Annotated in this window: 62 protein-coding genes and 2 rRNA genes (2 of these 64 only partly in view); 6 read left to right on the top strand and 58 right to left on the bottom strand. The window is 58.6% G+C overall.

The features are described 5' to 3' along the window. A protein-coding gene (locus K3759_RS02755) for a histidine phosphatase family protein (protein WP_259984214.1) crosses the window boundary here: on the top strand, positions 1-21 show its 3' end. 474 nt of this gene lie to the left of the window's left edge; the window shows 21 of its 495 coding nt (coding positions 475-495); the start codon falls outside the window, past its left edge; its stop codon occupies positions 19-21. 61 nt (positions 22-82) lie between these two features. On the opposite strand, the gene K3759_RS02750 is transcribed toward K3759_RS02755, so the two are convergent. The 29 genes from K3759_RS02750 to rpmC all read right to left on the bottom strand — a co-directional run bounded on the left by K3759_RS02750 (position 83) and on the right by rpmC (position 21,407). Beyond that, a complete protein-coding gene (locus K3759_RS02750; RefSeq protein ID WP_259984213.1) occupies positions 83-850 on the bottom strand; it encodes an amino acid ABC transporter ATP-binding protein in 768 nt (255 codons plus the stop codon). Positions 851-864: 14 nt separating this feature from the next. Continuing rightward, positions 865-2,163, bottom strand: coding sequence for an amino acid ABC transporter permease (locus K3759_RS02745; RefSeq protein WP_259984212.1), 1,299 nt, complete (start codon positions 2,161-2,163; stop codon positions 865-867). Between the two features lie 3 nt (positions 2,164-2,166). Beyond that, complete coding sequence (locus K3759_RS02740) at positions 2,167-3,381, bottom strand: amino acid ABC transporter permease (protein ID WP_259984211.1); 1,215 nt, start codon at positions 3,379-3,381, stop codon at positions 2,167-2,169. Positions 3,382-3,597: 216 nt separating this feature from the next. Beyond that, the gene (locus K3759_RS02735; protein WP_259984210.1) at positions 3,598-4,614 is read right to left on the bottom strand and encodes an amino acid ABC transporter substrate-binding protein; all 1,017 of its coding nucleotides are present in this window, start codon (positions 4,612-4,614) and stop codon (positions 3,598-3,600) included. Positions 4,615-4,807: 193 nt separating this feature from the next. Continuing rightward, entirely contained in the window at positions 4,808-5,521 is a 714-nt protein-coding gene (locus tag K3759_RS02730) for an ATP12 family chaperone protein (protein WP_259984209.1), read from the bottom strand. Further along, positions 5,518-6,201, bottom strand: a complete 684-nt coding sequence (locus K3759_RS02725) for an HAD-IA family hydrolase (RefSeq protein WP_173487725.1) — start codon at positions 6,199-6,201, stop codon at positions 5,518-5,520. Before K3759_RS02725 ends, K3759_RS02730 begins: the two co-directional genes overlap by 4 nt. After that, positions 6,198-7,244: an RluA family pseudouridine synthase gene (locus K3759_RS02720; protein WP_259984208.1), complete on the bottom strand. Its 1,047-nt coding sequence runs from the start codon at positions 7,242-7,244 to the stop codon at positions 6,198-6,200. The genes K3759_RS02725 and K3759_RS02720 overlap by 4 nt, the downstream gene beginning before the upstream one ends. Next, a complete protein-coding gene (locus K3759_RS02715; protein ID WP_259984207.1) occupies positions 7,241-7,594 on the bottom strand; it encodes a CrcB family protein in 354 nt (117 codons plus the stop codon). Before K3759_RS02715 ends, K3759_RS02720 begins: the two co-directional genes overlap by 4 nt. Before the next feature lie 31 nt (positions 7,595-7,625). After that, positions 7,626-8,933 carry a replication-associated recombination protein A gene (locus K3759_RS02710; protein ID WP_259984206.1) on the bottom strand — a complete coding sequence of 436 codons (1,308 nt, stop codon included), beginning with the start codon at positions 8,931-8,933 and terminating at the stop codon, positions 7,626-7,628. A gap of 1 nt (position 8,934) precedes the next feature. Then, the gene (locus K3759_RS02705) at positions 8,935-10,308 is read right to left on the bottom strand and encodes a trypsin-like peptidase domain-containing protein (RefSeq protein ID WP_259984205.1); all 1,374 of its coding nucleotides are present in this window, start codon (positions 10,306-10,308) and stop codon (positions 8,935-8,937) included. Positions 10,309-10,434: 126 nt separating this feature from the next. Next, on the bottom strand, positions 10,435-10,851 hold the full coding sequence (gene rplQ / locus K3759_RS02700; protein WP_259984204.1) for a 50S ribosomal protein L17: 417 nt from the start codon (positions 10,849-10,851) through the stop codon (positions 10,435-10,437). Between the two features lie 163 nt (positions 10,852-11,014). Further along, positions 11,015-12,031, bottom strand: coding sequence for a DNA-directed RNA polymerase subunit alpha (locus K3759_RS02695; protein ID WP_007118862.1), 1,017 nt, complete (start codon positions 12,029-12,031; stop codon positions 11,015-11,017). 114 nt (positions 12,032-12,145) lie between these two features. Next, entirely contained in the window at positions 12,146-12,535 is a 390-nt protein-coding gene (gene rpsK / locus K3759_RS02690) for a 30S ribosomal protein S11 (protein WP_007118861.1), read from the bottom strand. 15 nt (positions 12,536-12,550) lie between these two features. Then, positions 12,551-12,919: a 30S ribosomal protein S13 gene (rpsM, locus tag K3759_RS02685; protein ID WP_259984203.1), complete on the bottom strand. Its 369-nt coding sequence runs from the start codon at positions 12,917-12,919 to the stop codon at positions 12,551-12,553. Between the two features lie 261 nt (positions 12,920-13,180). After that, positions 13,181-13,828, bottom strand: a complete 648-nt coding sequence (locus K3759_RS02680; RefSeq protein WP_259984202.1) for an adenylate kinase — start codon at positions 13,826-13,828, stop codon at positions 13,181-13,183. Beyond that, entirely contained in the window at positions 13,825-15,207 is a 1,383-nt protein-coding gene (secY, locus tag K3759_RS02675) for a preprotein translocase subunit SecY (RefSeq protein ID WP_259984201.1), read from the bottom strand. Before secY ends, K3759_RS02680 begins: the two co-directional genes overlap by 4 nt. A gap of 120 nt (positions 15,208-15,327) precedes the next feature. Continuing rightward, a complete protein-coding gene (gene rplO, locus K3759_RS02670; RefSeq protein WP_259984200.1) occupies positions 15,328-15,810 on the bottom strand; it encodes a 50S ribosomal protein L15 in 483 nt (160 codons plus the stop codon). Between the two features lie 147 nt (positions 15,811-15,957). Beyond that, entirely contained in the window at positions 15,958-16,926 is a 969-nt protein-coding gene (locus tag K3759_RS02665; protein ID WP_259984199.1) for an acyltransferase family protein, read from the bottom strand. 130 nt (positions 16,927-17,056) lie between these two features. Further along, a complete protein-coding gene (gene rpmD, locus K3759_RS02660) occupies positions 17,057-17,245 on the bottom strand; it encodes a 50S ribosomal protein L30 (protein WP_259984198.1) in 189 nt (62 codons plus the stop codon). A gap of 2 nt (positions 17,246-17,247) precedes the next feature. Then, a complete protein-coding gene (rpsE, locus tag K3759_RS02655; protein WP_007118855.1) occupies positions 17,248-17,829 on the bottom strand; it encodes a 30S ribosomal protein S5 in 582 nt (193 codons plus the stop codon). A 168-nt stretch (positions 17,830-17,997) separates the two neighbouring features. Next, the gene (gene rplR / locus K3759_RS02650) at positions 17,998-18,357 is read right to left on the bottom strand and encodes a 50S ribosomal protein L18 (RefSeq protein ID WP_259984197.1); all 360 of its coding nucleotides are present in this window, start codon (positions 18,355-18,357) and stop codon (positions 17,998-18,000) included. Positions 18,358-18,368: 11 nt separating this feature from the next. After that, complete coding sequence (rplF, locus tag K3759_RS02645) at positions 18,369-18,902, bottom strand: 50S ribosomal protein L6 (RefSeq protein ID WP_259984196.1); 534 nt, start codon at positions 18,900-18,902, stop codon at positions 18,369-18,371. Positions 18,903-18,912: 10 nt separating this feature from the next. Then, the gene (gene rpsH / locus K3759_RS02640; protein ID WP_259984195.1) at positions 18,913-19,305 is read right to left on the bottom strand and encodes a 30S ribosomal protein S8; all 393 of its coding nucleotides are present in this window, start codon (positions 19,303-19,305) and stop codon (positions 18,913-18,915) included. A gap of 12 nt (positions 19,306-19,317) precedes the next feature. Next, positions 19,318-19,623: a 30S ribosomal protein S14 gene (rpsN, locus tag K3759_RS02635; protein ID WP_007118851.1), complete on the bottom strand. Its 306-nt coding sequence runs from the start codon at positions 19,621-19,623 to the stop codon at positions 19,318-19,320. Positions 19,624-19,641: 18 nt separating this feature from the next. Then, a complete protein-coding gene (rplE, locus tag K3759_RS02630; RefSeq protein ID WP_259984194.1) occupies positions 19,642-20,205 on the bottom strand; it encodes a 50S ribosomal protein L5 in 564 nt (187 codons plus the stop codon). After that, entirely contained in the window at positions 20,198-20,509 is a 312-nt protein-coding gene (rplX, locus tag K3759_RS02625) for a 50S ribosomal protein L24 (protein WP_259984193.1), read from the bottom strand. The genes rplE and rplX overlap by 8 nt, the downstream gene beginning before the upstream one ends. Before the next feature lie 2 nt (positions 20,510-20,511). Beyond that, positions 20,512-20,880 carry a 50S ribosomal protein L14 gene (gene rplN / locus K3759_RS02620; RefSeq protein WP_007118848.1) on the bottom strand — a complete coding sequence of 123 codons (369 nt, stop codon included), beginning with the start codon at positions 20,878-20,880 and terminating at the stop codon, positions 20,512-20,514. A 63-nt stretch (positions 20,881-20,943) separates the two neighbouring features. Continuing rightward, positions 20,944-21,189 (bottom strand): 30S ribosomal protein S17, encoded by a 246-nt coding sequence (gene rpsQ, locus K3759_RS02615; protein ID WP_007118847.1) that lies wholly within the window; start codon positions 21,187-21,189, stop codon positions 20,944-20,946. 14 nt (positions 21,190-21,203) lie between these two features. Further along, positions 21,204-21,407, bottom strand: a complete 204-nt coding sequence (rpmC, locus tag K3759_RS02610; RefSeq protein WP_007118846.1) for a 50S ribosomal protein L29 — start codon at positions 21,405-21,407, stop codon at positions 21,204-21,206. A 333-nt stretch (positions 21,408-21,740) separates the two neighbouring features. On the opposite strand from rpmC, the gene K3759_RS02605 reads away from it, so the two are divergent. Together K3759_RS02605 and K3759_RS02600 are read left to right on the top strand one after the other, a co-directional pair. Continuing rightward, positions 21,741-22,361, top strand: a complete 621-nt coding sequence (locus K3759_RS02605; RefSeq protein ID WP_040700482.1) for a TIGR02466 family protein — start codon at positions 21,741-21,743, stop codon at positions 22,359-22,361. A 3-nt stretch (positions 22,362-22,364) separates the two neighbouring features. After that, a complete protein-coding gene (locus tag K3759_RS02600; protein ID WP_259984192.1) occupies positions 22,365-22,949 on the top strand; it encodes a hemerythrin domain-containing protein in 585 nt (194 codons plus the stop codon). Between the two features lie 19 nt (positions 22,950-22,968). Here the strand turns inward: K3759_RS02600 and K3759_RS02595 are convergent, their stop codons facing one another. After that, a complete protein-coding gene (locus K3759_RS02595; protein WP_132444193.1) occupies positions 22,969-23,169 on the bottom strand; it encodes a hypothetical protein in 201 nt (66 codons plus the stop codon). Between the two features lie 144 nt (positions 23,170-23,313). On the opposite strand from K3759_RS02595, the gene K3759_RS02590 reads away from it, so the two are divergent. Next, a complete protein-coding gene (locus K3759_RS02590; RefSeq protein ID WP_259984191.1) occupies positions 23,314-23,886 on the top strand; it encodes an NYN domain-containing protein in 573 nt (190 codons plus the stop codon). 71 nt (positions 23,887-23,957) lie between these two features. On the opposite strand, the gene rplP is transcribed toward K3759_RS02590, so the two are convergent. From rplP to K3759_RS02555, 7 genes are all read right to left on the bottom strand, one after another. Then, entirely contained in the window at positions 23,958-24,371 is a 414-nt protein-coding gene (rplP, locus tag K3759_RS02585; protein ID WP_007118841.1) for a 50S ribosomal protein L16, read from the bottom strand. Between the two features lie 13 nt (positions 24,372-24,384). Beyond that, positions 24,385-25,092: a 30S ribosomal protein S3 gene (rpsC, locus tag K3759_RS02580; protein ID WP_067936359.1), complete on the bottom strand. Its 708-nt coding sequence runs from the start codon at positions 25,090-25,092 to the stop codon at positions 24,385-24,387. Next, on the bottom strand, positions 25,092-25,472 hold the full coding sequence (gene rplV / locus K3759_RS02575) for a 50S ribosomal protein L22 (protein WP_067267968.1): 381 nt from the start codon (positions 25,470-25,472) through the stop codon (positions 25,092-25,094). Before rplV ends, rpsC begins: the two co-directional genes overlap by 1 nt. A 3-nt stretch (positions 25,473-25,475) precedes the next feature. Then, the gene (rpsS, locus tag K3759_RS02570; protein ID WP_007118838.1) at positions 25,476-25,754 is read right to left on the bottom strand and encodes a 30S ribosomal protein S19; all 279 of its coding nucleotides are present in this window, start codon (positions 25,752-25,754) and stop codon (positions 25,476-25,478) included. 3 nt (positions 25,755-25,757) lie between these two features. Then, entirely contained in the window at positions 25,758-26,600 is an 843-nt protein-coding gene (gene rplB, locus K3759_RS02565; RefSeq protein WP_067625855.1) for a 50S ribosomal protein L2, read from the bottom strand. Between the two features lie 312 nt (positions 26,601-26,912). Then, positions 26,913-28,049: a PRC-barrel domain-containing protein gene (locus tag K3759_RS02560; protein WP_259984190.1), complete on the bottom strand. Its 1,137-nt coding sequence runs from the start codon at positions 28,047-28,049 to the stop codon at positions 26,913-26,915. Positions 28,050-28,291: 242 nt separating this feature from the next. Further along, positions 28,292-29,323, bottom strand: a complete 1,032-nt coding sequence (locus K3759_RS02555) for a fatty acid desaturase (protein ID WP_259984189.1) — start codon at positions 29,321-29,323, stop codon at positions 28,292-28,294. 389 nt (positions 29,324-29,712) lie between these two features. On the opposite strand from K3759_RS02555, the gene K3759_RS02550 reads away from it, so the two are divergent. Beyond that, positions 29,713-29,886, top strand: a complete 174-nt coding sequence (locus K3759_RS02550; protein WP_259984188.1) for a hypothetical protein — start codon at positions 29,713-29,715, stop codon at positions 29,884-29,886. A gap of 68 nt (positions 29,887-29,954) precedes the next feature. Here the strand turns inward: K3759_RS02550 and K3759_RS02545 are convergent, their stop codons facing one another. The 8 genes from K3759_RS02545 to rpsL all read right to left on the bottom strand — a co-directional run bounded on the left by K3759_RS02545 (position 29,955) and on the right by rpsL (position 36,841). Next, positions 29,955-30,251 carry a 50S ribosomal protein L23 gene (locus tag K3759_RS02545; RefSeq protein ID WP_007118833.1) on the bottom strand — a complete coding sequence of 99 codons (297 nt, stop codon included), beginning with the start codon at positions 30,249-30,251 and terminating at the stop codon, positions 29,955-29,957. Beyond that, positions 30,248-30,865, bottom strand: coding sequence for a 50S ribosomal protein L4 (gene rplD / locus K3759_RS02540; RefSeq protein ID WP_259984187.1), 618 nt, complete (start codon positions 30,863-30,865; stop codon positions 30,248-30,250). The genes K3759_RS02545 and rplD overlap by 4 nt, the downstream gene beginning before the upstream one ends. Then, complete coding sequence (rplC, locus tag K3759_RS02535; RefSeq protein WP_259984186.1) at positions 30,862-31,740, bottom strand: 50S ribosomal protein L3; 879 nt, start codon at positions 31,738-31,740, stop codon at positions 30,862-30,864. The genes rplD and rplC overlap by 4 nt, the downstream gene beginning before the upstream one ends. A 17-nt stretch (positions 31,741-31,757) precedes the next feature. Continuing rightward, entirely contained in the window at positions 31,758-32,078 is a 321-nt protein-coding gene (rpsJ, locus tag K3759_RS02530; RefSeq protein ID WP_093927152.1) for a 30S ribosomal protein S10, read from the bottom strand. 372 nt (positions 32,079-32,450) lie between these two features. After that, on the bottom strand, positions 32,451-33,626 hold the full coding sequence (gene tuf / locus K3759_RS02525; protein WP_259982967.1) for an elongation factor Tu: 1,176 nt from the start codon (positions 33,624-33,626) through the stop codon (positions 32,451-32,453). Positions 33,627-33,719: 93 nt separating this feature from the next. Beyond that, entirely contained in the window at positions 33,720-35,846 is a 2,127-nt protein-coding gene (gene fusA, locus K3759_RS02520; protein ID WP_259984185.1) for an elongation factor G, read from the bottom strand. 65 nt (positions 35,847-35,911) lie between these two features. Next, entirely contained in the window at positions 35,912-36,382 is a 471-nt protein-coding gene (gene rpsG, locus K3759_RS02515; RefSeq protein WP_007118827.1) for a 30S ribosomal protein S7, read from the bottom strand. Positions 36,383-36,469: 87 nt separating this feature from the next. Then, positions 36,470-36,841 (bottom strand): 30S ribosomal protein S12, encoded by a 372-nt coding sequence (gene rpsL / locus K3759_RS02510; RefSeq protein ID WP_007118826.1) that lies wholly within the window; start codon positions 36,839-36,841, stop codon positions 36,470-36,472. A gap of 399 nt (positions 36,842-37,240) precedes the next feature. Here rpsL and K3759_RS02505 point away from each other — a divergent pair, with 399 nt between their 5' ends. After that, a complete protein-coding gene (locus tag K3759_RS02505) occupies positions 37,241-38,044 on the top strand; it encodes a putative rhamnosyl transferase (RefSeq protein ID WP_259984184.1) in 804 nt (267 codons plus the stop codon). Here K3759_RS02505 and K3759_RS02500 read toward each other — a convergent pair. The 13 genes from K3759_RS02500 to K3759_RS02440 all read right to left on the bottom strand — a co-directional run. Continuing rightward, complete coding sequence (locus tag K3759_RS02500) at positions 38,017-38,904, bottom strand: DMT family transporter (RefSeq protein WP_259984183.1); 888 nt, start codon at positions 38,902-38,904, stop codon at positions 38,017-38,019. The genes K3759_RS02505 and K3759_RS02500 overlap by 28 nt on opposite strands. A 161-nt stretch (positions 38,905-39,065) precedes the next feature. Next, on the bottom strand, positions 39,066-39,470 hold the full coding sequence (locus K3759_RS02495) for a two-component system response regulator (RefSeq protein WP_259946355.1): 405 nt from the start codon (positions 39,468-39,470) through the stop codon (positions 39,066-39,068). Positions 39,471-39,654: 184 nt separating this feature from the next. Further along, positions 39,655-43,905, bottom strand: a complete 4,251-nt coding sequence (gene rpoC / locus K3759_RS02490; RefSeq protein WP_259984182.1) for a DNA-directed RNA polymerase subunit beta' — start codon at positions 43,903-43,905, stop codon at positions 39,655-39,657. A gap of 95 nt (positions 43,906-44,000) precedes the next feature. Next, on the bottom strand, positions 44,001-48,137 hold the full coding sequence (gene rpoB, locus K3759_RS02485) for a DNA-directed RNA polymerase subunit beta (RefSeq protein WP_259984181.1): 4,137 nt from the start codon (positions 48,135-48,137) through the stop codon (positions 44,001-44,003). 246 nt (positions 48,138-48,383) lie between these two features. Beyond that, complete coding sequence (gene rplL, locus K3759_RS02480; RefSeq protein ID WP_259984180.1) at positions 48,384-48,755, bottom strand: 50S ribosomal protein L7/L12; 372 nt, start codon at positions 48,753-48,755, stop codon at positions 48,384-48,386. A 74-nt stretch (positions 48,756-48,829) separates the two neighbouring features. Then, on the bottom strand, positions 48,830-49,345 hold the full coding sequence (gene rplJ, locus K3759_RS02475; RefSeq protein ID WP_007118819.1) for a 50S ribosomal protein L10: 516 nt from the start codon (positions 49,343-49,345) through the stop codon (positions 48,830-48,832). Between the two features lie 274 nt (positions 49,346-49,619). Continuing rightward, on the bottom strand, positions 49,620-50,318 hold the full coding sequence (rplA, locus tag K3759_RS02470) for a 50S ribosomal protein L1 (RefSeq protein WP_259984179.1): 699 nt from the start codon (positions 50,316-50,318) through the stop codon (positions 49,620-49,622). Position 50,319: 1 nt separating this feature from the next. Next, on the bottom strand, positions 50,320-50,745 hold the full coding sequence (rplK, locus tag K3759_RS02465) for a 50S ribosomal protein L11 (RefSeq protein WP_067622128.1): 426 nt from the start codon (positions 50,743-50,745) through the stop codon (positions 50,320-50,322). A gap of 145 nt (positions 50,746-50,890) precedes the next feature. Then, complete coding sequence (gene nusG / locus K3759_RS02460; RefSeq protein WP_007118816.1) at positions 50,891-51,424, bottom strand: transcription termination/antitermination protein NusG; 534 nt, start codon at positions 51,422-51,424, stop codon at positions 50,891-50,893. Positions 51,425-51,632: 208 nt separating this feature from the next. Beyond that, complete coding sequence (secE, locus tag K3759_RS02455) at positions 51,633-51,830, bottom strand: preprotein translocase subunit SecE (RefSeq protein ID WP_259984178.1); 198 nt, start codon at positions 51,828-51,830, stop codon at positions 51,633-51,635. 76 nt (positions 51,831-51,906) lie between these two features. Then, positions 51,907-52,542, bottom strand: a complete 636-nt coding sequence (locus K3759_RS02450) for a hypothetical protein (protein ID WP_259984177.1) — start codon at positions 52,540-52,542, stop codon at positions 51,907-51,909. Positions 52,543-52,723: 181 nt separating this feature from the next. After that, positions 52,724-52,838: ribosomal RNA gene (gene rrf / locus K3759_RS02445) — 5S ribosomal RNA — on the bottom strand. Positions 52,839-53,018: 180 nt separating this feature from the next. Continuing rightward, positions 53,019-55,077, bottom strand: a 23S ribosomal RNA gene (locus K3759_RS02440) (it continues 775 nt past the right edge of the window).

The following is a 55,077-nucleotide window of genomic DNA, read 5'->3' as shown; positions in this document are numbered from 1 at the left end:
GTGCCGAAACAACTGGTCTGAAACGCAAACGCCCCGACCGATTGGCCGGGGCGTTTAGTTCACGGTACTGGCGTAGCGCGGATCAGTGACCCAGAATCTGGCTCAGGAACAGCTGTGTGCGCGGGCTCTGTGGGTTGTTGAAGAAGGCTTCCGGCTCGTTCTGCTCGACGATCTGGCCTTCATCCATGAAGATCACCCGGTTCGCCACCTGACGGGCAAAGCCCATCTCGTGAGTCACGCAGAGCATGGTCATGCCCTCTTCCGCGAGCTCGATCATCGTGTCGAGCACCTCTTTGATCATCTCAGGATCAAGGGCCGATGTCGGCTCATCGAACAGCATGATGCGCGGGCGCATGCAAAGCGAACGGGCAATCGCCACCCGCTGCTGCTGACCACCCGAAAGCTGGCCGGGGTACTTGTTGGCCTGATCAGGGATCTTCACCTTCTCAAGGAAATGCATCGCGACTTCCTCGGCTTCCTTCTTGGGTGTTTTACGAACCCAGATTGGGGCCAGCGTGCAGTTTTCAAGGATCGTCAGATGCGGGAAGAGGTTGAAGTGCTGGAAGCACATGCCGACCTCTGAGCGGATCTTGTCGATGTTCTTGAGATCCGAGCTAAGCAGCGTGCCATCGACTTCGATCTTGCCCTTCTGGTGCTCTTCCAATGCGTTGATACAGCGGATCAACGTCGATTTCCCCGAGCCCGAAGGCCCGCAGATCACGATCCGCTCGCCCCGGTGTACTGTGAGGTCAATGTCGCGCAGCACGTGGAACGCGCCGTACCACTTGTTCATGTTTTCAATTCGGATCGCGACTTCGTCGGATACTTTCATTTGTGCGGTCTCAGCCATGCGAGAACCCTCCCTTAACGATGGTCAGTCGCAAGACGGCGTTCCAGCCACTGCGAATATTGTGAAATGCCGTAGCAAACGATGAAGAACAGCAGCGAGGCGAACATGAAGAGTTCCCAGTAGACGCCGTTCCAATCAGTCGAGGCGAGGATCGGGCCACGGATCATGCCGATGATATCGAACAGCGAGATCACCGAAACCAGCGTGGTGTCCTTGAACAGGCCCACAGCAATGTTGACGATACCTGGGATCGAGATTTTCATCGCCTGCGGCAGGATGATCAGACGCATCGCCTGGGCATAGTCGAGGCCAAGGCTGTCAGCGGCCTCATACTGGCCCTTTGGCAGTGCGGCGAGGCCACCCCGGATCACTTCGGCGATATAGGCCGAAGAGAACATAGTGATCATAATGACCACGCGGATGAAGAGATCGACCCCTGAACCCGGCGGGAAGAAATAGGCCAGCATCACATTTGCCACGAAGAGCAGCGTAATCAGCGGAACGCCCCGCACGAATTCGATGAAGACCACGCAGATGCCTTTGACAATCGGCAAGTGAGACTGACGCCCCAAAGCCAGCGCGATGCCAATGGGCAACGAAAGGGACACACAGGTGATACCCAGCATCATGTTAAGCATGAAGCCACCCAGATCACGGCTTGGGATCGCTTCAAGCAGCGGCGACGCAGGGCGCAGTGCCTCCCCAATGAAGCCACCAATATACCAGACGACCACCGCAGCAACGACGCCACCGGCCAAGGCCATGGCAAAGCTTTTATGCACTAGACGGCTGTAGGCCAGATAACCCACCACGACACCCAGCAACGCAAAGATCGGCCCCCAAACCGGCCCGCCCCAGATCAGCCAGAAGGCAAGGAACGGGTAGACGCCGGTAAAGAACAGCAGCTTGCGCGGCAGGTCAATAAAGAGCACGGGCGCAATGGCTAGGAACAGCAGTACCAGCGCGAGGGTCGGACGCCAGTATTGATCGCTTGGGTATTTGAAGCCGAAGAGCAGCTGGTGCCAACGCTCACTGATGACCGAGAAACAGGCACCAGAGGCCCCATCGAGGATCTCACGACACTCCGACAGGCTGCTGGCAGACCAGACCCCGTTGAGCAACCAAGGCAGAGACCCCGACAGCAACAGATAGAGGAAATAGAGCGCCACCACCGTCAGCAGGGCGTTTGCCCATGTCGGGAAAAGGTTGTCTTTGACCCATTTCAGCGGGCCGCCAACCTTGTCCGGCGGGGCCGAAGGCGGCAGTGAGGATTCGCGCACGAAGGCGATGGATTCAGCATGTGTATCTGACATGGCTTAACGCTCCTTCAGCTTCGTTGCGTTGTTGTAGACGTTCATGACCATGGAGATGCCCAGTGAGATCACGAGATAGAACAGCATCAGGAGCACGACACATTCAATCGCCCGCCCGGTCTGGTTCAGGGTGATCCCGCCCAGCGTTGCGGTGATGTCAGCATAGCCCACGAGGATCGCCAGCGACGAGTTCTTGGTGATGTTGAGATAGTTGGAGATCAGCGGCGGAATGATCACGCGCAGCGCCTGTGGCAGCACGACAAGATTCATGATCCGGCCCGGACGCAGACCAAGCGCCGCGGCGGCTTCGGATTGCCCTCGGCTGACGGCCTGAATGCCCGCACGGACGTTTTCGGCGATGAAAGCACCGGTGTAGATCGACAGGGCGAACCACAGCGCGATCAATGGCGCACCGATCTGGATACCGCCTTTGAAGTTGAAACCGGCAAGGGCGGGGTAGTCCAACCCAATCGGCATGCCCAAAACAAAGAACACGATGATCGTCGGCAGCAAAAGGATCGCAATTGATGGCCAAAGCATCGGCAGCAAACGCCCGGTGTCATAAAGCAGCTTCGTCGCATAGCGACGATAGGCGAAAACACCAATGATGGAGGCAATGAATGTCGCGACCACGATCGTCGACCCCGGCCCCCAAACCGGCCCCGGAATATAGACACCGCGGTTGGTGAAGGCGAAAGAGCCAAGCATCATCGTAGACGCCGGGTCATCGCCCCGGAACGCCGAAGGCGCAGGCATTGCCGCGGTCATGATCGTATAGATGATCAGAATCCAGATCAGGACCGGGATGTTGCGGAAAATCTCGACGTAGCCAGCCATCAACTTGCGGACAAGCCAGTTGTTTGACAGGCGCAGCACCCCGGCGATAACGCCGAAGATCGTGGCGGTCACACAGGCAAGGAAAGACACCAGCAGCGTGTTGATGATACCCACCCAAGCCGCCTGAAGGTTCGACGATTGGCTGGTATAGGGGATCAGCGTTTGGTTAATGTCATAGCCCGCTGGATTGCCGAGGAACTGGAACGAGATGTTCAGCCCCGCAGCACGCAGGTTCGCGGCAAGGTTTGAGCCGAGATACCAGATCGCCGTGACCAGCAGCACAAGTGCGATAACCTGAAAGGTGATCGACCGATAGCGGGTGTCGCTCAACAGCATAGATGGCCGGAACGACGCCTTGGGAGGGTCGGAGAATGTCGTCATGTATGTATCCCTGTGTTCCGGCTTGATTTTTATTGGTGCATTTGGCGCACCTTGGCCGAATCATTTTTGGTCGTTGATCGTTTAGTCGATCGTGGATTTTTTGGTTGTTCTTCGCGTTTCTACTGTCGTCTCAGTTCGTTTCATCCGGCCCCAAAGCCTATCGCAGGGCCAGAGGCACAAGGGGCGCAGGAATTCCCGCGCCCCTTGCTTTGCTATTTAGCGGAAGGGCGGTGCGTAGAGCAGGCCACCGTCTGTCCACTGGGCGTTCAACCCGCGTGCCAGACCAATCGGTGTTTCTTCGCCGATGTTCTTGGCAAAGATTTCGCCGTAGTTGCCTTCGGCCATGATGGCGCGCTTGGCCCATTCAGCGTCGAGGCCGATCATCTCACCCAGCGTACCCTCGTTGCCCAGAAGGCGAGCGATCTCGGGGTTGTTGCTGTTGCCGGTCATCTCTTCGATGTTGGCGGAGGTGACACCCAGCTCTTCAGCCGCGATCAGCGCGTTCAACACCCAGCGGGTGATGTCGCCCCAGTCGTTGTCGCCGTGACGGACCAGCGGGCCGAGCGGCTCTTTCGAGATGATCTCGGGCAGCAGGATGTGGTCGCCGGGAGTTTCAAAGGTCGCGCGTGTCGCGGCCAGACCGGAGGCGTCTGTTGTATAGGTGTCGCAGGCACCGGCAAGGTACTGCTGCTGGCCTTCGGCGTTGGTTTCAACCGGAACGGGCTCGTAGCTGATGTTGTTCTTGCGGAAGAAGTCCGCGAGGTTCAGCTCGGTTGTTGTACCGGTTTGGATGCAGACAGTCGCGCCGTCGAGATCTTTGGCCGAGGAAACGCCGAGCGCTTTGGGGACCATGAAGCCCTGACCGTCGTAGTAGTTCACGCCGATGAAATCGAATTTCAGGTCGGTGTCACGGCTGAAGGTCCATGTGGTGTTACGTGCGAGGAAATCGATCTCGCCCGAGGCCAGCGCGGTGAAACGGGTCTTGCCGGTTGTCGGAACGAATTCCACGGCGTTCTTGTCGCCCAAAACGGCTGCGGCAACGGCGCGGCATACGGCCACGTCGAAACCTTCCCATTCGCCGTTGGCGTTAGGCGCGGCAAAGCCTGCAAGGCCGGTGGTCACACCACAGTTCAGCTTGCCACGGGCTTTGACGTCGTCGAGCGTGGCAGCGCCAGCTGCACCGGCCGCAAGGCCAGCAACGGTCAGCGCGCCAAAAATTACGGTTTTTTTCATTTTTACCTCTTCCTGATAGTCCGCCACGTTCACTGGCGGTTAATCCGACGTCAGGTGACGCCGAAAGCGATCATGTGCAGGGTCTCCCCTGCTCAATGAAGGCAGTGTGGGCGGATTCAGGTTTGAAGGTCAAGGGCGCGATGGGCAAATTTAGGACGCGTTTTCCGCATCAGGCCGGAAAGCTTTTACCAAGTTAAGCAGCTTTGGAAAGTACAATCATTGCACATGCATCTAAAAATGCCTGGCGCTTGATTTCGGCCTCTTCCTCGGCCACTTCATCACGGCCCCATTGCTCGGCCTGCCAGTTCTCATCAAGCCGCGAAAGCGCCCATATTTCGTCGGGATCAAAGGCCTGCTCAAGCGCGGCAAAGCCCAAGATAAGCGATCCGGTCAGGCTCACAAGGTCGTGGAAAGCGGCCAGTTGAAAGGCATCTAGTGCAGCCGTCCTGCGGTGCAGTTCTGCCAAGGCTTCGGGGGATTGGGGCTGGTGCATGATGCCTTGCCGGGTCCTCAAGCTGACGCCGAGGGTTGTGGCGGCCCAAGCCAACATCGGATCCCACTCAGCGGCCTGTCGCGCCACCAATTCTTCGGGGCTGTCGGCGCGATAACACAGCAGATCACTGTCGCCATAGGCGGCCAGCATATCAACGACCTCATCCTTTTGCACCGCGACCTTATCAATCGCCGCATTTGCAGTCTTGGTCACTGGCATGGTGCGCGGATCAATCTGCTTGTCCTGCGCCTGCCATTCGGCGGCCACAGCCTCGGCCATGGTGCGTGTCGGCAGGGTCAACGGGCGCTTGGCTGGCGTTTTCACGCGGCGGCCATCCAGTTCGACGGTAAAACCGCCATCAACCTCGACCACGGCAGCATCTTTCCAAAAACGCTTCGCTTTCCAGTCAGTCATGCGGGAATGCTCCAGATCTGTTCCAGCAAAGCAGGCAATGCCGAGAAATTCTCAACAAGATGCGTGGCAGCAGCCAGCCGTTCCGGGCCGTGATAGCCCCATTTCACGCCGATCCCGGTCACCCCGGCAGCGGCGGCCATATCCATATCGAAAGAAGTGTCGCCGATCATCACCGTTGCGTCCGGCCCCACACCGGCATCGGCCATCGCCTGATGGATCATTGAGGGGTGCGGCTTGGAGGGGTGAAAATCCGCGACCTGTTGGGTGATGAACAGCCCCTCCAGCCCATGCCCGGCGATCAGCTTATCCAGCCCGCGTTTCGATTTGCCGGTGGCAACGCCCAAAAGCACTTCCGGTTCGTCATGAAGATGCCGCAACGTCTCCAGCGCGCCGGGATAAAGCGGTGAGGATTGCGCCACGCCCGCCTCGGCCCGCAGGGACATATAGGCGCCCTTGTAGGCCTCCACCATCACGAGGTGATCCCCGGTAGAACGCGTCGGGGCCAATACCGTCATCGCCACATCAAGCGACAGACCAACAATCGACAGGACTTCGGCCCGCGTAGGCGCAGGCGCTTCGACAGCGGCAAAGGCCGCCGTCATCGCCGCGACGATATCGCCCTGACTGTCGACCAGCGTGCCATCGACATCAAAGATCACCAAACGCAGCGGCTTGGTCATTGCAGCGACTCAAAGGGGTCTTCGTCGGCCAGATCTTCGGTCCAACCAAAGGTGTCCCAGCTATGCGCCATGTGATCGGGCAGTTCAGCCGTGATGGTGACCGATTTGCGGGTATGAGGATGCTCAAACCGCATCATCCGCGCATGCAGATGCAGCTTCTTCGAGATGATCCCGCCCAGTTGTGCGCCCCAGCCGTCGCCAAGGTTCTCTTGGCCTGAGCCGCCGTATTTACCATCACCGACGATCGGATGCCCGATCTCGGCCATATGCGCGCGCAGCTGGTGGGTGCGGCCCGTCACCGGCTCCATCGCCACCCAAGATGCCCGCGATCCCACGCGGAACAGCGTCGCGTAAAGCGTATGCGCGCGTTTTGCACCCGGCGTCACGTCCATGTCGCGCGGATGTACAGCGATCATCTTCTCGCCCTCGCCGCTGCGGCCATGACCGCCCGCTTTGACGAGGCCATATTTGATCTCGCCCAGATAAGGCGTCGGCACACCAGCCACGATGGCCCAGTAAATCTTGCGCGTCTCACGGTGCCGCATCGCCGCCGTCAGCGCCTTGGCCGCCAAACGGGTCCGCGCCAGCAGCAAGACGCCCGAGGTGTCCCGGTCGAGCCGATGCACCAGACGCGGCTTTTCCTCGGCGTCAAAAATCAGCGCCTCAGACAGCGCGTCAACATGACGATCCGCTTGGCCAGACCCACCCTGCACCGCCAAGCCCGGCGGCTTGTTCAGCGCAATCACATGCTCGTCGCGGTAGATCACGCAGTTGCGGATCATCTTGGCGTCGGCATCGGTGATCCGCGTCCGTTTGGGCGGCGGCGGTGGCGCACTGTCAGGCAGCGGCGGCACGCGCACCTCTTGGCCCGCTTCCAGCCGCGTGTTGGCCTTGACGCGGCCCCCATCGACACGGATTTCGCCCTTGCGGCACATCTTCTCAATGAGCCCTTGGTTGATCTGCGGAAACATCCGCTTGAACCAACGGTCAAGCCGCTGGTCGCCATCGCCTACGGCGACGGTAATGGTTTGTACGCGGCTCATGCCAACACCTCTCGGGCCACCCAGAGGCCCAGCAAACAGGCGGCCAGCGACAAGATCACCGAGGCCCCCACATATGAAAATGCGACCCCTGCACGGCCCGCTTCAAGCAGCCGCAGGGTATCGAGTGAAAACGCCGAAAAGGTCGTGAAACCGCCCAGCAGCCCGGTCATCAGGAAGGGCAGCAGCAGCGATGTCTTATCCGCCAGCACCCAGACCACGCCAATCGCCAGCGAGCCGGTGACATTGACTGCCAAAGTGCCGAACGGAAAGCCCACCGCGAGACCGACAAGGTACCGCAGGCTTGCGCCCAAAGCGCCGCCGAGGGCCACCATGATCAGTGTTTTCATCATCGACACCCCATCGCGCGGGCGCGCGCCGGAGTCAAGTTTTCCGCTTGGCCCTAAGCCCTGCAAAGTAATCCTGTCGCTTTTTCAACTCGCGCTCGAAACCGCGTTCGACCGGCTCGTACAGGCTGGGCCGCGCCATCGTATCGGGAAAGTAATTCTGTCCTGAAAACCCGTCCTCGGCATCATGGTCATAGGCATAGCCGCTGCCGTAGCCTTGCTCCTTCATCAGCTTCGTCGGCGCGTTCAGGATGTGTTTTGGCGGCGGCTCGGACCCGGTGCTGCGCGCGAGCCTGCGCGCATCCTTGTAAGCTTTGTATACGGCGTTAGATTTCGGCGCGAGGCAGATGTAGGTCAGCGCCTGCGCGATCGCGAGCTCCCCTTCGGGGCTGCCAAGGCGTTCATAGGTCTCCCAAGCCTGAAGGCAAAAGGCCTGAGCCTGCGGATCGGCAAGGCCCACGTCTTCGACCGCCATGCGGGTGATCCGCCGCATCAGATAACGCGGGTCCTCGCCCCCCTCCAGCATCCGCCCCAGCCAATAGAGCGCCGCATCGGGGTCAGACCCGCGCATGGACTTATGCAGGGCGGAAATGAGGTTGTAGTGCGAATCGCCCGATTTGTCGTATTGCGCCGCGCGGCGCATCAGGCGTTTCGATAGCCCCGCCTTGTCGAGCGGCGCATCGCCCTTCCACGCTGTCACCTGTTCGATCAGATTGAGCAGCGCACGCCCGTCGCCATCGGCCATTTCCAACAGCGCCTCGCGGGCATCTGGTTGCAGCGGCAAGGGTTTGCCCAACTCCTGCTCGGCCCGCTGCGCGAGCCGCTCCAGATCGTCATGCGGCAGACGTTCCAGCACCAGCACCTGGGCGCGGCTCAGCACAGCGGCATTTAGCTCAAAACTGGGGTTTTCTGTCGTGGCCCCCACCAGGAGAATTGTGCCATCTTCCATATGCGGCAGGAAGCCGTCCTGCTGCGCCTTGTTGAAGCGGTGGATCTCGTCCACGAAAAGCAGCGTCCCCCGCCCCTGTCGCCGCCGCAGTTTCGCCGCGTCGAAAACCTTGCGAAGTTCAGGCACGCCGGAGAATATCGCGCTAATCTGGACAAAGTGCAGGTCGGTCTCATCCGCCAGAAGCCGTGCGATGGTGGTTTTACCCACCCCCGGCGGCCCCCAAAAGATCAGCGACGACAGCGCACCGGAATCCAGCATGACCGTCAATGGCGCATCCGGGCCAAGCACTTGGTCCTGCCCGATCACTTCGGACAATGCGCGCGGGCGCAAGCGATCTGCCAAGGGGCGGTGCCCGCTTTCTGCCACCGCCTCGCCGTCGCCGAATAGATCCGCCACGCTACCCCCTAAACCGCAGAGCGACACGCCGGTCGCCGCGTTGAATGACCATCTGAATGCGCCGCACCTCGCCCGATAACAGGGCAACCAAGGTGCGGGTCTCAGCCACCTCTACCCCATTCACAGACAAGATCACATCACCGTCCCGGAGCCCGACGAGCGGGCCAAAGCGGCCGCCATCCATCACCACGACGCCACTGCTCTCCAGCGGCAGGTTAAGCTCGGAAATTACCGCCGGATTGATCCGCGCGGCCCGCAACCCCGGCAAAAGGCTCCGCGCACCCAGCGTAACCTCGGCGCGGTCGGGTTCATCCGGCGCGGCGATCAGCGCCACGGTCATCTCTTGCGGCACCCCATCGCGCATCACGCCGATCCGCGCAGAATGGCCCAGACCGGCGACTGACATGCGGTAGATCATCTCGGACGAGGTATTCACCGCTTGGCCATCCACGCTGACGATAACATCCCCGACCCGCAGCCCCGCCGCGTTAAAAGGACTGGCGGCATGCAGCCCTGACACAATGATCCCCCCGGGCCGATCCAACCCCAAAGGCCCCGCCATATCTGCATCCACCGGCTGACCCGCCAATCCCGCCCAAGGCCGGTTGAACATCGCCTCCCCTGCGCGCGCCTGTTCGACAAAGGCCGCGACCAGATCGGCGGGGATGGCAAAGCCGATGCCGTTGCTGGCGCCTGAGCGGGTCAGGATCGAGGTGTTCACTCCAATCAGCCGCCCCTGCATGTCGATCAGCGCGCCTCCGGAGTTGCCGGGGTTAATCGGCGCATCGGTCTGAATGAAATAACCTTGCCCGCCATTATTCGCCGCGCCGGACCGGGCAAGGCCCGAGACGATGCCGCTCGAAACAGTCTGGCCCACACCGAAAGGGTTGCCGATAGCCAAGGTAAGTTCGCCCACCTCGACCGCATCACTGTCGCGCAATTCAAGGAACGGCAGGTCTTCTGCACCCTCCAGTTTGAGAATCGCCAGATCGCTGTCAGCATCCCCCAAAAGCACATGGGCGTTGAATTCGCGGCGGTCGTTCAGCACCACGCGAATATCGGTCGCGGTGCCGACGACATGGTAGTTGGACACGACAATGCCATCCGCCGAAAGAATCACCCCTGAACCAAGTGAGTTCTGCACCCGGGGCCGTTCTGAAAAAGGATCACGGAAAAACCGCTCAAAAAACGGATCGCGTTGAAGCGGTGTGCGCTGCGGCTCGGTCATAATGCGGGCGTAGATGTTGACAACTGCGGGCGTGGCTTGTTTGACCAGCGGCACGAAACTTAGCTGCATCTGGGCGGCGGAACTGGGCACCTGCTGCGCGGCCAGAGGGGCGGCAAGCAGCATTAGGATCATCGCGAAATATCTCATGCCCTCAGATATGCGCAGTCGGTTTGGCTGCTGCAACTCCCATTTGGAAGAAGCCTGAAATATCCCTGCCCCAACGAAAAAGCCCCGCCAAATGGCAGGGCTTTCCAATCCGCAATCTGCGAAATTTTATTCTGCGGCTTCTTCTTCAGCCAGACGTGCTTTGTCTGCGGCGCCTTTGGCGTCGCGGTCGCGGTCGACGAATTCGATGATCGCCATCGGTGCCATGTCACCATAGCGGAAGCCAGCTTTCAGAACGCGAACGTAACCACCTTGGCGGTCTTTGTAGCGCGGGCCGAGGATGTCGAACAGTTTTGTGACATACTGGTCTTCTTTCAGTTTCGACGCGGCCTGACGACGGGCGTGCAGATCGCCACGTTTGGCCAGCGTGATCATCTTTTCGATGATCGGCTTCAGTTCCTTGGCTTTCGGCAAGGTTGTTTTGATTTGCTCATGCTCGATGAGCGAGCCTGCCATGTTCGAGAACAGCGCCTTGCGGTGTTCATGTGTACGGTTCAGGCGGCGGTATCCACGTGCGTGACGCATTGTCTTACTCCAATCGTGATGCCCTCTACGGGCGGTTTTGCTTTGTCTGGCCCGCGATGCGTGTCACGGGCTCTCCTTGGGGCTTGCGCCCGGTCGTAACGGTGCCCGATTTCTTTTGAAGAAATCGGCCCGGAAACTTTGAAAGTTTCCGGGTCCGTGTCTCTTAGAACGAATCCTCGAACTTCTTGGCGAGGTCTTCGATGTTTTCTGGCGGCCAGTCCTCGACGTCCATGCCAAGGTGCAGACCCATGCCCGACAGCACTTCCTTGATCTCGTTCAAGGACTTGCGGCCAAAGTTCGGCGTGCGCAGCATTTCGGCTTCGGTCTTCTGGATCAGGTCGCCGATATAGACGATGTTGTCGTTCTTCAGGCAGTTCGCCGAACGGACCGAGAGCTCCAGCTCGTCGACTTTCTTGAGCAGCAGCGGGTTGAACTCAAGACCATCGTCGTCGTCCTGACGGGACGCCGATTCCGGCTCGTCGAAGTTGACGAAGATGCCCAGTTGGTCCTGCAAGATGCGCGCGGCGAAGGCCACGGCGTCATCCGGCGTGATGGACCCGTCTGTTTCCACTTTCATGGTCAGCTTGTCATAGTCCAGCACCTGGCCCTCACGGGTGGGCTGCACGTCATAAGAGACCTTCTTGACCGGCGAATAGATCGCGTCGATCGGGATCAGGCCAATGGGCGCATCTTCGGGCTTGTTCTTGTCAGCCGAGACATAGCCCTTACCGGTGTTGACGGTCAGCTCCATGTAGACATCTGCACCATCGTCGAGGTGGCAGATCACATGCTCGCGGTTCAGAATCTCGATACCGGCGGATTCGGAGATGTCACCGGCAGTGACAACGCCCGGACCCTTCGCAGAGATCGACAGGCGTTTGGGCCCTTCGACTTCCATGCGCAGGCTGACGCCTTTGAGGTTCAGGATGATGTCGGTCACGTCTTCGCGCACACCGGCCACGGAGGAAAACTCGTGCAGCACGTTGTCGATCTGCACGGATGTGATCGCCGCACCCTGCAGCGACGACATCAGCACGCGGCGGAGCGCGTTGCCGAGCGTCAGGCCAAAGCCCCGCTCCAGCGGTTCTGCCATAACAGTTGCCTGACGGGCTGGGTCATTGCCCGGCTTGACGTCAAGCTGTTGCGGCTTGATCAATTCAGCCCAATTTTTGTGGATCATGCGTCCCTCCATCCTTGTTTGTGCCTCATGTCCAAATGACACAAACGCTCGAGGTTTCTGAAAAGCGGTATGGGGCCGTGCAAATCACGCGGCCCCACATAGCAAATTACTGTCTTAAACGCGGCGGCGCTTCGGCGGGCGGCAACCGTTGTGGGCCATCGGGGTCACATCACGGATCGAGGTGATGTTGAAACCGGCAGCCGCCAGTGCGCGCAGTGCGGATTCACGGCCGGAACCGGGGCCTTGCACTTCAACTTCCAGCGTCTTGACGCCGTGATCTTGAGCCTTACGGCCTGCATCTTCGGCGGCCATCTGAGCTGCGTAAGGTGTCGATTTACGCGACCCTTTGAAGCCCATGGTGCCAGCAGAAGACCATGCGATTGCATTGCCCTGCACATCCGAGATCAGGATCTTGGTGTTGTTGAAGGAGCTGTTCACATGCGCCACACCTGCGGCGATGTTCTTGCTGACCTTACGCTTGGTCTTTGTCTTATCGCGTGCCATTGATCAGACCCTCCCTTATTTCTTCTTGCCAGCAATGGCCTTAGCGGGGCCTTTGCGGGTGCGAGCATTGGTGTGGGTACGCTGACCACGGACTGGCAGGTTACGACGGTGGCGCAGGCCACGGTAGCAACCAAGGTCCATCAGGCGCTTGATGTTCATCTGCGTGTCACGACGCAGGTCGCCTTCGACGGTGTAGTTGGCGTCGATGTGCTCACGCACGGCCAGAACTTCAGCGTCGGACAGTTCGTTAACCCGACGGGTCGCGTCGATGCCAACGGCTTCGCAGATGGCTTTGGCGGAAGCGTTGCCAATACCGGTGATGTAAGTGAGGGCGATCGGAACCCGCTTTGCAGTCGGGATGTTTACGCCGGCAATACGTGCCACGTTAGCTATTCCTTTTCGTTGCGGGTCCGTCGTTCCAGACCCTTTTTTCACAACACAAGCCCGAGGCGATAGGGCCATCGGGCTGAGGCTGATCAGGTGATCTTGCGGGGTCGAGAAATTCCCTTGCCGCAATTTGATTCTCTTGCGAGATAGGGGTGACTATGAGGTTTTGCGCAGGGCGTCAAGGCTTGCGCAAAACTGTGCTGTCATCGGGCCGTTCCGGGAGGGAGACCTTGGCCCCCCGCCCTCTCAACGGATCAATCAGGCATCAAGAATGCCTGCAATTTCGCCGCGCACTTCGTCGATCTTGCCCAGACCATTCACACCGCTCAGCATGTCTTTGGCATAGTAGTAACCAATCAGCGGCGAAGTCTGTTTATAGTAGGCCATCAGACGGGTCTTGAGGCTTTCTTCATTGTCGTCGGCGCGGCGTTTGAACTCGGTCCCGCCGCAATTGCTGCATTTCCCATCTTCGGGGATCGGCTTGGTCAGGTCGTTGTAAACCTCACCGCAGCTTGCGCAGGTGGAGCGGGCGGTGATGCGGGCGACCAGCGCTTCATCGTCGACCTTCATCTCGATCACGGCGTCGAGGGTCTGACCTTCTTGCGCCATCAACTCGGCCAGCGCGTCGGCCTGTGCCAGCGTGCGGGGGAAGCCGTCAAAGATAAAGCCGCCATGCTTGGCCTTGTCGGTCAGCTTCTCGCGGATCAGGCCGATAACAATCTCATCGGTAACCAGCGCGCCACGGTCCATAACGTCCGCGACGATCTTGCCCATCTCTGTGCCGCTGTCTTTCGCTTCACGCAGCATGTCGCCGGTGGAGAGTTGGACCATATTGCGGGTCTCGACCAGATGACGTGCTTGGGTGCCTTTGCCTGCGCCCGGAGGCCCGAGTAGAATAATGTTCATCGACGTACGGGGCTCCGTTTCTTGCGTGTACCTTTGCCTTTGCCTGCACCTTTACCGCGCAATTGCGAGCGTTCAAGCAAACCTTCGTATTGATGCGCGAGCAGATGGCTCTGCACCTGTTGAATGGTGTCCATCGTCACCGACACGACGATCAGCACCGATGTGCCGCCGAAGTAGAAGGGAATGGCGAACTGACCACGCAGAATTTCCGGAAGAACACAGACCGCAGCGAGGTAGAACGAGCCCAAGACCAGAATGCGGTTCACGACATACTCAAGATACTCGGCGGTGCGCTTCCCCGGACGGATGCCCGGCACGAAACCGTTCTGGTTCTTGAGGTTGTCGGCCACGTCATCGGGTTTGAAGCTGACGTTGAACGTATAGAAATAAGCGAAGAAGACGATCATCGCCACGAAGAACAGCAGGTAGAGCGGTTGGCCGGGGCCGAAGTTCGCCAAAAGCCAAGACATCACTGGGCTGGTGGAGTTGCCCGAGAAAGTGCTGACCGTCACCGGCAGAAGCAGCAGCGAAGAGGCAAAGATTGCCGGGATCACGCCTGCGGGGTTCACTTTGATCGGAAGGTGCGACGTGCCGCCGTCATACATCTTCATGCCGACTTGGCGACGGGGGTACTGAATATGAATCTTGCGCAGCGCGCGTTCCATGAAGACCACGAACATGATCGTTACGATCACCATGACCAACACGCCCACAATCACCGCAGGGCTGATGGCGCCTGAGCGGCCCGAAGCAAAGAACTGCGCGATGGCGGCCGGAACTTCGGCGATAATGCCGACGAAGATGATCAGCGAGATACCGTTGCCGATGCCGCGCGCGGTGATCTGCTCACCGAGCCACATCAGGAACATAGTGCCGCCGACGAGCGTGATCATACAGGCTGCAATGAAGGAAAAGCCCATCTGCCCATCAGCCACGATGTCACCGGCCTGAAGGCTGACGGCAAGGCCGTAGGACTGCAAGGTCGCCAGCGCCACGGTGCCGTAGCGCGTGTACTGGTTGATCTTCTTGCGCCCCTGCTCGCCCTCTTTCTTCAGCTGCTCCAGCGCCGGAACCATGGAGGTCAGCAGCTGAACGATGATTGAGGCAGAGATATAGGGCATGATGCCCAGTGCGAAGATACCCATCCGGCCAAGTGCGCCGCCGGTGAACATCGACACCATACCGCCGATGCCTTGGCCCGCGCTCTCCATGAAGTCACGCAGCGCCCCACCGTCGATGCCAGGCACCGGGATAAAGGTGCCAAGGCGGTAGACGATAAGCAGCCCGAGCGTGAACAGGATCCGGTTGCGCAGGTCTGTTGCCTTGCCCAATGCGGACCAGCTCGTGTTCGCGGCCATGTTTTCGACGGCAGATACCATGAGGGGTCTCTTCTCTTGTTGCGAAAACGCCGCCCAGAGCCGTTCTCCGGCGGGCGGCGTTCGGGAAAACTTGAGGTTATGTAAGCGGCTGACGCGCCGCTCACAAGCCTTAAGGCCGCTTTACTCAGATGCCTCAGCAGCCTTCGGAGCCGCCACGGTCACCTTGCCGCCTGCCTTTTCGACCGCTTCGATGGCGGACTTGGAGGCGCCAGCGACGTTCAGGTCGATCTTGGAGGTGATGTCACCCTTGGCCAAAACGCGGATACCGTCCAGCTCACGGCGGACCAGACCGGAAGCGATCAGCGCGGCACCGTCGATGGTGTTGCCAGCGTCGAGCTTCTTGGCGTCGATGAATTTCTGGATCAGGCCCAGGTTCACAACGGCGTAGGACTTGCGGTTCGGCTTGTTGAAGCCACGCTTGGGCAGACGCTGGTAGATCGGCATCTGGCCGCCTTCAAAGCCCTTGATCGCCACGCCGGAACGGGACTTTTGACCTTTGATACCACGGCCACCCATTTTACCCTTGCCAGAGCCGGGGCCACGGCCAACGCGCATACGCTTCTTGGTTGCGCCTTCGTTGTCGGAAAGTTCGTGCAGTTTCATGTCGCTTCTCCTTTTGCCGGAAATGGCCCCCAGCGACGGGAGTGGCCAAACGCGGCGTTTGATGATTCGAGACATCTCAAGAGACATCACCGGGCGCGTATAGGCCAACGACGTCGCCGGTTCAAGGGCCAGCCCCGGCCTGCGCCCTCACAAGCCCAGCATTACCTGCACGGGCTGCCCCCGCACCCCCCGATAGGCCAGATACGGCAAACCAAGTCCGACAGCGGTGCCGACCACCAAATGCACAGCCACATCCGTCACCCCGGTCATCAGCAACACCTCCCGCACCGCAGCGGAGAAGATTGTATGCATGACGTAGATCGCCAGCGATGCGCTGCCAATGCGCTGCAGCCACTGCCCCCAGATTAACGGGCGCCAGTCCGAGGCCCCGCTCAGCGCCACCGACAGGCACAGAAGAATTGCCAACGCATGGCCCGCGCCATAGACCGTGGTCGCGGCTAAAACGATCAGCAGCACCGCCAATGCGGCTGCGGCCCCAGCGAGCGGCGGCGGGGCCACCCTGTCGGCAAACCCCGAAAGCGCGAGACCGGCAAGGAAATACGGCAGATGTATCAGGGCAGGCTGAAGCCACGGCCCGAGGTAGCCCCATGCGCCCGCAGTGCCGAGCGCCACCAGCGTCGCCGCAGCCGCGCCAAGCCTGACCCGATGCGGCAGCCAGTTCCGCGGCACCGCCCAGATCACAACCCCCATCACGATGTGGAGCAAAAATAGCGCCCAGAGAAACCAGAAATGCGCCAGTGGCGGAAACGGGATAAGCGGAAAACTAGTGAGGGAGGCCGTCTCGTTCTGGGCGTCCCCGGCCAGCATTTTGATGCCAAAGAATATCCACGTCCACAGCGCCAGCGGCCACAGCAGGCGGACAAGACGGCCGGCTGCAAAGCCGCCCAGCGTGCCGAAGGGTCGAGACTGTAGAAATACGAGGCCTGATAAAAAGAAGAACAGCGGCATGTGGAAGGCGTAGATTGCAGCGTCCACAGCGTCAAAGACAGGCTGAGGAATCGCCAGCCCGCTCGCATCGACACCGCGCCATGCGTGGCCAAAGACAACAAGGATGATCCCCAGTCCCTTGGCCTGCTCGATCCAACGAATGCGCAAACGATCACCTTGGTTCAAAACCGTATGATGCCGCAGATTCAGTTAGATTTGAAAAAAAGTTCCATCTATCTACTAAAAATGGCCAGCGCTGGTGACGCTGGCCATTCGAATATCCGGAAGAAAAGGCGGTTCAGCCTTTTTCTTCGACGATCTCAACCATGTGCGAGACCTTGTTGATCATACCGCGGACGGAAGGCGTATCTTCCAGCTCACGGGTACGACCCATTTTGTTCAGACCCAGGCCAACCAAAGTTGCCTTTTGCTTGGCGGGGCGGCGGATCGGCGAGCCGATCTGCTTGATTACGAGTGTTTTGGCCATGCTTATGCCTCCTCAGCCACTTGTGCGGAGGACTCTACGTTGTCTTCACGCTTGGGCAGAATGTCAGCCACTTTCTTGCCGCGACGCTGCGCGACAGAACGGGGCGATTGCTCTTTTTTCAGACCGTCCAGAGTGGCGCGGATCATGTTGTAGGGGTTCTGCGAACCGATCGACTTGGACACAACGTCTTTCACGCCGAGCATTTCGAAAACGGCACGCATTGGACCACCGGCGATGATACCAGTACCTTCAGGGGCTGTCCGCATCACAACTTTGCCGGCGCCGTGGCGGCCGTGCATGTCGTGGTGCAGCGTGCGGCCTTCGCGCAGTTGCACGCGGATCATCTGACGCTTGGCTTGCTCAGTCGCCTTGCGGATGGCCTCGGGTACTTCTTTCGCTTTACCCTTACCAAAGCCGACGCGGCCTTTCTGATCGCCCACGACCACGAGTGCGGCGAAGCCGAAACGCTTACCACCCTTAACAGTCTTGGACACGCGGTTGATCGCGACCAGACGGTCAGCGAATTCCGGGGTTTCGTCGCGTTGGTTGCGGCGGTTGCCCCCACGGTTGTCATCTCTTGCCATCTGGCATCTTCCTTTTTCTGTGGCCCTGAGGCCCTTAGGATCAATCCTGGTGAGCCCTTGGCCCCCGGATCATCGAGAGGGCCAATCTGGCCCTCTTCGCAGGAAAGCTATGCGCGGGGCACAGCCTCCATATGAAAGCGGGTGCGCGGTTCCCCACGCACCGCACAATCAGATCTTCAAACCGCCTTCACGCGCGGCGTCGGCCAGAGCCTTCACCTTGCCGTGGAAGAGGAAGCCGCCACGGTCGAAGTAAGCTTCTTCCACGCCGGCCTTTTTGGCACGCTCGGCGATCAAGGCGCCGACTTTGGTCGCCGCTTCGATGTTGTTCTTGCCAACAACGCCCAGATCCTTCTCCAGCGTGGAGGCGGAGGCCAATGTTACGCCGTTCACATCGTCGATCAGCTGAGCCGAGATGTTCTTGGACGAACGGTGTACCGACAGGCGCATGCGCCCGGCGTTCACTTTGCGGAGTTTGTTCCGAACGCGCATGCGGCGTTTCAGGAACAGCTGTCTTTTGGTGTTTGCCATCTTTCCGTTCCTTACTTCTTCTTGCCTTCTTTGCGGAACACGAACTCACCCTTGTAGCGGATGCCTTTGCCCTTATAGGGCTCGGGCTTACGCCAAGCGCGGATGTTCGCAGCGACCTGACCAACAAGCTGTTCGTCAATGCCTTCCACAATGATTTCGGTCTGCTTCGGTGCTGTCACGGTGACGCCTTCGGGCGCAACGTAGTCAACATCGTGGCTCAGGCCGAGGTTCAGTTTCAGCGTGTTGCCATTGACGGCCGCACGATAACCAACACCCTGGATTTCCAGCTCCTTCTTGAAGCCCTGCGTGACACCGGTCACGAGGTTTTCAATCATGGTGCGGGACATGCCCCACTGCTGACGTGCGCGCTTGGACTTGCCGCGCGGTGTCACAGAGATTGCATCGTCTTCGACCGTCAGGGTCACGTCGTCAGTTGCACGGAAGCTGCGGGTGCCCTTGGGGCCCTTCACTTCGATCGTCTGACCGCTCACCGATGCCGAGACGCCCGAAGGCATGGCGACAGGTTTCTTACCAATACGAGACATTGTCTTCTCCTTAGAATACGGTGCAGAGCACTTCGCCGCCAACATTGGCAGAGCGTGCAGATGCGTCCGACATCACACCTTTGGAGGTGGAGACAATCGACACACCGAGGCCCTGACGGACAACGGGAATGTCATTGACGGCCATGTAGACGCGACGACCGGGCTTGGAAACCCGCTTCAGTTCGCGAATGACAGGCTCGCCTTCATAGTACTTAAGGCTGATCTCGATGGCGGGGTGGCCATCGGCGCCCGTCACCTTTTCGTAGCCGCGGATGTAGCCTTCGTCGGCAAGCACGTCCAGCACCCATGCACGCAGCTTGGAAGCTGGTGTGATGACGGTGGATTTGCCGCGCAGCGAAGAGTTACGGATGCGTGTCAGCATATCTGCGATAGGATCGTTCATCTGATGCGCTCCTTACCAGCTCGACTTGACCATGCCGGGGATCTGGCCCGAAGAGCCAAGGTCCCGCAGCGCGATCCGCGAAATTTTCAGTTTACGATAGTAGGCGTGCGGGCGGCCCGTCAGCTGGCAGCGGTTGTGCAGACGCACAGCAGAGCTGTTGCGCGGCAGTTTCGCCAGTTTCAGGGAAGCGCGGAAACGCTCTTCCATCGGTTTGCTTTCGTCGCTCACGATCTCTTTCAGAGCCGCGCGCTTCTCAGCGTACTTCTTGACCAGTGCTTCGCGCTTCTTCTCGCGCTCAATCATGGATTTCTTAGCCATTTCTAATCCTTCCCGCGCTTATGAATTGAAGGGCATGTTGAAAGCTTTCAACAGCGCCTTGGCTTCAGCGTCGGTTTTCGCCGTGGTGGCGATCACGATGTCCATACCCCAGGTCTCGTCAACTTTGTCGAAGTCGATCTCGGGGAACACGATATGCTCTTTCATGCCCATGGCGTAGTTGCCACGGCCGTCAAAGCTTTTGCCCGGGATGCCGCGGAAGTCGCGGATACGGGGCATTGCAATCGTGATCAGACGGTCAAGGAATTCGTACATGCGGTCACCGCGCAGGGTCACTTTCGCACCCAGCGGCATTTCCTCACGAACGCGGAAACCAGCGATGGATTTCTTGGCCACGGTTGTCAGAGCCTTTTGGCCTGCAATCGCGGTCAGGTCTTCCTGAGCCGACTTGGCTTTTTTGCTGTCGCGTACGGCTTCGGCACCACAGCCGATGTTCAGAACGATTTTATCCAGACGCGGGATCTGCATGTCGTTCTTGTAGCCGAATTCCTCTTTCAGGGCGGCGCGGATCTTCTCGCGGTATTCAGCCCGAAGACGGGGTGTGTAGGTTGCGGTATCAAGCATCGATCACGTCCCCCGTGGTCTTGGCAAAGCGTACTTTCTTGTCGCCTTCGATTTTGAAACCTACGCGGGTGGCTTTGCCGTTGGCATCCACCAGTGCGAGGTTGCTCAGGTCGATCGGCATCGCCTTGGGGATGCGGCCGCCCTGAGATGTCTGAGTCTGGCGCGTGGCGCGGATGGCGATTTTCACACCATCGACGATTGCCTTGCCGGACTTCGGGTCAACGGACGAGATGGTGCCCGTCTTGCCTTTGTCCTTACCGGACAGCACGATGACCTTGTCACCTTTGCGAAGTTTAGCAGCCATGATTACAGCACCTCCGGAGCGAGCGAGATGATTTTCATGAAGTTCTTCGCACGCAGTTCACGAACAACCGGCCCGAAGATACGGGTGCCGACAGGCTCGTTGTTGTTATTCAGGATAACAGCAGCGTTGCGGTCGAAACGGATGGCGGTGCCATCGTCACGACGAACTTCTTTGGCGGTGCGAACGACGACGGCCTTACGGACGTCGCCCTTTTTCACACGACCGCGAGGGATGGCTTCCTTGACCGACACGACAATGATGTCGCCGACGGATGCGTACTTACGCTTGGAACCACCCAGGACCTTGATGCACTGAACACGGCGCGCGCCGCTGTTGTCAGCAACATCCAGGTTGGTCTGCATCTGGATCATTTGGTTTCTCCCGACCTTCTGGGGGGCGATGCGGCCCTCATCCCAGGGTTTCGTTTAAGGGGTTCAGGCTTCGGCTGTTTCCGAAGTCAGAACTTCCCAACGTTTGGTTTTCGACTTGGGTGCACATTCGATGATGCGAACAGAATCGCCCACTTTGAATGTGTTGTTCTCGTCGTGAGCCCGGTACTTCTTGGACTTACGGATGGTCTTTTTCAGAACCGGGTGTGTAAAGCGGCGCTCTACGGAAACGGTTACTGTCTGTGCGTTGGCGTCCGATGTCACGGTGCCTGTAAGGATACGCTTGGGCATTTTTCAGGCTCCTCTTATTCGGCTGCCGCAGCAGCGGCTTTTTGGTTCAGCACGGTGTGGACACGGGCCACGTCACGCTTAACGGTCTTCAAACGCGCGGGGTTCTCCAGCTGGCCGGTGGCCTGCTGGAAACGCAAGTTGAAGGATTCTTTTTTCAGGTTCACAAGCTCGTCGCGGAGCTGGTCCGGCGTCTTGTCGTGCAGTTCGCTGGCTTTCACGGCCTCTTCCTTTCAACATCACCAGTAGGCCCCTGTGGGGTGACCATGATTCTGGTGGAGTTCATGATGAAAGGTGCCAATACGCGGGGTGCCGCCATAACGCAACCCCTTATGCGGGATTGCGCAGTGAATGCGCTAAGGGCCGCGCCTGACCTTGGGAAGGCGTCACGTCTTTTGAGTTTGGCGGGTCACCTCAAGGGACGCAACCCTGTTGTCAGTTGCAACGTTGCAAAGCGCCTTCCCGGGGGGAAGGTCAGGCGCGGCCCGTGCATGCGGCACGCGCCAAGAGATAATAGGCTCGCCAAGCGCTCGAAGCGTCGATAAATAAAGCCCATGTCAAACATCAAATCGCTTTTCGCCACCCGCCTCTATCACGCCGCCCTGTCGGCCCATGGAAAACCCATCGATACCGATGAGTTGGCCGCCTCCTGTTTCTCCATTGCCGAGGATGACGAGGCCGGTCAGGACTGGTGCGAAGAGAACGGCTATGCAGGCTACACGTCTTACGCGTCGCTTGACGACCTGCCCTACCGCTTTCCGATCTTCAAGGATCTGGTCGCCGTGCTGGATAAACATGTCGCAGCCTTCGCCAAAGACCTCGAGTTCGATCTGGGTGACCGCAAGCTGGTGCTGGACTCCCTGTGGCTCAACATCCTGCCCGAGGGCGGCATCCACACCTCACATATCCATCCCCATTCGGTGATTTCGGGCACGACCTATGTGACCATGCCCGAAGGCGCCAGCGCGATCCGCTTTGAGGACCCGCGCCTGCCGATGATGATGGCCGCCCCCGGCCGGGTGAAGGACGCCCGCGAAGAGTTGCGGCCCTTTATATATGTCGCGCCCGAGGCGGGTGACGTGCTGCTGTGGGAAAGCTGGCTGCGCCATGAGGTGCCGATGAATATGATTGAGGAAGATCGTGTCTCGGTCTCGTTCAACTACAACTGGGCCTGACCCATGGCCGAGGACGCAAGCGCCCTCCCCCTGTCGGATCTGACGATCGACCCCGCGACCCGGCCACCCTTGCCCGACATGGGCGAGGTATCCGAAGCCCAACGGCAGGCCGGGCGGCATCTTGCGGCGATCCACCACCATTACCTCAGTGACCTATCCCAAATCGCAAAGGTGATGACCCGTATCGAGGCCGGCGATGCGCCCCCGGCCGATCTTGCGCATATCGTTCTGCACAGCCAGATGTCGCAGAACTTCGCCGCTGCAGGCACGCTCTGCGGACAACAGTGCTGGGCGCTGACAATGCACCACAACATCGAAGAACAAAGCATATTTCCGCAGTTGCACGCCCGCGGGTCTGAACCGGTGCGCGCAATCGTGGACCGGTTGCGTGCCGAGCATAAGGTGGTTCACGCGCTCCTAGAACGGCTTGGCGTTGCGGCAGGCGGATTAACCGAGGCACCAACGCCCGCGCAGTTCGCCGAAACCCGCGCGATCTTTGACCAACTGGTCTCTGTGGTCCGGTCGCATTTCAAATTCGAAGAGACCGCCCTAGCCGAAGCATTGGGCGTCTATCAGGTGGACATCTGAGGGGCCGCCATGGCGGTCGCTATTTCAGCTTCTTCGCCGCTTCTTCCTGCGCCTTCACCGCCGCTTTCTCTTCCTTGGTTAGCTTATTGCCCCACTGATTATTGCTCAGCCCTAAATCACTGGGCATCGGCTTGGTCTTGCCCTTCTTTACCTCCCCGCCCTTGTCGAGAAAGGCGCGGATGAGATCTTCGTCGGTGTTTGGTTTCGGCACGTGCTTCATTGGGTTGGGCCTTTCCTGCCGCAGGAGGTTGGGCCAAGGCTACCTAGATTAAAGCCCAATAGCTAGAGTTGAGAGTGCCGCTTGCCCCGCCTGCGCGTTTAGTGAACACTCAACCTTAAGCTTTATTTGAGTATTTCCCTGCCGATGTTTGTTCCGTTCCTCCTGCTCTTCATGTCCCTCGCCCTGACCACCGCCGCCGCGTCTACGCGAGGGTATGAAGACTTCGGTCTGCTGGGCGCGCTTTGCGTCATTGCCAGCGCTATCCTGCTGCTACGGTCTCTGCGCAACACGACGCATAAGCGCAAGAAGTGGGTCATCGTCGACGGCTCCAACGTGATGCATTGGCAGTCAGGCGCGCCGAACATCAAGGTCGTGCGCGAGGTTGTCGATGTGTTGCGCGCGCGCGGTTACACCCCGGGTGTCGTATTTGATGCCAACGCGGGGTATCTCCTCGCGGGTCGCTATCAACATGACAAAGCGTTCAGCCGCCAGCTCGATCTACCAGTGGATCGGGTGATGGTCGTGCCCAAGGGCACCCCTGCTGACCCCTACATCCTCCAGTCCGCGCGAGACTACGGAGGGCAGGTCGTGAGCCGGGATCAGTTCCGCGACTGGGCAGATGCCCACCCGGAAATCGCTGAGCCGGGACACCTCATCAAAGGCGGTTACCGAAGTGGGAAGCTTTGGCTTGATCTTGAAAACGAAGCACTCACCTGACAAAGCAAAACCCCCGCCGATCGCTCGACGGGGGCTTTATTTCTTTAACCACCCCATGCGGGGCTGCGGGCTTACCAGTCCTCGCGGACGACAACCCGGGTCTTGATCGGCAGCTTCATGGCTGCCAGACGCAGGGCTTCGCGCGCCACGTCTTCACCGACACCGTCGATTTCGAACATGATGCGGCCCGGCTTGACCTTGGCTGCCCAGAAGTCGACGGAACCTTTACCCTTACCCATACGAACTTCGACGGGCTTGGAGGTGACCGGTACGTCCGGGAAGATGCGGATCCAGACACGGCCCTGACGCTTCATGTGACGTGTCATGGCGCGGCGTGCCGCTTCGATTTGACGGGCGGTAACCCGCTCCGGCTGCAGTGCCTTCAGGCCGTAGGTGCCAAAGTTCAGGTCAGACCCGCCCTTTGCCAAACCTTTGATCGAGCCCTTAAACTGCTTGCGGAATTTAGTACGCTTTGGTTGAAGCATTTGTCATTCCCCCTTAACGACGACCGCCGGCACCGCGAGGTGCTGGGCCGTCTTGGAGTTCCTGTGCCTTACGGTCACGCGCGGCGGGGTCATGTTCCATGATCTCGCCTTTGAAGATCCATGTCTTGATCCCGATGATGCCGTAAGCGGTGGCCGCTTCGACATGTGCGTAATCGATGTCGGCACGCAATGTGTGCAGAGGCACGCGACCCTCACGGTACCATTCGGTACGCGCGATTTCGGCCCCACCAAGACGACCCGCGAGGTTCACGCGGATGCCCAGTGCGCCCATGCGCATGGCGTTCTGCACGGCACGTTTCATGGCGCGGCGGAAAGACACCCGGCGCTCCAGCTGCTGTGCAATGCTCTCACCAACCAGATGTGCGTCCAGCTCGGGCTTGCGAACTTCAACGATGTTGAGGTGCAGTTCCGAGTTGGTCATCTTGGCAATCTTCTGGCGCAGCGTCTCGATGTCCGCGCCTTTCTTGCCAATGATGACACCAGGGCGTGCTGTGTGGATCGTAACGCGGCACTTTTTGTGCGGACGTTCGATGATCACACGGGCGATACCGGCCTGGTGGCACTCTTTCTTGATGAAGTCGCGGATTGCGAGGTCTTCAAGCAGAAGATCACCGTAATCCTTGGTGTCGGCGTACCAGCGGCTGTCCCAGGTGCGGTTCACCTGAAGACGCATACCGATCGGATTGACTTTGTTACCCATCAGGCTTGCTCCTCAACTTGACGCACTTTGATCGTGATCTCGGCAAACGGCTTGATGATCTTGCCGAACCGGCCACGGGCACGCGGGCGACCGCGCTTCATGGTCAGGTTCTTACCGACATAGGCCTCGGCCACGATGAGCTCATCGACGTCCAGGTTGTGGTTGTTCTCGGCGTTGGCAATCGCGGACTGAAGGCATTTCTTCACGTCCTGCGCGACCCGCTTCTTGGAGAAGGTGAGGTCGGTCAACGCCTTGTCCACGGATTTACCACGGATCAAAGCTGCAACCAGGTTCAGTTTCTGCGGGCTGGTGCGAAGCATGCGCAGTTTTGCCATTGCTTCGTTGTCTGCCACGCGGCGGGGATTCTTATCCTTGCTCATGGCTTATTTCCGCTTCGCTTTTTTGTCGGCGGCATGACCGTAGTAGGTCCGAGTCGGGGAGTACTCACCGAACTTCTGACCGATCATGTCTTCGCTGACGTTGACAGGGATGTGCTTATGACCGTTGTACACGCCAAACGTCAGACCCACGAACTGGGGCAGGATCGTGCTGCGGCGCGACCAGATCTTGATCACTTCGTTACGGCCGCCCTCGCGGGAAGCCTCTGCCTTTTTGAGGACATAAGAGTCAACAAAAGGACCTTTCCATACTGAACGAGCCATGAATTAACGCCCCTTCTTCTTGGCGTGACGCGAGCGGATGATAAGCTTGCTGGACGCTTTGTTCTTGTTGCGGGTCTTGGCACCCTTCGTCGGCTTACCCCAAGGAGTAACCGGGTGACGACCACCAGAGGTCCGGCCTTCACCACCGCCGTGCGGGTGGTCGATCGGGTTCATCACCACACCACGTACAGAAGGACGGATGCCCTTGTGACGCATGCGGCCCGCTTTACCGTAGTTCTGGTTGGAGTTGTCGGGGTTGCTGACGGCACCAACGGTGGCCATGCATTCCTGACGCACGAGACGCAGCTCGCCGCTGCTCAGACGGATCTGAGCGTAGCCACCGTCACGACCCACGAACTGGGCGTAGGTGCCGGCGGCACGTGCGATCTGACCGCCCTTACCGGGCTTCATCTCGATGTTGTGGACGATCGTACCGATTGGCATGCCCGAGAAAGGCATCGCGTTACCGGGCTTGATGTCCACTTTGGCGCCGGCGATGATCTTGTCGCCGATGGCCAGACGCTGGGGGGCCAGGATGTAGGCCTGCTCGCCATCTTCGTACTGGATCAGTGCGATGAAAGCGGTCCGGTTGGGGTCATATTCGATCCGCGCGACAACAGCGGACATGTCCAACTTGTTACGCTTGAAATCAACGATACGGTAGAGGCGCTTTGCACCACCACCTGTACGACGCATTGTGATTCGTCCGGTGTTGTTCCGACCGCCAGATTTGGTCAAACCCTCAGTAAGGGCTTTGACCGGGCGGCCTTTCCACAGCTCCGAACGGTCGATCAGTACCAGTCCACGCTGGCCTGGCGTCGTCGGTTTGTACGACTTGAGTGCCATGTTCTCTGTCTTCCGTTTGCTTGGCACGCTTGCATCGAGATGAAAGCGCGTTGGTTGTAGGGCCCCGAAGGTCCCCTGTAGGAGTGGTGAATGGGCGTTATACCTCTTACGAGGCAGGCAGCCCAACCACCGGGATCGTTCAAATAGCCAAACCCCGGACGAATCCGGGGTCTGAGCCGATGTGGCGACCTAGCAGGTTCGTTCCAGCCCGTCCAGAGGACACGGCAAGATTCCTCGCACCCATGCGCAGAAACGAAAAGAGGGCGCCAAAGCGCCCTCTTTCCCGAATTTCCAGCTTATGCAAAGCAAGGATTAATCAAGGCCGATGCTTTCTGCCAGGCGCATGCCCGGATCAAGAAGCCGAACTTCGGATTCGTTGAACTCCGGCATGCTTTCCAAACGCTCTTCGGTGACGCCGGGAACGATCACTTCGTCCTCACGCAGGATCAGTTTCTCAACTGGAATGGCGACCTCGTTTTCGCCCATCCCAAGGAAACCACCAACACCGATGATTGCAACAATGGTGTCACCGCGGACGCCGATAAAGTCGATCTCGCCGACATCTTCGCCAGTCTCAGTTGCGACACTGCGACCGGTCAATTCTTCGGCTGTCAGGTTAAAGATCGGCAGACGCTGTACGTTTTCTTGGTACCGCGCGCGGTCTTCCTCTTCCATATTGCCCTGCTCATCTGCATTGAAGTCTTCCATCAACACACGCGCCTGCTCCTGCTCGACGTCAACGTCGGCAGCTTCGGAGGCTTCGATGTTCACCTTGGGCTCTTCGGCTTCTTCAACGACGACATTGGCATCATCGCTCTGCTGTACGTTGACCTGAGCTTCTTTCTGCTCAACGTCGACCTTCGCCTTACCGGCCTCATCCACGTTCACGTCAGCTTCGGCGTTTTCAATAGTCACCTTCGGCTCGGCTTCTTCGATGGTGATCTTCGGCTCGGGGCGCACAAATTTCACAACCGGCTCGGGCTGCTGCAGATCAACCACCGGTTCACCCGTGGTCACGTCGACCTTCGGCTTCGGCAGCTGCACGGTCACGACCGGCTCGGGAATGCGCACGGTTACCTGTGGCTGTGCTTGCTCGATGGTGATGATCGGCGCTTGCTGCTGAACGCGTACGTTCGGCTCTGGCACCTGAACTGTCACTTCGGGCTGGCCCTGCTCAACAGTCACGACAGGCGCTTCCTGAGATACGTTCACGTCAGGCTCTGGCACGGTCACGTCAACTTCGGCATCTTTCTGTTCGACGACAACTTGGCCGCCTGCAACATTCGCGGTCGCCGCAGCACCGGATTCAGCCTCAGACTGGGCTTCAGCTTCGGCATTGCGTTCGATTGTTTCCTCAACGTCCTTCGTTGCATCCTGCGCCAAGACCGGAGCAGCAGCGAAAAGAGCGACGGCAGATACGCCGGCCATGAGTGTCTTTGTATAGATCATAAGGTCTCTCCCATTAGGTCATTCTGAGGTGCCGGGCACCTCGTCTTCCGTGGGGAGACAACAGGCAGCTTTCCGCTCTGTTCCATTAAAAAATATTACATATTGTCGGAACAAATCTACCGATATCGCTAGGATTGCCTAGGGTGGCCGGGGGTTCCCGTGCCGGTATTAACGAAGAGCTGGAAGAGAAAAGCCCCCACCGAGGTGAGGGCTTTCAAAACTGTCCGACAATGCAGCTCGATTTATACCGCGCGGCGGGCCTGCGCGAAGGACAGCAGCCGCTTGGTCTTTTCGTCCCAAAGGTGCAGCCGCGCATTGGCAAGGCTTTCGCGGATGGTCATCCGATTGCCCTCAGCCAGTGCCGCATGATCGCGCAGCACTTCGGGCAAACGATAGAAGGGGATACGGCTGTAGAGGTGGTGCACATGGTGGATGCCGATGTTTGCACTCAGCCACTGCAGCGGCCGCGGCAGGATGTAATGCGAAGAGCCGTGGAAGGCCGCATCATGCAGGTCCCACGCCTCATTCTCTTCCCAATGCGTGGTCTCGAACTGGTGCTGCACATAGAACAACCACATGCCCGCCGTCGCAGCCAGAAGGGTGCTTGGCACAAAGATCAACAGGATCGGCATGATCCCCCCGAAGTAGAAGATCACCGCCAAAGCCGCAAGGATCGACAGATTGGTGCCCATCGCGCTCAGCCAATAGCGCGCCTTGGCCATCAGCCCCAATGGCAGGCGGTTCTGCAAGAAGAAGAGATAGCCCGGCCCTAAGCCAAACAACACGATCGGGTTTCGATAGAGGCGGTAATGCAGCCGCCCAAACAGACCAAGGGCCCGGTATTCCGCAACCGTGAGCGTGTGAATATCGCCGATCCCACGACGTCCAAGGTTCCCCGCCGAGGAATGGTGGATCGAATGTGTCCGGCGCCAAACGTCGTAGGGCGTCAGCGTCAGCACGCCCAGCACGCGCCCGACCCAATCACTGGTCCGGCGACTGCTGAAAAAGGCCGCATGGCCGCAATCATGCTGGATCGCAAAGAGCCGCAGCAGAAAGCCCGCGTTGACCAAAGAGATTCCCAGCGTCAGCCAACCGCTGATCGACAGCGCCCACCATGCCAGCGCCCAAAGCAGAATGAAGGGCCCAAGCGTGATCGCCAGCTCAAGACTGCTGCGCCAAGTGCTCGGCTCGCGGTAGCGAGCCAGCACGCGCACCCAGTCGCGCGCGTTCGACACGTCCGCGGACGCGCCAGAGGTGAGATTTTCTTGAAACATAGAACTGCTTTTTATCGTTGCTCCATGCCTTGTAGAGGAAAGCGCGCAGCAAGCAACTTATCCGTTGGGTATTAACGAGGGGTTTCCGCCCATGCGGCCATAAATAGCCGGTATATGACCTGCGGGCAGGTCAGGATGATTGATTTGACCGACCGGCGGACATAGCCTTGCTATGCCCTTGCCCAACCCGCCCTTCCAGAACGATGTCGCAAAATGCGCATTCGCGGCCTTCCCGACCATCGCGCGTGACGGCCTGCTAGAAATCCGTCATCTTAATTTCGCGGTGGCAGAAGCCGAAAACGTGGGCGCCTTCGAAGAGAGCCTGAAATGTGGCCAACCCGCTTATCTGACCTCGGAAAGAAAATTGCACACCCCCCCTGCGGCTGGGGGTGCCAAAGATTGGCGGCTATGCACTGTTCGTACACTGCCAGTGGCCACTGATCGCAGACGCCCGGACGGTCTTTGACGATGCCTTCACCTATGAGGGCAACCGCGCGGTGCTCTTCGACGTGCATGCCCAAATTACCAAAACGCCCCTGCCGCTTCTGATCGCTCAAGCGTGACCTACCACCGCCGCAACGAAAAAGGCCCCCGCTATGCGGAGGCCTTCCTAAAATCTTTTACCGAAAGCTTACAGCCCGGTGGAGACGTCGATTGTGTTGCCCTCTTCGAGCGTCACATAAGCCTTTTTCACGTCTTTACGGCGGCCCATCTGGCCCCGGAAACGCTTGACCTTGCCTTTGGTGATGGACGTGTTCACGGCCTTCACCTTGACGTTAAAGAGCGCCTCAACGGCCTCTTTGATCATTGGCTTGTTGCTTTCAATCGCCACTTCGAAAACGACAGCGTTCTGTTCGGACGCCATGGTTGCTTTCTCGGTGATGATCGGCTTGCGGATCACGTCGTAGTGTTCATGCTTGGCGCTCATTTCAGGCGTGCCTCCAATGCTTCGATCCCCGCTTTGGTGATCACCAGAGTGTCACGCTTGAGGATGTCATAGACGTTTGCGCCCATCGACGGCAGGATATCCAAACCTTCGATGTTGCGTGCGGCCTGTGCGAAGTTCTCGTTGACCGAAGCGCCATCGATGACCAGCGTACGCTTCCAACCCAGGTTCGAAACCTGCTTGGCCAGAGCGGCTGTTTTGCCTTCGGAGGTTGCTTCGTCGATGATGACCAATGCGCCCGCTTTCGCTTTGGCGGACAGCGCGTGGCGCAGACCCAGCTTGCGGAACTTTTTGGTCAGCTCGTGGCCGTGGCTACGCGGGGTTGGACCCTTGTAGATACCACCCTTACGGAAGATCGGCGCGTTCCGGTCACCGTGACGAGCGCCGCCGGTGCCTTTTTGGCGATAGATCTTCTTGGTCGAGTAGCTGGTCTCGGACCGGGTCTTGACCTTGTGCGTACCCTGCTGCGCGTTGTTACGCTGCCAGCGCACGACGCGGTGCAGAATGTCGGCACGCGGCTCAAGGCCGAACAGTGCTTCGTCCAGGTCTACGGACCCAGCGTTGCCACCGTCGAGTTTGATGACATCGAGTTTCATGCGTCACCTTCTTTCTTGTCAGCGTCGGCATCGGAATTGTCGGCATCCGAACCTTCAGCTGCGATTTCAGCTTCTGCGGCTTTCAGCGCTTCGGCTTCCTGTGCGGCTTGCTCTTCGGCCAAACGCTTGGCTTCGGCTTCTGCCTCTGCTGCGGCTGCGGCGGCTGCCTCTTCGGCGGCTTTCGCGGCTTCTTCAGCGGCGGATTTCAGAGCGGCGGGCAGAATCGCGTCTTCGGGGAACGGCTTTTTGACCGCATCCTTGACGGTGACCCAGCCACCTTTGGAGCCAGGAACGGCGCCTTTAACCATGATCAGGCCACGCGCGCTGTCAGTCTTGACGACTTCGAGGTTCTGCGTGGTGACACGGGCAGCGCCCATGTGACCGGCCATTTTCTTACCTTTGAAAACCTTGCCGGGATCCTGACACTGGCCTGTGGAGCCGTGCGAACGGTGGCTGATGGAAACACCGTGTGTCGCCCGCAGACCGCCAAAGTTGTGACGCTTCATCGCACCGGCAAAACCTTTACCGATGGATGTGCCTGCAACGTCAACGTACTGACCAGCGAAGTAATGGTCGGCGGTGATTTCCTCACCCACGTTGATCATCGCTTCCGCGTCAACGCGGAATTCGGCAACCTTGCGCTTGGGTTCCACTTTCGCAGCTGCGAAGTGGCCACGCATGGCCTGGCTTGTACGTTTGGCTTTCGCCGAACCGGCACCGAGCTGAACGGCGGTGTAGCCGTCACGGTCTGCGGTGCGCTGTGCGACAACCTGAAGCTTGTCCAACTGAAGAACGGTCACAGGGATCTGCTTGCCGTCTTCGAGGAACAGCCGGGTCATGCCGACTTTTTTTGCAATAACGCCTGAGCGCAACATATGATTACCCTCCGGGCTTACGATTGCAGCTTGATCTCGACGTCCACGCCAGCGGCGAGGTCGAGCTTCATCAGCGCGTCCACGGTCTGGGGGGTCGGATCAATGATATCCAGCAGACGCTTGTGCGTGCGGATTTCGAACTGGTCACGGGATTTCTTGTCAACGTGGGGACCACGCAGAACGGTGAATTTCTCGATTTTGTTCGGCAGCGGAATGGGTCCGCGAACCGAAGCGCCTGTGCGCTTCGCGGTGCTGACGATTTCCTGTGTAGAAGAATCGAGCACCCGATAGTCAAACGCCTTCAGGCGAATGCGGATGTTCTGGCTTGGAGCGGCCATATGCATATCCCTTGTTTTGGGATTTCAACGGATTGGAGGAAGCAGGCTCATCCGGCCCCCTCATCGCGCCTTGGTATCAAATCAAACGGGGCGCGTCTGACGCACCCCGGTGATTGGCGTCCTATAGGGGGAATCGATGGTAGTGGCAAGCAGGTTCTGAAAACGCCTCGGTTTTCAGAACCAGTGCGCAAAGTCATGCTGCTCGCAGCGTGACAGCGCACCCCGCCTGCGTTCAATCACGACCAAAAGAGCGCCTGCACCCCCACCACGGGTAGGCCGAACAAACTCCCCCCCCACAAACGCAAAAGGCCGCAGCAAATGCTGCGGCCTTCTAAAGCTCTTACAAGTCAGGCCCAAAGGCCCAGCCCATAATTACTCAGTGATCTTCGACACAACACCCGCGCCAACAGTACGGCCACCTTCGCGGATCGCGAAGCGCAGGCCGTTTTCCATGGCGATCGGTGCGATCAGCTCGACACCGAAGGACACGTTGTCGCCAGGCATAACCATCTCGGTGCCTTCTGCCAGCTGAACGGTGCCGGTCACGTCAGTTGTACGGAAGTAGAACTGCGGACGGTAGTTCGCGAAGAACGGCGTGTGACGGCCACCTTCCTCTTTGGTGAGGATGTAGGCTTCGGCTTCGAACTTGGTGTGCGGGTTCACGGAACCGGGCTTGCAGAGAACCTGACCGCGCTCAACGCCGTCACGCTCAACGCCACGCAGCAGCGCGCCGATGTTGTCGCCAGCTTCACCACGGTCCAGCAGCTTGCGGAACATTTCAACGCCTGTGCAGGTCGTCTTTTTGGTGTCGCGGATGCCGACGATCTCGATTTCGTCGCCAACGTTGATCACGCCGCGCTCAACACGACCTGTCACAACGGTACCACGACCGGAGATCGAGAACACGTCTTCGACGGGCATCAGGAACGGCTGGTCAACGGCACGCTCAGGTGTCGGGATCCATGTGTCGACAGCTTCCATCAGCTTGCGGATGGAGTTTTCGCCGATCTCTTCGTCGCGGCCTTCCATGGCTGCCAGAGCGGAACCGGGGATGACGGGGATGTCGTCGCCGGGGTACTCATAGGAAGACAGCAGCTCGCGGATTTCCATCTCAACCAGCTCAAGCAGCTCTTCGTCGTCAACCTGATCAACTTTGTTCATGTAGACAACCATCGTCGGGATGCCAACCTGACGGCCGAGCAGGATGTGCTCGCGCGTCTGGGGCATTGGGCCGTCGGCGGCGTTCACAACCAGGATCGCGCCGTCCATCTGAGCGGCACCGGTGATCATGTTCTTCACATAGTCAGCGTGGCCGGGGCAGTCGACGTGGGCGTAGTGACGTGCTTCGGTCTCATACTCAACGTGAGCGGTCGAGATGGTGATGCCGCGGGCCTTTTCTTCGGGCGCGCCGTCGATCTGGTCATACGCTTGGAAGTCACCGAAATACTTGGTGATCGCCGCGGTCAGCGTGGTTTTACCGTGGTCAACGTGGCCGATTGTGCCGATGTTGACGTGCGGTTTGGTGCGTTCAAACTTTGCCTTTGCCATGGGGTTGGCTCCTTTTGGTCTTTCAGAACGGTGCGTGCGATGCACACACCCTACGGTTTGGGGTAGGATGCGTGGTTTCCCACGCACCTTTGCTTATGCGAATTTGGCCTGAATCTCGTCAGAGATGTTCTGCGGCACAGGCTCGTAATGGTCGAACTGCATGGTGAAGTTCGCACGACCGGAAGACATCGACCGCAGCGTGTTGATGTAGCCGAACATGTTCGCCAGCGGCACGAAGGCGTCGATCGCGATGGCGTTGCCGCGCGTGTCTTGACCCTGCACCTGACCACGACGGGATGTCAGGTCACCAATGATGCCACCGGTGTACTCTTCCGGTGTCACAACTTCGACCTTCATGATCGGTTCCAACAGCTTGGCGCCCGCTTTCTTCATGCCTTCGCGCATACCCATACGGGCGGCGATTTCAAAGGCCAGAACGCTGGAGTCAACGTCGTGGAACTTACCGTCGATCAGAGCCACCTTGAAGTCGATGACCGGGAAGCCCGCCAGCGGACCGGAGTCCAGAACCGACTTGATACCCTTTTCCACGCCCGGGATGTATTCCTTGGGAATGGCACCACCGACGATACGGCTCTCAAAGGAGTAACCTTCGCCCGGCTCGGTCGGCATCAGGATCATCTTAACTTCACCGAACTGACCCGAACCACCCGACTGCTTTTTGTGGGTGTAGGTGATTTCGGCTTCGCGGCTGATGGTCTCGCGGTAAGCCACCTGCGGCGCACCGATGTTCGCTTCAACTTTGAATTCGCGCTTCAGACGGTCCACCAGAATGTCGAGGTGAAGTTCGCCCATGCCTTTCATGATGGTCTGACCGGATTCCAGATCGGTTTCGACACGGAAAGACGGGTCTTCGGCGGCCAGACGGGCCAGACCTGCAGACATCTTTTCCTGGTCGGCCTTGGTTTTCGGCTCAACCGCGATCTCGATCACCGGATCGGGGAAGGTCATGGTTTCCAGAACCACCGGATCGTTCTGCGCGCAGAGCGTGTCACCCGTGGTGGTGTCTTTCAGACCGGCAAGCGCAATGATGTCGCCCGCGAATGCTTCTTCGATCTCTTCGCGGTTGATCGAGTGCATCATCATCATACGACCGACGCGCTCTTTTTTACCCTTGGTCGAGTTCAAGAGGGTATCGCCCTTCTTGAGCATGCCCGAGTAGATGCGGGTGAAGGTCAGCGAGCCCACGAAGGGGTCGTTCATGATTTTGAACGCAAGGCCAGAGAACGCCATATCATCGTCCGCACGGCGCGGGATGTTACGTGTTTCTGTCTCATCGCCCGGCTTGAAGCCCATGTAGTCGACAACGTCCAGCGGGCTGGGCAGATAGTCGATCACGGCGTTCAAGAGCGGCTGAACACCTTTGTTCTTGAAGGCAGAGCCACAAAGAACGGGGATGAACTTGATTGCCAGCGTGCCCTTGCGGATCAGCGCGCGCAGGGTGTCAACGTCCGGCTCAGCGCCGTCCATCAGGTAGTTTTCCATCGCCTCATCGTCCATCTCGACCGCAGTCTCGATGAGCTTGGCCCGCCATTCGTCGGCGGTCTCTTTCAGGCTGTCACGGATTTCGCGCTGTTCCCAGCCGGCACCCAGATCTTCACCGGACCAGACCCATTCCTTCATGGTGACAAGGTCAACAAGACCTTCAAGCTCGGTCTCGGCACCAATTGGGATCTGGATCGGCGCAGGTGTGGCACCTGTACGGTCTTTAATCATCTTCACGCAGTTGAAGAAGTCCGCGCCGATTTTGTCCATCTTGTTGACGAACACAATACGCGGAACCTTGTAGCGGTCAGCCTGACGCCACACGGTTTCGGTCTGCGGTTCAACACCGGCGTTGGCGTCAAGCACGGCAACCGCGCCATCGAGAACCGCCAGCGAACGCTCAACTTCAATGGTGAAGTCAACGTGGCCGGGGGTGTCGATGATGTTCATCCGGTACTTGGTGTCGGATGTCGCATCGGGTGTGGGCTCTTCCTGACGCTGCCAGAACGTGGTGGTCGCGGCGGAGGTGATGGTGATACCGCGTTCCTGCTCCTGCTCCATCCAGTCCATCGTCGCGGCGCCGTCGTGGACTTCGCCGATGTTGTGGGATTTGCCGGTGTAGAACAGGATGCGTTCGGAACAGGTGGTTTTGCCGGCATCGATGTGAGCCATGATGCCGAAGTTGCGGTAGCGTTGGAGCGGATAGTCGCGTGCCATGGGGCTGCTTCCTCGAAAATATCAGTACGAACGGATCGCGCCCGAAACCGGGCGCGACGTTGAAATTACCAGCGGTAGTGGCTGAACGCTTTGTTGGCGTCGGCCATTTTATGCGTATCTTCGCGCTTTTTAACGGCAGTACCACGGGACTGGACGGCGTCCATCAGCTCGCCTGCAAGGCGCTCTTCCATGGTGTTTTCGTTGCGGGCGCGCGCGGCTTTGATCAACCAGCGGATCGCCAGCGCCTGACGGCGCTCGGGGCGCACTTCGACTGGCACCTGATAGGTGGCACCACCAACGCGACGCGAACGGACTTCGACGGACGGCTGGATGTTTTCAAGTGCTTCGTGGAACACTTCGATCGGGGCGCGTTTGATCTTGTCTTCGACGCGGGTCATCGCGTTGTAGACGATGCGCTCGGCGACAGATTTCTTGCCGTCGATCATCAGGTTGTTCATGAACTTTGTAAGAACCAGATCGCCGTATTTGGCGTCTGGCAGGACTTCGCGTTTTTCAGCGGCGTGGCGGCGTGACATGTCAGTGTCTTCCTCTTGGCGGGTGGTGGGGCCCTGCCCCACCCAACATCGAATGGAATGGCGGGGGCGTGCCCCAGCCGTGCGAGATTACTTCGGACGCTTCGCGCCGTACTTGGAACGACGCTGCTTACGGTCTTTAACGCCTTGGGTATCAAGCACACCGCGCAGGATGTGATAACGCACACCCGGAAGGTCTTTTACACGACCGCCGCGGATCAGAACCACGGAGTGTTCCTGAAGGTTGTGGCTCTCGCCCGGGATGTAGGAGATGACTTCGAAACCATTGGTCAGGCGCACTTTGGCAACCTTACGCATGGCCGAGTTCGGCTTCTTGGGTGTTGTTGTATAAACCCGTGTGCAGACGCCACGCTTTTGCGGGCACTCCTGCAGGTGCATGGATTTCGAACGTTTGACTTTCGGCTGCCGCGGCTTGCGGATCAGCTGTTGGATCGTTGGCATTCCGGATATATCCCCGTATCGCTCAGATTTTGTACACGGGGGATCCCCCATGCGGCTAATTTCGGTTACCTTGCGCGTCCACAAAGCAAAATGACCGCAACGTTCCCGTACCGAGGAAAACGACGCGGTGGGTTAACAGAGGATCGGGCCAGTAGTAGGCCGGATCGTGACCACTTGAGTTATGAGTTCGGATTGGCAGAGCGGCCTCCACCTCCGAGATAGCGGGCGTATAGGACGTTGCGCGGGGGCTGTCAACAGCAGGGCCCGGCCCAGCGCCGCCCAGAGCAGAGGATCGCGTGCTCTGGATGCGCCATGTGGCCCCCTCCCTGGCAGAGCCCCCTTGCCAGCGGCTCTCCCCTGTCGCCATATTCGTCGAAGTTATCCTTGAGGGACAATACCATGCAAGCCATCGGCCTGTGCCGTTTTTCTTACCCCGCCCTTGGTGGATTTCAGGTGGGTCATGACACCACCGAGGAACGCATTGCCTACCTCTATGACGAAACCCGGCTTGAAGAACGCTTCCGCCTGCTTGAGACAGTCGCCCTGCCCTGCCTCAAGGCCCAGACCAATCCGGATTTCTCAATGATTTTCGTGATCGGAGACCAGTTTCCCGCCGCCCATGCCAAACGGCTCGAATCGCTTTTGTCGGACCTGCCTCAAGCGGTGATCCACCGCGAGCCGCCGCGCCAGCACCGCGAAGTAATGAAAGAAGTGCTGAACGCCGCGCGGATCAATCCAAAAGAACCCTGCCTGCAATTTCGCTATGACGATGACGACGCGGTCTCAGTCGACTTCATCGACCGCCTGCGCCGCACGGTTGAGGACAGCGCGGGCCTTTTGATAGGTCAACGCTCGGTCGCCTTTGACTGGCCCAAAGGGTATATCGCCGAGTTCGGGCCGGACGGCATCCGCGCGGCAGAAGTTTTTCGGCCCCTGAATGTGGCTGCACTGGCGATGTATGTGAAGGGCGGCAGTCCGGTCACGATCATGAACTTCGCCCATGAGAAACTGCCGCGGTTTATGCCCTGCGTGAGCCTTCCCGATGCGACGATGTTCGTGCGCAGCCACAACGGTTCCAACGATTCGCGCCAAGGGCTTGCCCGGCATGTTAAGGTCGCGCCGCTTGATGCCGAAGGCGAAGCGCTGTTTCGCGCACGCTTTGCCATCGACGCAGATCAGGTGCGCCGGACCTTCTCAGCCTGAATTTTCAGGGCGCGTTCGCGGTAGAGGGTGAAGACCCCCGTGGCCACAACAATGCCCGCGCCGATCAAGGTCAGGGTGCCCGGCCAATCGCCAAAGATGAACCAGCCCAGCAGCAGCGCCCACAGCAGGCCTGTGTAGCGGAACGGCGCCACAAAGGCGACGTCGCCCACCCGCATGACCTGGATCGAGAAAAAATAGCCGCCAAGCACGAAAACGCCGGACCCGCCAATCAGCACTGCCAGCGAAGGTGTCACCGGCGCCCACGGCGCACTGAGTGATGCGAGCCCCGCCGCCGTCATCACCGACAGCGCGGTGATTAATGTGACCGTCATCGAGGGCACCGCAGGTGACAGGGCGCGGGTTGAAAGATCACGGACCGTCACGCAGAGCACCGCGATCAGCACGTAGATTGACCAGATGTTAAACCCTTCAGCTCCCGGCTTCACAATCAGCAAGACACCGCAGAAACCGATCCCAATCGCCACCAGCCGCCGCCAGCCTACCGCCTGCCGCAACACCAGTGCCGCGGCCAACGTGACCGAGAGCGGCACCACCTGAAGAATCGCGGTGACATTGGCCAAAGGCATGTTGAACAGCGCCGTGAGAAAGAAATAGGCCGCTGAAATCTCGGCCACAGAGCGGAGGCCGATCACCCGCCAGTCCCGCGCTTCAAGCCGAAAATTGATGCGCCCCAGTTGACGGCTGAGGGCAAGGATCAATAGCGACGTCGTTGCCCCCCGCAGGAAGAGGAGCTGGAACAGCGGCAGTGCCCCGTCGGTCATTTTAAGCAACGTATCGTTAAACGTGAAACAAGCCATCGAGGCGATCATCAGCAATGCGCCGATGGTATTGGGGGACATGAAAGCGCTCCAAGAAAAATGGTGCGGCTTATATCGGTGCCGCTCCCGAATGACTGGCAGCGGGCACGGGGGCTGTCAAGAACGGCGGCTTGTGCTCGGCCACGGGACCGACAGCAGATGACGGTCAGCAGGCGCCTAGAGCGCCGCTTTGCCGCAGAGCGTTACTGGCTAGACGCCTGCGCCACCGATTGTTGCTGACTGGCCAGCAGGTTCCGGACCGTGCTGCGCAGCAGTCCCGGCTCAACGGGTTTTTGCATCACCGTGGCGGCGAGATCTCGGAAGGCGTCATAGACCTCCAGATCGCGGGTACGACCACTGAGAAAAATGATCGGCGTGCCGGCAATGTCGGGGTTTTCGCCAAACCGATGCGCCAATTCCAAACCACCCATGTCAGGCATGGAGATATCGCTGATGATCAAATCGGGCTTCAGGTCATTCACCACCGCCAACGCATCGCGGGCGTTCAAACAAGAGACAAAGGTCAGCGATCTGTCGTCGGAAAAGATCATCTTTACCAATTCCAGAATGATCGGATCATCGTCGATATGTAGAATGCGGGACGTCATTTGAAGACCTTACGACGGTTAAGCTTTCGCAAACCTATTGCGACTATGTGGCGGATGTAAGGCTCCGGCGGCAAATTCCGGGCCATCTTGCTGGCACTGTGCTTTCGATGTTGTGGCGCAGCCCATAAAAAAGCCCCCGCAGCTTTCACTGCGGGGGCTTTTGATTTCTAAGTCAGCCTAGCGATTAATCGCGGCTCTCGTCGTCACCGACCGGCGTGCTGAACACATCGCCACCGACAATGTCGTCATCCGCAGAGGCCGCAGGTGCTGCCAGGGCAGCGGCGGCTTCGGCCTCTTCGCGGCGCGCTTCGATCACGACGTTGTCGCGGTCTGTCGCCACTTTGCGCATCTGCTGGGTTGCCCCACCAGTGCCCGCCGGGATCAGACGTCCCACGATGACGTTCTCTTTCAGACCGACCAGTTTGTCCCGCTTGCCCTGAACCGAAGCTTCGGTCAGCACGCGCGTTGTTTCCTGGAAGGACGCGGCAGAGATGAAGCTGCGGGTCTGCAGCGACGCCTTGGTGATTCCCAACAGGATCGGTTCGCCCTTCGCGGGACGGCCGCCCTTCTTGATCGCCTTCTCGTTGGCCTGATCAAACTCCTGCTTGTCGACGTGTTCGCCCTTCAGCAGCGTGGTGTCACCGCTTTCTTGGATTTCCCACTTCTGCAGCATCTGACGCACGATGACTTCGATGTGTTTGTCGTTAATCTTCACACCCTGCAGTCGGTACACGTCCTGCACTTCGTCGATCATGTATTCAGCCAAGGCTTCGACGCCCATGATCGCCAGAATGTCGTGCGGCGCGGGGTTGCCGTCCATGATGTAGTCACCCTTCTGCACGAAGTCACCTTCGGCAACGGGGATGTGTTTCCCCTTGGGCACCATGTATTCAACCTTCACGTCCGGATCATCCGAGCTTTCAATCGAGATGCGGCGCTTGTTCTTGTAGTCCTTGCCGAAACGCACATAGCCGTCGATTTCCGCGATGATGGCGTGGTCCTTGGGGCGACGTGCCTCAAAGAGTTCGGCCACACGTGGCAGACCACCGGTAATGTCCTTCGTCTTGCTGCCTTCGCGCGGGATACGCGCGATGATGTCACCAGCTTGAACTTCGGTCTGATCCTCAATGGACAGAACCGCATCCACGGACATTGGATAGGTCACCGGGTTGCCCGCATCGTTGCGGACCGGCTCGCCATCGTCACCGACCAGAATGATCTCGGGCTTCAGCTCGTTGCCTTTGGGGGCCGCGCGCCAGTCGATCACGATCTTCTGGGTCATGCCTGTCGCATCATCGGTGTCTTCTTTCACCGCGATGCCCGACACGAGGTCGACGTATTTGGCCATACCCGGCTTCTCGGCGATGATCGGTAGGGTGTAGGGATCCCATTCGAACAGTTTATCGCCGCGCACGATTGTATCGCCATCCTTGACGAAGAGCTTGGTGCCGTAGCCGACTTTGTGGCTGGCGCGCTCGTCGCCATTCTCGTCAACGATTGCCATTTTCATGTTCCGGCCCATGACGAGGATCTCGCCCGCGCTGTTTTCCAACGTCAAAGCGTTGTCGAACACGATTTTACCGGACTGGCTTGCCTCCAAGAAGGACTGCTGACCACCCTGAGCAACGCCGCCGATGTGGAAGGTCCGCATCGTCAGCTGTGTACCGGGCTCACCAATCGACTGAGCCGCGATGATGCCGACCGCTTCGCCTTGGTTCACCAAAGTACCGCGTGCAAGGTCACGACCGTAGCACATGGCGCAGACGCCCTCTTCGGCCTCACATGTCAGCGGGCTGCGGATGCGCGCAGAAGCCACACCTGCTTCGTCGATCGCATCGGACAGACGTTCGTCGATCAGCGACCCTGCGGGAACGAGAACATCCTCGGTGCCCGGCACCAGAATGTCATCCGCCGCCACACGGCCCAACAAACGCTCGGCCAGCGACGATACGACTTCACCATCGTTGACAGCCGCTTCGGCAGTGATCGCAGTTTCGGTGCCACAGTCATGCTGACGCACGATGCAGTCCTGCGCCACGTCCACCAGACGACGGGTCAGGTAACCCGAGTTCGCCGTCTTCAAAGCGGTATCCGACAGACCCTTACGGGCACCGTGGGTCGAGTTGAAGTACTCGAGAACGGTCAGACCTTCTTTAAAGTTCGAGATGATCGGCGTCTCGATGATGTCGCCATTCGGCTTCGCCATCAGACCGCGCATCCCGCCCAGCTGTTTCATCTGGGTGACCGAGCCACGCGCACCGGAGTGCGCCATCATGTAGACCGAGTTCGGCTCTTTCTCGGAGCCATCCTCGTGATAAGTGATGGCCGAGATCGAGCCCATCATCGCGTCGGTGACCTTGTCGTTACACTTCGACCATGCATCGACGACTTTGTTGTACTTTTCGCCCTGAGTGATCAGGCCGTCCATGTACTGCTGTTCAAAGTCCTTCACCTGCTCGCGGGTCTCTTCCACCAGCGGCCATTTGGAGTCTGGGATCAGCATGTCGTCTTTGCCGAAGGAAATACCCGCTTTGAAAGCTTCGCGGAAACCCATCGTCATGATCTGGTCACAGAAGATAACCGACTCTTTCTGACCGCAATAACGGTAGACGGTGTCGATGACCTGCTGCACTTCTTTCTTCCGCAGCAGACGGTTGACCAGGTCAAACGGTGCTTTGGCGTTCAGCGGCAGCAGCGCGCCAAGACGTACGCGACCGGGGGTCGTGTCGAAGCGCATCATCACTTCGTTGCCTTCGGCGTCGATCTGTTTGATCCGGGCTTTGATCTTAGTGTGCAGGTGCACGGCACTGGCGTCGAGGGCGTGCTGCACCTCATCAACCGAACCAAAGACCATGCCTTCGCCAACCATGCCTTTGCGCTCAAGGGTCGTGTAGTAGAGACCCAAGATCATATCCTGCGACGGCACGATGATCGGTGCGCCGTTTGCAGGCGACAGAACGTTGTTCGTGGACATCATCAGAACACGTGCTTCCAGCTGGGCTTCCAGCGAGAGCGGTACGTGAACGGCCATCTGGTCACCGTCGAAGTCAGCGTTAAAGGCCGAGCAGACAAGCGGGTGAAGCTGGATCGCTTTACCTTCAATCAACACGGGCTCAAACGCCTGAATGCCGAGACGGTGCAGCGTCGGCGCACGGTTGAGCATGACGGGGTGTTCGCGGATCACCTCATCAAGGATGTCCCAAACCTCCGGACGCTCTTTTTCGACCAGCTTTTTCGCCTGCTTCACGGTGGAGGACAGACCTTTGGCCTCAAGCCGCGAGTAGATGAATGGCTTGAACAGCTCCAAGGCCATCTTCTTAGGCAGACCACACTGGTGCAGCTTCAACTCGGGGCCGGTCACAATGACCGAACGACCGGAGAAGTCGACGCGCTTACCCAAAAGGTTCTGACGGAAGCGACCCTGCTTACCTTTCAGCATGTCGGACAGCGACTTCAGCGGGCGCTTGTTGGCACCGGTGATTACGCGGCCACGACGGCCGTTGTCGAAGAGCGCATCGACGGATTCCTGCAGCATCCGCTTTTCGTTGCGGACGATGATGTCAGGTGCGCGCAATTCGATCAGGCGCTTCAAACGGTTGTTCCGGTTGATCACGCGGCGATACAGGTCGTTGAGGTCAGAGGTCGCAAAACGGCCCCCATCCAGCGGCACCAGCGGGCGCAGCTCTGGCGGGATCACCGGGATCACGGTCATCACCATCCACTCGGGACGGTTGCCTGACTCGAGGAAGGACTCGACCACTTTCAGACGCTTGATGATCTTCTTGGGCTTCAGCTCGCCTGTCGCTTCTTTCAAGTCGGCACGGAGGGTTTCAGCTTCGGATTCCAGATCGATCGCCGCTAGCATTTCGCGGATCGCTTCGGCACCGATATTGGCGGTGAAAGCGTCCATGCCATAGGCGTCTTGGGCGTCCATATATTCTTCTTCGGTCATCATCTGACCATATTGAAGATCGGTGAGGCCCGGCTCAATCACGACGTAGTTCTCAAAGTAGAGAACACGTTCCAGATCACGCAGGGTCATGTCCAGCATCAGGCCGATGCGCGAGGGCAGCGACTTGAGGAACCAAATGTGCGCGACGGGCGAGGCCAGCTCGATGTGGCCCATACGCTCACGACGGACCTTTTGCAGCGTCACTTCGACACCGCACTTCTCGCAGACGACGCCGCGATACTTCATCCGCTTATATTTGCCGCAAAGACATTCGTAGTCTTTGATCGGGCCAAAGATACGTGCGCAGAACAGGCCGTCACGCTCGGGCTTGAACGTCCGGTAGTTGATGGTCTCCGGTTTTTTGATCTCGCCGAAGGACCAGCTGAGGATCCGCTCGGGGGAGGCCAAAGAGACCTTGATTTCGTCAAACGCTTTTTGCGGCGTCAGCGGGTTGAACGGGTTGTTTGTCAGTTCCTGGTTCATTTTCAGATCCTTGAAAGGGGTGCGTTGGGAGGGACCGAACCCGTTTTCTTTTGAAGAAAACGGGCCGGGATTTTTAAAAAATCCCGTTTACCGCGTCACTCATCCTCCTCCGCATCCAGGAGTTCCATATTCAGGCCGAGGCCGCGCACTTCCTTGACGAGAACGTTAAAGCTCTCTGGAATGCCCGCTTCGAAGTTATCCTCGCCCTTGACGATGCTTTCATAGACCTTGGTCCGGCCCGCGACGTCGTCCGACTTGACGGTCAGCATTTCCTGCAATGTGTAAGCGGCGCCGTAAGCTTCGAGAGCCCAGACTTCCATCTCACCAAAGCGCTGGCCACCGAACTGTGCCTTACCACCCAGCGGCTGCTGTGTGACGAGGGAGTACGGCCCTGTCGAACGTGCGTGGATCTTGTCGTCCACCAGGTGGTGCAGCTTCAGCAGGTACTTGACGCCGACGGTCACCGGGCGGGCAAACTGCTCACCTGTCCGACCATCAAACAGCACCGACTGACCAGAGGTGTCGAACCCGGCCCGCTTGAGGCTGTCGTTCACATCCGCTTCCTTGGCGCCGTCAAAGACCGGCGTGGCGATTGGCACGCCGCGACGCACGTTGTCGGCCACTTCAAGAAGCGTGTCCTCGTCCATGCCGGTGATGCCTTCTTCGTAGACATCATCGCCATAAGCCAGCTGCATTGCTTCACGCACAGGAGTCAGATCGCCGGAACGCTTATACTCTTGCAGCGCCTCGTCGATGTTGATGCCCAGACCGCGTGCGGCCCAGCCCATGTGTGTCTCAAGGATCTGACCGACGTTCATCCGCGACGGAACACCCAGAGGGTTAAGGCAGAAGTCGACCGGGGTGCCATCGGCGAGGAACGGCATGTCCTCCATCGGCACCACTTTCGAGATCACACCCTTGTTCCCGTGACGACCGGCCATCTTGTCGCCCGGCTGCAGCTTGCGCTTCACCGCCACGAACACTTTGACCATCTTCATCACACCCGGGGGCAGATCGTCACCACGACGTACTTTCTCGACCTTATCCTCGAAACGTGCATCCAAGGTCCGTTTCTGGATCTCGTACTGCTCGTTCAGGGCTTCGACGATCTTCGCGTCATCCTCGTCCTCAAGGGCCAGCTGCCACCACTGACCACGGGTCAGGGTTTCCAGCAGTTCCTCGGTGATCTGGCTGTTCGCCTTCACACCTTTCGGGCCTTTGACAGCGATTTTGCCAAGGATCATGTCTTTGAGACGCGCGTAGATGTTGCGGTCGAGGATGGCCAGCTCGTCGTCCCGGTCACGGGCCAGACGTTCGACTTCCTCACGCTCAATCTGCAGCGCACGCTCGTCTTTCTCAACGCCGTGACGGTTGAAGACGCGCACTTCGACAACGGTGCCGAAATCGCCCGGCTTCACACGCAACGAAGTGTCGCGCACGTCAGAGGCTTTCTCACCAAAGATGGCACGCAGAAGCTTTTCTTCCGGCGTCATCGGGCTTTCGCCCTTCGGTGTGATCTTACCCACAAGGATGTCGCCCGGCTCTACGTCCGCACCAATATACACGATACCGGCTTCGTCGAGGTTGCGCAGGGCTTCCTCGCCGACGTTGGGAATGTCGCGGGTGATCTCTTCTGGCCCAAGCTTCGTGTCACGCGCGGCGACTTCGAATTCCTCGATGTGGATCGAGGTGAAGACGTCGTCCTGCGAAATCCGCTCGGAGATCAGGATGGAGTCTTCGTAGTTGTAGCCATTCCACGGCATGAAGGCGACGACGACGTTCTTGCCGAGCGCCAGTTCCCCCATGTCGGTGGACGGACCATCCGCGATGACCTGACCCTTGGTGACCTTCTCGCCCACTTTCACCAACGGACGCTGGTTGATGCAGGTGTTCTGGTTCGAGCGCTGGAATTTACGCATGCGGTAGATGTCCACACCCGCATCGCCCAGCTCAAGGTCTTCGGTGGCCCGGATCACGATACGCGACGCATCGACCTGGTCGATGATACCCGCACGGCGTGCCGTGTAGGCCGCCCCGGAATCGCGTGCCACAACTTCTTCGATGCCGGTGCCGACGAGCGGCGCTTCGGCTTGAAGAAGCGGTACGGCCTGACGTTGCATGTTCGAGCCCATCAGAGCGCGGTTGGCGTCGTCGTTTTCAAGGAACGGAATCAAGGAGGCCGCGACCGAGACCAACTGTTTCGGTGAAACGTCGATCAGGTCCACGTTTTCCGTCGGCGCCAGCGTGTAGTCGCCGGACTGACGGGTCGAGACCATCTCGTTCACGAACTTCATGTTCTCGTCGAGGTTGGCGTTCGCCTGTGCCACGGTGTGACGCATTTCCTCGGTCGCGGACATGTAGTGCACTTCGTCGGTGACGGTGCTGTCTTTGACCACGCGGTAAGGCGTTTCGATGAAGCCGTATTTGTTCACGCGGGCAAAGGTGGCCAGCGAGTTGATCAGACCGATGTTCGGCCCTTCCGGCGTTTCAATCGGGCACATCCGACCATAGTGGGTCGGGTGAACGTCACGCACTTCAAAGCCCGCACGCTCACGTGTCAAACCGCCGGGTCCAAGCGCCGAGAGGCGACGTTTGTGCGTCACTTCGGAGAGCGGGTTGGTTTGGTCCATGAACTGCGACAGCTGCGAGGAGCCGAAGAATTCACGCACCGCAGCCGCGGCTGGCTTGGCGTTGATCAGGTCTTGCGGCATCACGGTGTCGATCTCAACGGAGGACATCCGCTCTTTGATCGCACGCTCCATGCGCAGCAGGCCAACGCGGTACTGGTTTTCCATCAATTCGCCGACCGAACGCACACGACGGTTGCCGAGGTGGTCGATGTCGTCGATGTCGCCACGGCCATCGCGCAGGTCAACCAGCGCTTTGATACAGGCGACGATGTCGTCACGGTCCAGCGTGCGCTGTGTGTCGGGCTTTTCAAGCGCCAGACGCATGTTCATCTTCACGCGGCCAACAGCCGAGAGGTCATAGCGTTCGCTATCGAAGAACAGCGTGTCGAAGAGCGCGGAGGCGGCCTCAACGGTGGGCGGCTCGCCCGGGCGCATGACGCGGTAGATGTCCATGAGCGCGGTGTCGCGGTTCATGTTCTTGTCCATCGCCATGGTGTTGCGCATGTAGGGGCCGACGTTGACGTTGTCGATGTCCAACAACGGAATCTCGGTGATGCCCGCGTCGATCAGCTCCTTCGCGGTGCCACCGATCAGCGTGCCGTCCTTGTCATACTCCAGCGTCAACTCGTCACCGGCCTCGACATAGATCGCGCCGGTTTCTTCGTTGATGATGTCGCGCGCGACGAATTTGCCAACGATGTGATCGAAGGGCAGCAGCAGTTCTTTGACTTTGCCTTCGTCGAGCAGCTTTTTGACGGCCCGAGGCGTGACCTTTTTGGTGGCTTCGAACAGAATTTCGCCAGTGGCCGCATCAACCAAGTCATAGGTCGGACGGGTGCCGCGCACACGGTCGGGGAAGAAGGGTGCAACCCAGCCCTTGTTCTTCTCAAGCGTGTAGGTGACGGTTTTGTAGTAAGCGTTCATGATCGCTTCCTGATCCAGCCCAAGGGCATAGAGCAGGGTCGTCACAGGCAGTTTACGGCGACGGTCAATCCGGGCAAAGACGATGTCTTTTGCGTCGAATTCAAAGTCCAGCCAAGAGCCGCGGTAGGGGATGATGCGGCAGGCGAACAGGAGCTTGCCCGACGAGTGGGTCTTGCCCTTGTCGTGGTCAAAGAACACGCCCGGCGAACGGTGCATCTGGGATACGATCACACGCTCGGTGCCGTTAACGACAAAGGTGCCGTTCGGCGTCATTAGGGGCATGTCGCCCATGAACACGTCTTGCTCTTTGATGTCCTTGACCGACTTGGCGCCGGTATCTTCGTCTACATCGAACACGATGAGGCGCAGCGTCACCTTGAGCGGCGCGCTGTAGGTCATGTCACGCTGCTGACATTCCTCAACATCGTATTTCGGTTTTTCCAGCTCGTACTTGACGTATTCAAGCACGGAGGTCTCGTTGAAATCCTTGATCGGGAAAACCGACTGGAAAACGCCTGTGATACCTTCACCATCGGTGGGGGTCTCGGCGTCGCCGGAATTCAGGAACAGATCGTAAGAGGATTTCTGAACCTCGATGAGGTTCGGCATCTCCAGCACTTCGCGGATTTTGCCGTAATATTTACGCAGACGTTTCTGGCCAAGGAAGGATTGTGCCATGTGTCGTGTCACCTTTCGTGTCTCTTGCCGAGCGCATCAACCACCGGGGCCGTGGTGCGCGCCCATAAGAGCGGAAAATCCGGGTCAATTCTTGGAATGCGTCCCACTGCATCCCTTCCGACCATGGACCTCTCCAGAGAAATACTCCGCTGCGCGGAACATTCGTCAAAACAGGTCAGGCTGGACAGGAAAACCTCCCGTCCAGCCCTTGTTCATGCGTGGTGCGTGAGAACACGCACCTCTGGCTTAGGCCAGCTCGACTTCGGCGCCAGCTGCTTCCAGCTTGCCTTTGATCTCTTCGGCTTCGGCTTTGTCGACGCCTTCTTTGATCTTGCCACCGGCTTCGACCAGGTCTTTGGCTTCTTTCAGGCCGAGACCTGTGATGCCGCGGACTTCCTTGATCACGTTGATCTTGGATGCGCCGGCGTTCTTCAGAACGACGTCGAATTCGGTCTTTTCTTCTTCGGCAGCGCCACCTTCAGCAGGGCCGGCCATCATCACTGCGCCGCCAGCGGCGGGCTCGATGCCGTACTCGTCTTTCAGGATGGTTTTCAGTTCTTGTGCTTCAAGCAGAGTCAGACCAACGATGTCTTCTGCCAGTTTCTTCAGATCAGCCATGTTTAGCTCTTTCCGTTACGATATGTGTGTTCCAACGCGCGTGTTCAACCCGAGCGCCGGCTTGACGATATGCCTTACGCAGCCGCCTTGTCCTCGATCGTGGACAAGATGGATGCGATGTTGCTTGCAGGTGCGCCAATGGCCCCGGCGATGTTCGAAGCAGGTGCGCCGAGCATGCCCGCGATGGTGGAGATAAGCTCCTCCCGCGAAGGCATTTTCGACACGGCTTCGACACCAGCGGCGTCCAACGCGTTCTCACCCATGGAACCACCGAGGATCACCAGCTTTGGGTTTTCCTTGGAGAATTCCTGAGCAACCTTGGCCGCAGCCACAGGATCCTCAGAATAGGTCAGAACGGTCATACCCGTCAGAAGGTCAGCGATGCTTTCGCATGGCTTGCCCTCAAGGGCGATCTTGGCGAGCCTGTTTTTGGCAACACGCACGGCCCCACCGGCAGCGCGTGCGCGCGCCCGAAGGTCCTGCATTTCGGCAACTGTCAAACCGACGTAGTGGCTAACCACAACGACGCCAGAGCTTTCAAAGATCTGGCCGAGTTCGTCGACCAGCTGTTCTTTTTGTGCTCTATCCACAGTTTCACTCCAAATTTGGGGGTTGCCCCCCGGCTCAGTTCAGGATGCGATACTCTGCATCCCATTCGGGTCCAATGTCAGGGTCCCGGCCAAAACCGCCCGAGGGCAGAATTTTTCCGGTTTCCCATCTCAGGAAGGAATTATTCAGGCCGCAGCCCAAACCCTCCGTCTCGGACAGACGCGCGGACCGATCTTCTGGTCCTTGCGTATCTGACGGCCGAAGCCGCCAAATCTCGGGTCGTAAGGTGGGAGGCTGCCCCCCCACCCCACTGGATCACTCGGCGGTTGCGTTCTCGACAGCGACCGACACGCCCGGGCCCATTGTGGAGCTCAGGTTGATCTTTTTCATATATGTGCCCTTGGAGCCGGAAGGCTTCGCTTTGGACACGGCGCCGACGAAGGCGCGGATGTTTTCGACCAGTTTGGCTTCGTCGAAGGACAGTTTGCCAACGCCAGCGTGGACGACACCGCCCTTTTCGGCCTTGAACTGAACTTCACCGCCCTTGGCCGCTTTCACGGCGTCGGCGACGTCCATGGTCACGGTGCCAACCTTGGGGTTCGGCATCAGGTTACGGGGGCCAAGCACTTTACCCAGACGGCCAACGATCGGCATCATGTCGGGTGTCGCGATGCAACGATCAAAGTCGATCTTGCCGGACTGCACGGTTTCCATCAGGTCTTCTGCGCCAACGATATCTGCGCCAGCCTTTTCGGCTTCTTCAGCTTTCGCGCCACGGGCGAAGACGGCAACGCGCATGGTTTTGCCGGTGCCGTTGGGCAGGCCGACAACACCGCGGACCATCTGGTCTGCGTGGCGTGGGTCAACACCGAGGTTCATGGCGATCTCGATGGTTTCGTCGAACTTCGCGTTTGCGTTTGCTTTGATGAGGCTTACCGCTTCTTCAACGGACAGGTCCTCTTTGCCAGCAAAGGCTTCACGGGCGGCGCGGGTGCGTTTACCAAGTTTTGCCATCTTACTTCACCTCGATGCCCATGGACCGGGCGGAGCCCAGGATGATTTTCATCGCCGCTTCCACGTCATTCGCGGACAGGTCGGCGGCTTTTGCTTCTGCAATCTCGCGCAGCTGCTTGGTGGTCACGGTGCCGACGGTCTCACGCGAAGGCGTTTTCGCGCCAGAGTTCACCTTGGCAGCTTTTTTCAGGTAGTAGGACGCCGGGGGCGTCTTGATGTCCATGGTGAAGGACTTGTCCTGATAGTAGCTGATCACGGTGGGGCACGGTGCGCCCGGCTCCATGTCTGCGGTCTTGGCGTTGAACGCCTTGCAGAATTCCATGATGTTGATGCCGCGCTGACCGAGAGCCGGACCAACGGGCGGGGACGGGTTTGCTTGACCCGCTTTAACTTGCAACTTCATCGTACCGACGAGTTTCTTGGCCATCTGACCATTCTCCTTTCAACACCCTTGGGGCGCGCCCCGCGGGATCTTCGTTGCGTGGTCCGGGTTGGGCGCCGCGGCGCCCTTGCCTCCCACAGTGACCGACACCCTCGGGCGCCGGGATGGCGAGCCTAGGCCCGCCATACACTCAGATCTGCTTGTTGACCTGAGTGAATTCCAATTCGACCGGGGTTTCCCGACCAAAGATCGAGACCGACACCTTGAGGCGCTGGTTGTCCTCGTCGACTTCCTCGATCATGCCGTCGAAGTCCTCGAACGGACCGTCGGCAACCTTGACCTTCTCGCCGATCTCGAAGTGGATCAGCGTGCGTGGGGCTTCTTCGCCTTCCTGCACACGACCCAGGATCGCTTGAACCTCAGCATCGCGCATCGGCATCGGGCGGCCTTGCGGGCCCAGGAAACCGGTGACGCGGTTGATCGAGTTGATCAGGTGATAGCCCGCGTCGGACATTTCCATATGCACCAGCACATAGCCGGGCATGAAGCGACGCTCGGTTGTCACCTTCTTGCCGCGCCGGACCTCAATCACCTCTTCGGTGGGCACCAGCACTTCGTCAATCTGGTCTTCAAGTTCCTGCTCGGCCACGGATGCGCGGATCTGCTCGGCGATCTTCTTTTCGAAGTTCGACAGGACACTGACCGAATACCACCGTTTTGCCATCTGAACTCTGGTCCCTGTCTTGCCATGCGGGCTGTCCCGGCATGTAAATTCGTCAATCACACGGGGCCTCTGCCCCGCAACGTCTGAACAAAAAATCGGCGCGCAACTCGAATCGCCGCACGCCCCTTTTCAGGTCAGGTCTGCGCAATAGCCCGCGCAGACGCAGGTTTCAAGGGTGTAAACATAAATTCACCCATGCGGGCGATGCTCAGCCGAACATACCCAGAACCTGCTGCAGCCCGCCGCGGATCAGAATGTCGACAATCGCAAAGAAAACAGCTGTCAGCGCGGCAAGAATAAAAACCATCACCGTGGTCAGCATGACTTCGCGTTTGGTTGGCCAAACAACCTTGGCGACTTCGGTGCGGACCTGCTGGATGAACTGAAGCGGATTGGTAGTGGCCATGACATGTTTCCCTATTGGCGGATTTTGGGGATGTAACGGGTCCGTCGTCTAGTTTCAAGACTACATCGCCTAGGGGCTAGACCTCGGTCTCGCGAAGCCGGTCAAACCGGCGGGCAAGCGCCTCATCATGGCGCATGTCGGCGGCTGCCATCTCGCCAAAGTCTGGAAGGTAGAGACCATCCACTGTCCCTTCGGGGAATCGATCGAGCACCGCATCCCATTTCATCGCAAAGGCATCCAACCGCGCATGAAGTCGGACGGCCCGTGCTGGTCTCCGCCCGGCGTACCAGCGCCCAAACGCCATTGCCCGCTGCCAGAAGCTGTCGTAGCCAAGGGCAAAAAAGACCCCCAGCGTGACAAAGATAGTACCGACAACCACGCCCAGCACCAACCAAGGCTGTAGGATTACAGTTAGCACAAGAAGGCTGAGTACAACCGCCCGCAGCGAGGGGCGTTTCTTGGGTAAGTTTAGTGCCAAAGGCTTACGGGATTTGCACTGGGCCGTCTCCGGTGCCGACAAGTCTGGGAAAGTTCTCCGCCCCATGCGCCGCGGTTTGACCGCCGGCTCTTGTGACATTGCCATTGTAGCCTGAGCTGAGCTCGGTTGTTCGCTCTTCTGCGCGTCCTGCATCAGATTGCGTATTGCAGAACGCGGTGCGGCGTCCAACTCGGGCGCTGTGGAGGTATCGGCCTTATCTATATGGTTGGTCATATCAGTCTCTCTACGCAGTTGCGAAAGAGTTACCGATCTATTGCGCCTCGGGCAGGGCGGAAAATGGACAGATCTGCGGCACCTTTCCGCTTTTCCCAACGCAAAACCGCCGCTGCATGTTATGCAGCGGCGGTTTTGAATGATCATCGTAGAGAGATACTGATTATCAGGAACTTATTAGGTTTGGCGATGACCTACTCTCCCACGTCTTAAGACGCAGTACCATCGGCGCTACGGCACTTAACGGCTGGGTTCGGGATGGGACCAGGTGTTTTGCTCGCGCTATGATCACCAAACCAAATAAATTCCTGACGCGCTTTGCTCTGCAGAGCGACGGCGGGAGGCAGGGTATCCGTAGGATGCCCGTTCCCGCACCGTCTCCATTGGAGCGCAAAGCGTTTGTTTTCCAAGTCATGTACAACTGATTGTATGTGTATGCTTTTGATTGATAAGTTGAAGTCTTGCTTCTACTGGATCAAATCAAGCCTATCGAGCAATTAGTACCAGTCAACTGAACGTGTTACCACGCTTACATCTCTGGCCTATCGACGTGGTGGTCTACCACGGCTCTCAGGGATACCTTGTTTTGAGGGGGGCTTCCCGCTTAGATGCCTTCAGCGGTTATCCTGTCCGATCATAGCTACCCAGCACTGCTATTGGCATAACAACTGGTCCACCAGTGGATCGTTCACCCCGGTCCTCTCGTACTAGGGGCAACTCCTCTCAAGTATCCTACACCCACGGAAGATAGGGACCGAACTGTCTCACGACGTTCTAAACCCAGCTCACGTACCTCTTTAAACGGCGAACAGCCGTACCCTTGGGACCTGCTCCAGCCCCAGGATGAGATGAGCCGACATCGAGGTGCCAAACACTGCCGTCGATATGGACTCTTGGGCAGTATCAGCCTGTTATCCCCGGCGTACCTTTTATCCGTTGAGCGATGGCCCTCCCACTTGGGACCACCGGATCACTATGGCCGTCTTTCGACTCTGCTCGACTTGTCAGTCTCGCAGTCAGGCTGGCTTCTGCCATTGCACTCAACGAGCGATTTCCGACCGCTCTGAGCCAACCTTCGCGCGCCTCCGTTACGATTTAGGAGGCGACCGCCCCAGTCAAACTACCCGCCACACAGGGTCCCGGAACCGGATAACGGTCCGCGGTTAGACATCAAGCAGAACAAGGGTGGTATCTCAAGGGAGGCTCCACCGAGACTGGCGTCTCGGTTTCAAAGCCCACCACCTATCCTGCACATGTTCGGCCTAATGCCAGTGTGAAGCTGTAGTAAAGGTGCACGGGGTCTTTCCGTCTAACCGCGGGTAACCGGCATCTTGACCGGTAATTCAATTTCGCTGAGTCTATGTTGGAGACAGCGGGGAAGTCGTTACGCCATTCGTGCAGGTCGGAACTTACCCGACAAGGAATTTCGCTACCTTAGGACCGTTATAGTTACGGCCGCCGTTTACCTGGGCTTCAATTCAGAGCTCTCACCCCTCCTTTTAACCTTCAGGCACCGGGCAGGCGTCAGACCCTATACGTCGTCTTACGACTTCGCAGAGCCCTGTGTTTTTAATAAACAGTCGCCACCCCCTGGTTTGTGCCCCCAGCCTCTAGTTGCCTAGAAACCGGGCCTCCTTCTCGCGAACTTACGGAGGTATTTTGCCGAGTTCCTTCAACATAGTTCTCTCAAGCGCCTTGGTATTCTCTACCTGTCCACCTGTGTCGGTTTAGGGTACGATCTAGCGATGGAGCTATTTCCAGGGACCTCTAAGCAGCCCATTCAATCCGATAAGGATGAACTACCCTCGAGATCCGTCACTTCCATCTGGCCCAGGAATATTAACCTGGTTCCCATCGACTACGCCTTTCGGCCTCGCCTTAGGGGTCGGCTTACCCTGCTCAGATTAGCTTTAAGCAGGAACCCTTGGACTTTCGGCGAGAGTGTCTCTCACACTCTTTGTCGCTACTCATGTCATCATTCTCACTAGTGATCTCTCCACCGGATCGCTCACGCGCCAGCTTCACAGAAAGCTCCTTGTGTCCAATCCGTCCCGAGGGACGATAAGGACACATGGAACTATGTCACACTACGCTCTGCTACCATGCAATAAATGCATCCTCAGCTTCGGCTCATGGCTTGAGCCCCGTTACATCTTCGCCGCAAGACAACTTATTTAGACCAGTGAGCTGTTACGCTATCTTTAAAGGATGGCTGCTTCTAAGCCAACCTCCTGGTTGTTTTGGTCGTCTCACCTGCTTTCCCACTTAGCCATGAATTAGGGGCCTTAGCTGGAGGTTAGGGTTGTTTCCCTCTTCACGACGGACGTTAGCATTCGCCGTGTGTCTGCCGACTAGTACTCACCGGTATTCGGAGTTTGGTTAGGATCAGTAAGCCTGTGGGGCCCCATTACCCATCCAGTGCTCTACCCCCGGTGGTATTCGGTCGACGCTCTACCTAAATAGATTTCGCAGAGAACCAGCTATCTCCGAGTTTGATTGGCCTTTCACCCCTAGGCACAGCTCATCCCGATCTTT

It is taken from the genome of Sulfitobacter sp. W027, assembly GCF_025143985.1.
Lineage (GTDB): Bacteria > Pseudomonadota > Alphaproteobacteria > Rhodobacterales > Rhodobacteraceae > Sulfitobacter.
The sequence above is the reverse complement of the archived record's forward strand: the minus strand, read 5'-3'. Positions and strand labels throughout refer to the sequence as shown.

Excerpts from the sequence above, each read along its gene's own strand:
- K3759_RS02695 (WP_007118862.1), bottom strand. The coding sequence starts at position 12,031 with ATGATCCACAAAAATTGGGCTGAATTGATCAAGCCGCAACAGCTTGAC.
- rpsE (WP_007118855.1), bottom strand. The coding sequence starts at position 17,829 with ATGGCAAGAGATGACAACCGTGGGGGCAACCGCCGCAACCAACGCGAC.
- rplC (WP_259984186.1), bottom strand. The coding sequence starts at position 31,740 with ATGTTGCGCTCAGGCGTTATTGCAAAAAAAGTCGGCATGACCCGGCTG.
- rpmD (WP_259984198.1), bottom strand. The coding sequence starts at position 17,245 with ATGGCCAAAACACTCGTAATCAAGCAGATCGGCTCGCCGATCCGCCGC.
- rplK (WP_067622128.1), bottom strand. The coding sequence starts at position 50,745 with ATGGCCAAGAAACTCGTCGGTACGATGAAGTTGCAAGTTAAAGCGGGT.
- rplN (WP_007118848.1), bottom strand. The coding sequence starts at position 20,880 with ATGATCCAGATGCAGACCAACCTGGATGTTGCTGACAACAGCGGCGCG.
- rplV (WP_067267968.1), bottom strand. The coding sequence starts at position 25,472 with ATGAGCAAGGATAAGAATCCCCGCCGCGTGGCAGACAACGAAGCAATG.
- K3759_RS02705 (WP_259984205.1), bottom strand. The coding sequence starts at position 10,308 with ATGAGATATTTCGCGATGATCCTAATGCTGCTTGCCGCCCCTCTGGCC.
- rplX (WP_259984193.1), bottom strand. The coding sequence starts at position 20,509 with ATGGCTGCTAAACTTCGCAAAGGTGACAAGGTCATCGTGCTGTCCGGT.
- rplB (WP_067625855.1), bottom strand. The coding sequence starts at position 26,600 with ATGGCACTCAAGTCGTACAAACCGACGACGCCAGGCCAGCGTGGACTG.
- K3759_RS02600 (WP_259984192.1), top strand. The coding sequence starts at position 22,365 with ATGGCCGAGGACGCAAGCGCCCTCCCCCTGTCGGATCTGACGATCGAC.
- K3759_RS02555 (WP_259984189.1), bottom strand. The coding sequence starts at position 29,323 with ATGTTTCAAGAAAATCTCACCTCTGGCGCGTCCGCGGACGTGTCGAAC.
- rpsS (WP_007118838.1), bottom strand. The coding sequence starts at position 25,754 with ATGGCTCGTTCAGTATGGAAAGGTCCTTTTGTTGACTCTTATGTCCTC.
- nusG (WP_007118816.1), bottom strand. The coding sequence starts at position 51,424 with ATGGCAAAACGGTGGTATTCGGTCAGTGTCCTGTCGAACTTCGAAAAG.
- K3759_RS02745 (WP_259984212.1), bottom strand. The coding sequence starts at position 2,163 with ATGTCAGATACACATGCTGAATCCATCGCCTTCGTGCGCGAATCCTCA.
- rplF (WP_259984196.1), bottom strand. The coding sequence starts at position 18,902 with ATGTCTCGTATTGGTAAGAAACCTGTCGCCATGCCTTCGGGCGTCTCG.
- rpsC (WP_067936359.1), bottom strand. The coding sequence starts at position 25,092 with ATGGGTAACAAAGTCAATCCGATCGGTATGCGTCTTCAGGTGAACCGC.
- rpoC (WP_259984182.1), bottom strand. The coding sequence starts at position 43,905 with ATGAACCAGGAACTGACAAACAACCCGTTCAACCCGCTGACGCCGCAA.
- K3759_RS02730 (WP_259984209.1), bottom strand. The coding sequence starts at position 5,521 with ATGACTGACTGGAAAGCGAAGCGTTTTTGGAAAGATGCTGCCGTGGTC.
- K3759_RS02715 (WP_259984207.1), bottom strand. The coding sequence starts at position 7,594 with ATGATGAAAACACTGATCATGGTGGCCCTCGGCGGCGCTTTGGGCGCA.
- rpsN (WP_007118851.1), bottom strand. The coding sequence starts at position 19,623 with ATGGCTAAGAAATCCATGATTGAGCGCGAGAAGAAGCGCGAAGCACTG.
- K3759_RS02495 (WP_259946355.1), bottom strand. The coding sequence starts at position 39,470 with ATGACGTCCCGCATTCTACATATCGACGATGATCCGATCATTCTGGAA.
- rpoB (WP_259984181.1), bottom strand. The coding sequence starts at position 48,137 with ATGGCACAATCCTTCCTTGGCCAGAAACGTCTGCGTAAATATTACGGC.
- K3759_RS02500 (WP_259984183.1), bottom strand. The coding sequence starts at position 38,904 with ATGTCCCCCAATACCATCGGCGCATTGCTGATGATCGCCTCGATGGCT.
- K3759_RS02725 (WP_173487725.1), bottom strand. The coding sequence starts at position 6,201 with ATGACCAAGCCGCTGCGTTTGGTGATCTTTGATGTCGATGGCACGCTG.
- K3759_RS02450 (WP_259984177.1), bottom strand. The coding sequence starts at position 52,542 with ATGACCAACCATATAGATAAGGCCGATACCTCCACAGCGCCCGAGTTG.
- rpsK (WP_007118861.1), bottom strand. The coding sequence starts at position 12,535 with ATGGCACGCGATAAGACAAAGACCAAGCGTAAGGTCAGCAAGAACATC.
- K3759_RS02680 (WP_259984202.1), bottom strand. The coding sequence starts at position 13,828 with ATGAACATTATTCTACTCGGGCCTCCGGGCGCAGGCAAAGGCACCCAA.
- rpsG (WP_007118827.1), bottom strand. The coding sequence starts at position 36,382 with ATGTCACGCCGCCACGCCGCTGAAAAACGCGAAGTCCTGCCAGACGCC.
- K3759_RS02605 (WP_040700482.1), top strand. The coding sequence starts at position 21,741 with ATGTCAAACATCAAATCGCTTTTCGCCACCCGCCTCTATCACGCCGCC.
- fusA (WP_259984185.1), bottom strand. The coding sequence starts at position 35,846 with ATGGCACGCGACTATCCGCTCCAACGCTACCGCAACTTCGGCATCATG.
- rplP (WP_007118841.1), bottom strand. The coding sequence starts at position 24,371 with ATGCTTCAACCAAAGCGTACTAAATTCCGCAAGCAGTTTAAGGGCTCG.
- K3759_RS02735 (WP_259984210.1), bottom strand. The coding sequence starts at position 4,614 with ATGAAAAAAACCGTAATTTTTGGCGCGCTGACCGTTGCTGGCCTTGCG.
- rplA (WP_259984179.1), bottom strand. The coding sequence starts at position 50,318 with ATGGCAAAACTTGGTAAACGCACCCGCGCCGCCCGTGAAGCCTTTGCT.
- rpsL (WP_007118826.1), bottom strand. The coding sequence starts at position 36,841 with ATGCCAACGATCCAACAGCTGATCCGCAAGCCGCGGCAGCCGAAAGTC.
- tuf (WP_259982967.1), bottom strand. The coding sequence starts at position 33,626 with ATGGCAAAGGCAAAGTTTGAACGCACCAAACCGCACGTCAACATCGGC.
- K3759_RS02505 (WP_259984184.1), top strand. The coding sequence starts at position 37,241 with ATGCAAGCCATCGGCCTGTGCCGTTTTTCTTACCCCGCCCTTGGTGGA.
- rpsH (WP_259984195.1), bottom strand. The coding sequence starts at position 19,305 with ATGAACGATCCTATCGCAGATATGCTGACACGCATCCGTAACTCTTCG.
- rpsQ (WP_007118847.1), bottom strand. The coding sequence starts at position 21,189 with ATGCCCAAGCGTATCCTTACAGGCACCGTGACATCGGACGCCAACGCA.
- rplE (WP_259984194.1), bottom strand. The coding sequence starts at position 20,205 with ATGCTTGATACCGCAACCTACACACCCCGTCTTCGGGCTGAATACCGC.
- K3759_RS02740 (WP_259984211.1), bottom strand. The coding sequence starts at position 3,381 with ATGACGACATTCTCCGACCCTCCCAAGGCGTCGTTCCGGCCATCTATG.
- rplD (WP_259984187.1), bottom strand. The coding sequence starts at position 30,865 with ATGAAACTCGATGTCATCAAACTCGACGGTGGCAACGCTGGGTCCGTA.
- rplL (WP_259984180.1), bottom strand. The coding sequence starts at position 48,755 with ATGGCTGATCTGAAGAAACTGGCAGAAGACATCGTTGGTCTGACTCTG.
- K3759_RS02590 (WP_259984191.1), top strand. The coding sequence starts at position 23,314 with ATGTTTGTTCCGTTCCTCCTGCTCTTCATGTCCCTCGCCCTGACCACC.
- K3759_RS02560 (WP_259984190.1), bottom strand. The coding sequence starts at position 28,049 with ATGATCTATACAAAGACACTCATGGCCGGCGTATCTGCCGTCGCTCTT.
- K3759_RS02720 (WP_259984208.1), bottom strand. The coding sequence starts at position 7,244 with ATGAGCCGCGTACAAACCATTACCGTCGCCGTAGGCGATGGCGACCAG.
- secY (WP_259984201.1), bottom strand. The coding sequence starts at position 15,207 with ATGGTATCTGCCGTCGAAAACATGGCCGCGAACACGAGCTGGTCCGCA.
- K3759_RS02595 (WP_132444193.1), bottom strand. The coding sequence starts at position 23,169 with ATGAAGCACGTGCCGAAACCAAACACCGACGAAGATCTCATCCGCGCC.
- rplO (WP_259984200.1), bottom strand. The coding sequence starts at position 15,810 with ATGAAACTGCACGAACTTTCCGACAACGAAGGCGCAACCAAGAAGCGT.
- rpsJ (WP_093927152.1), bottom strand. The coding sequence starts at position 32,078 with ATGGCCGCTCCAAGCCAGAACATCCGCATTCGCCTGAAGGCGTTTGAC.
- rplR (WP_259984197.1), bottom strand. The coding sequence starts at position 18,357 with ATGGCAAACACCAAAAGACAGCTGTTCCTGAAACGCCGCATGCGCGTT.
- secE (WP_259984178.1), bottom strand. The coding sequence starts at position 51,830 with ATGGCCACTACCAATCCGCTTCAGTTCATCCAGCAGGTCCGCACCGAA.
- K3759_RS02750 (WP_259984213.1), bottom strand. The coding sequence starts at position 850 with ATGGCTGAGACCGCACAAATGAAAGTATCCGACGAAGTCGCGATCCGA.
- K3759_RS02545 (WP_007118833.1), bottom strand. The coding sequence starts at position 30,251 with ATGAGCGCCAAGCATGAACACTACGACGTGATCCGCAAGCCGATCATC.
- rplQ (WP_259984204.1), bottom strand. The coding sequence starts at position 10,851 with ATGCGTCACGCACGTGGATACCGCCGCCTGAACCGTACACATGAACAC.